General features: G+C 43.3%; 39 protein-coding genes (1 of these 39 running past the window's edge). 17 read left to right on the forward strand and 22 right to left on the reverse strand.

Annotation, left to right across the window (positions count from 1 at the left end):
- From elbB to IRQ95_RS12090, 4 genes are all read right to left on the reverse strand, one after another.
- On the reverse strand, window positions 1-310 hold the start of the coding sequence (elbB, locus tag IRQ95_RS12075; RefSeq protein WP_194437168.1) for an isoprenoid biosynthesis glyoxalase ElbB. 341 nt of this gene lie to the left of the window's left edge; the window shows 310 of its 651 coding nt (coding positions 1-310); it begins with the start codon at window positions 308-310; its stop codon lies beyond the left edge, outside the window.
- Between the two features lie 73 nt (window positions 311-383).
- Window positions 384-551: a hypothetical protein gene (locus IRQ95_RS12080; protein WP_194437169.1), complete on the reverse strand. Its 168-nt coding sequence runs from the start codon at window positions 549-551 to the stop codon at window positions 384-386.
- Between the two features lie 154 nt (window positions 552-705).
- Entirely contained in the window at window positions 706-957 is a 252-nt protein-coding gene (locus IRQ95_RS12085; protein ID WP_194437170.1) for a YgjV family protein, read from the reverse strand.
- A 272-nt stretch (window positions 958-1,229) separates the two neighbouring features.
- Window positions 1,230-1,550 carry a DUF496 family protein gene (locus IRQ95_RS12090; RefSeq protein WP_075652574.1) on the reverse strand — a complete coding sequence of 107 codons (321 nt, stop codon included), beginning with the start codon at window positions 1,548-1,550 and terminating at the stop codon, window positions 1,230-1,232.
- 189 nt (window positions 1,551-1,739) lie between these two features.
- On the opposite strand from IRQ95_RS12090, the gene IRQ95_RS12095 reads away from it, so the two are divergent.
- The 5 genes from IRQ95_RS12095 (at window position 1,740) to luxQ (ending at window position 6,689) form a co-directional block, all read left to right on the forward strand.
- Complete coding sequence (locus IRQ95_RS12095) at window positions 1,740-1,934, forward strand: hypothetical protein (protein ID WP_194437171.1); 195 nt, start codon at window positions 1,740-1,742, stop codon at window positions 1,932-1,934.
- 25 nt (window positions 1,935-1,959) lie between these two features.
- Window positions 1,960-2,616 (forward strand): YceH family protein, encoded by a 657-nt coding sequence (locus IRQ95_RS12100; RefSeq protein ID WP_194437172.1) that lies wholly within the window; start codon window positions 1,960-1,962, stop codon window positions 2,614-2,616.
- Window positions 2,603-2,926 carry a GIY-YIG nuclease family protein gene (locus tag IRQ95_RS12105; protein WP_194437173.1) on the forward strand — a complete coding sequence of 108 codons (324 nt, stop codon included), beginning with the start codon at window positions 2,603-2,605 and terminating at the stop codon, window positions 2,924-2,926. Before IRQ95_RS12100 ends, IRQ95_RS12105 begins: the two co-directional genes overlap by 14 nt.
- Window positions 2,927-3,021: 95 nt before the next feature.
- Window positions 3,022-4,128, forward strand: a complete 1,107-nt coding sequence (locus IRQ95_RS12110; RefSeq protein WP_194437174.1) for an autoinducer 2-binding periplasmic protein LuxP — start codon at window positions 3,022-3,024, stop codon at window positions 4,126-4,128.
- Window positions 4,128-6,689, forward strand: a complete 2,562-nt coding sequence (gene luxQ / locus IRQ95_RS12115) for a quorum-sensing autoinducer 2 sensor kinase/phosphatase LuxQ (RefSeq protein WP_194437175.1) — start codon at window positions 4,128-4,130, stop codon at window positions 6,687-6,689. Before IRQ95_RS12110 ends, luxQ begins: the two co-directional genes overlap by 1 nt.
- Here luxQ and IRQ95_RS12120 read toward each other — a convergent pair.
- From IRQ95_RS12120 to yccS, 4 genes are all read right to left on the reverse strand, one after another.
- On the reverse strand, window positions 6,676-7,335 hold the full coding sequence (locus IRQ95_RS12120) for a PilZ domain-containing protein (RefSeq protein ID WP_194437176.1): 660 nt from the start codon (window positions 7,333-7,335) through the stop codon (window positions 6,676-6,678). The two genes, luxQ and IRQ95_RS12120, sit on opposite strands and share 14 nt — an antisense overlap.
- Window positions 7,336-7,426: 91 nt before the next feature.
- Complete coding sequence (glpD, locus tag IRQ95_RS12125) at window positions 7,427-8,923, reverse strand: glycerol-3-phosphate dehydrogenase (protein ID WP_194437177.1); 1,497 nt, start codon at window positions 8,921-8,923, stop codon at window positions 7,427-7,429.
- 94 nt (window positions 8,924-9,017) lie between these two features.
- Entirely contained in the window at window positions 9,018-9,251 is a 234-nt protein-coding gene (locus tag IRQ95_RS12130) for a hypothetical protein (RefSeq protein ID WP_194437178.1), read from the reverse strand.
- A gap of 107 nt (window positions 9,252-9,358) precedes the next feature.
- The gene (yccS, locus tag IRQ95_RS12135) at window positions 9,359-11,536 is read right to left on the reverse strand and encodes a YccS family putative transporter (RefSeq protein WP_194437179.1); all 2,178 of its coding nucleotides are present in this window, start codon (window positions 11,534-11,536) and stop codon (window positions 9,359-9,361) included.
- A gap of 273 nt (window positions 11,537-11,809) precedes the next feature.
- On the opposite strand from yccS, the gene helD reads away from it, so the two are divergent.
- Entirely contained in the window at window positions 11,810-13,879 is a 2,070-nt protein-coding gene (helD, locus tag IRQ95_RS12140) for a DNA helicase IV (protein WP_194437180.1), read from the forward strand.
- Window positions 13,880-13,939: 60 nt separating this feature from the next.
- On the opposite strand, the gene IRQ95_RS12145 is transcribed toward helD, so the two are convergent.
- The gene (locus IRQ95_RS12145; protein WP_194437181.1) at window positions 13,940-14,395 is read right to left on the reverse strand and encodes a methylglyoxal synthase; all 456 of its coding nucleotides are present in this window, start codon (window positions 14,393-14,395) and stop codon (window positions 13,940-13,942) included.
- A gap of 9 nt (window positions 14,396-14,404) precedes the next feature.
- Window positions 14,405-15,409 carry a TMAO reductase system periplasmic protein TorT gene (gene torT / locus IRQ95_RS12150; protein ID WP_228481388.1) on the reverse strand — a complete coding sequence of 335 codons (1,005 nt, stop codon included), beginning with the start codon at window positions 15,407-15,409 and terminating at the stop codon, window positions 14,405-14,407.
- Between the two features lie 80 nt (window positions 15,410-15,489).
- On the opposite strand from torT, the gene torS reads away from it, so the two are divergent.
- A complete protein-coding gene (torS, locus tag IRQ95_RS12155; protein WP_194437183.1) occupies window positions 15,490-18,390 on the forward strand; it encodes a TMAO reductase system sensor histidine kinase/response regulator TorS in 2,901 nt (966 codons plus the stop codon).
- A 28-nt stretch (window positions 18,391-18,418) separates the two neighbouring features.
- On the opposite strand, the gene IRQ95_RS12160 is transcribed toward torS, so the two are convergent.
- From IRQ95_RS12160 to fruB, 6 genes are all read right to left on the reverse strand, one after another.
- Window positions 18,419-19,048 carry a lysoplasmalogenase gene (locus tag IRQ95_RS12160; protein WP_194437184.1) on the reverse strand — a complete coding sequence of 210 codons (630 nt, stop codon included), beginning with the start codon at window positions 19,046-19,048 and terminating at the stop codon, window positions 18,419-18,421.
- Between the two features lie 275 nt (window positions 19,049-19,323).
- Complete coding sequence (locus tag IRQ95_RS12165; protein ID WP_194437206.1) at window positions 19,324-20,472, reverse strand: iron-containing alcohol dehydrogenase; 1,149 nt, start codon at window positions 20,470-20,472, stop codon at window positions 19,324-19,326.
- 338 nt (window positions 20,473-20,810) lie between these two features.
- Window positions 20,811-22,028, reverse strand: a complete 1,218-nt coding sequence (glgC, locus tag IRQ95_RS12170) for a glucose-1-phosphate adenylyltransferase (RefSeq protein WP_194437185.1) — start codon at window positions 22,026-22,028, stop codon at window positions 20,811-20,813.
- A 361-nt stretch (window positions 22,029-22,389) separates the two neighbouring features.
- A complete protein-coding gene (gene fruA, locus IRQ95_RS12175; protein ID WP_194437186.1) occupies window positions 22,390-24,114 on the reverse strand; it encodes a PTS fructose transporter subunit IIBC in 1,725 nt (574 codons plus the stop codon).
- A gap of 28 nt (window positions 24,115-24,142) precedes the next feature.
- Complete coding sequence (gene pfkB, locus IRQ95_RS12180; protein ID WP_194437187.1) at window positions 24,143-25,096, reverse strand: 1-phosphofructokinase; 954 nt, start codon at window positions 25,094-25,096, stop codon at window positions 24,143-24,145.
- Window positions 25,097-25,111: 15 nt separating this feature from the next.
- Complete coding sequence (fruB, locus tag IRQ95_RS12185; protein WP_194437188.1) at window positions 25,112-26,266, reverse strand: fused PTS fructose transporter subunit IIA/HPr protein; 1,155 nt, start codon at window positions 26,264-26,266, stop codon at window positions 25,112-25,114.
- A 229-nt stretch (window positions 26,267-26,495) separates the two neighbouring features.
- Between fruB and cra the strand changes: the two genes are divergently transcribed.
- Entirely contained in the window at window positions 26,496-27,476 is a 981-nt protein-coding gene (gene cra / locus IRQ95_RS12190) for a catabolite repressor/activator (RefSeq protein ID WP_194437189.1), read from the forward strand.
- A 253-nt stretch (window positions 27,477-27,729) separates the two neighbouring features.
- On the opposite strand, the gene IRQ95_RS12195 is transcribed toward cra, so the two are convergent.
- From IRQ95_RS12195 to IRQ95_RS12210, 4 genes are all read right to left on the reverse strand, one after another.
- Window positions 27,730-29,610 carry a methyl-accepting chemotaxis protein gene (locus IRQ95_RS12195; protein ID WP_194437190.1) on the reverse strand — a complete coding sequence of 627 codons (1,881 nt, stop codon included), beginning with the start codon at window positions 29,608-29,610 and terminating at the stop codon, window positions 27,730-27,732.
- Between the two features lie 319 nt (window positions 29,611-29,929).
- Window positions 29,930-31,810 carry a methyl-accepting chemotaxis protein gene (locus IRQ95_RS12200; protein WP_194437191.1) on the reverse strand — a complete coding sequence of 627 codons (1,881 nt, stop codon included), beginning with the start codon at window positions 31,808-31,810 and terminating at the stop codon, window positions 29,930-29,932.
- Between the two features lie 162 nt (window positions 31,811-31,972).
- Window positions 31,973-32,491, reverse strand: a complete 519-nt coding sequence (locus IRQ95_RS12205; protein WP_194437192.1) for a hypothetical protein — start codon at window positions 32,489-32,491, stop codon at window positions 31,973-31,975.
- A gap of 89 nt (window positions 32,492-32,580) precedes the next feature.
- Window positions 32,581-32,949, reverse strand: coding sequence for a YgiW/YdeI family stress tolerance OB fold protein (locus IRQ95_RS12210; protein ID WP_194437193.1), 369 nt, complete (start codon window positions 32,947-32,949; stop codon window positions 32,581-32,583).
- Window positions 32,950-33,200: 251 nt separating this feature from the next.
- On the opposite strand from IRQ95_RS12210, the gene IRQ95_RS12215 reads away from it, so the two are divergent.
- The 4 genes from IRQ95_RS12215 to modC are packed head-to-tail and all read left to right on the forward strand — an operon-like array spanning window position 33,201 to window position 37,243.
- Window positions 33,201-34,664, forward strand: coding sequence for a cobyric acid synthase (locus tag IRQ95_RS12215; RefSeq protein WP_194437194.1), 1,464 nt, complete (start codon window positions 33,201-33,203; stop codon window positions 34,662-34,664).
- 5 nt (window positions 34,665-34,669) lie between these two features.
- Window positions 34,670-35,437 (forward strand): molybdate ABC transporter substrate-binding protein, encoded by a 768-nt coding sequence (gene modA, locus IRQ95_RS12220; protein WP_194437195.1) that lies wholly within the window; start codon window positions 34,670-34,672, stop codon window positions 35,435-35,437.
- 4 nt (window positions 35,438-35,441) lie between these two features.
- Complete coding sequence (gene modB, locus IRQ95_RS12225; RefSeq protein WP_194437196.1) at window positions 35,442-36,140, forward strand: molybdate ABC transporter permease subunit; 699 nt, start codon at window positions 35,442-35,444, stop codon at window positions 36,138-36,140.
- Window positions 36,137-37,243, forward strand: a complete 1,107-nt coding sequence (modC, locus tag IRQ95_RS12230) for a molybdenum ABC transporter ATP-binding protein ModC (protein WP_194437197.1) — start codon at window positions 36,137-36,139, stop codon at window positions 37,241-37,243. The genes modB and modC overlap by 4 nt, the downstream gene beginning before the upstream one ends.
- 101 nt (window positions 37,244-37,344) lie before the next feature.
- Here the strand turns inward: modC and IRQ95_RS12235 are convergent, their stop codons facing one another.
- Complete coding sequence (locus IRQ95_RS12235) at window positions 37,345-37,782, reverse strand: DUF3069 domain-containing protein (RefSeq protein ID WP_075652600.1); 438 nt, start codon at window positions 37,780-37,782, stop codon at window positions 37,345-37,347.
- Between the two features lie 165 nt (window positions 37,783-37,947).
- Here IRQ95_RS12235 and IRQ95_RS12240 point away from each other — a divergent pair, with 165 nt between their 5' ends.
- Entirely contained in the window at window positions 37,948-38,904 is a 957-nt protein-coding gene (locus tag IRQ95_RS12240; protein WP_194437198.1) for a GGDEF domain-containing response regulator, read from the forward strand.
- 56 nt (window positions 38,905-38,960) lie between these two features.
- On the opposite strand, the gene IRQ95_RS12245 is transcribed toward IRQ95_RS12240, so the two are convergent.
- Complete coding sequence (locus tag IRQ95_RS12245) at window positions 38,961-40,244, reverse strand: GGDEF domain-containing protein (RefSeq protein ID WP_194437199.1); 1,284 nt, start codon at window positions 40,242-40,244, stop codon at window positions 38,961-38,963.
- 266 nt (window positions 40,245-40,510) lie between these two features.
- On the opposite strand from IRQ95_RS12245, the gene IRQ95_RS12250 reads away from it, so the two are divergent.
- From IRQ95_RS12250 to pntB, 4 genes are all read left to right on the forward strand, one after another.
- Complete coding sequence (locus IRQ95_RS12250) at window positions 40,511-40,873, forward strand: late competence development ComFB family protein (RefSeq protein WP_194437200.1); 363 nt, start codon at window positions 40,511-40,513, stop codon at window positions 40,871-40,873.
- Window positions 40,874-40,882: 9 nt separating this feature from the next.
- A complete protein-coding gene (locus IRQ95_RS12255) occupies window positions 40,883-41,164 on the forward strand; it encodes an HlyU family transcriptional regulator (protein WP_194437201.1) in 282 nt (93 codons plus the stop codon).
- Between the two features lie 295 nt (window positions 41,165-41,459).
- Window positions 41,460-43,016 (forward strand): Re/Si-specific NAD(P)(+) transhydrogenase subunit alpha, encoded by a 1,557-nt coding sequence (locus IRQ95_RS12260; RefSeq protein WP_194437202.1) that lies wholly within the window; start codon window positions 41,460-41,462, stop codon window positions 43,014-43,016.
- Between the two features lie 12 nt (window positions 43,017-43,028).
- Window positions 43,029-44,432: a Re/Si-specific NAD(P)(+) transhydrogenase subunit beta gene (pntB, locus tag IRQ95_RS12265; RefSeq protein ID WP_194437203.1), complete on the forward strand. Its 1,404-nt coding sequence runs from the start codon at window positions 43,029-43,031 to the stop codon at window positions 44,430-44,432.
- The last annotated feature ends 173 nt before the right edge of the window (window positions 44,433-44,605 follow it).

The following is a 44,605-nucleotide window of genomic DNA, read 5'->3' on the forward strand; positions in this document are numbered from 1 at the left end:
ATTCAGAGAGGTTTTTCGCGACCCCAAATCCACCTGGAAGAAGCAGTGCATCGTACTCAGCGGGGTTTAGTTCAGTGACATCATTAATGTTACCGCGCGCAATACGCGAGGACTCAACCAGCACATTACGGGTTTCAGGCATTTCTTCACCTGTGATGTGGTTAAGGACATGATGTTGGTTTATGTTGGGCGCAAAGCAATGCCAAGCTGCACCGTTTTGTTCAATAGCCAGTAAACAAAGTACGGATTCGTGTATTTCAGCGCCATCGAATACACCGCAACCACTTAAAATTACTGCAACCTTTTTCATTGATTATCCTCCAAGCATTGTTTGCTGAATTGATAGTGTTAATTTGAAACCAATATCAGTTAAACACCAAAGCTTAGCCAGTGGTACTGTCAGGATCGAAATTTGAGTTGTCGTTAGCGAGATCCGAGTGGCTAGTTTCAGACGTTTCTTCGTTTTCCTCGGAGCAATATTCTTCTTGATGAGGGTAGGGCTTGACTAAAAAAGGCGTGAGCATAATGGTGGAGGGGAAAAAACGCTTCATTTATTGCACCTCAATTGAAAAGAATGGTTGGCAAAATGGTAACGTGAGGATAGCAATAGAAAATGGTTAAAATCTTATTTTTCTTAAAGTTATGAGTTGTTGATAGGTTCTAAACTCACAAAAGCGAAACCCCAGCGTGGCTGGGGTTTAAAATTTAGGCTGCTGAGCTTAATTTAGCGGTTTTTTTTTCTTGCTGCATTTTAACAAGGAAGTACACGTTTACGCAGGCAATGAATCCATTAGTCAAAACCACAGGCCATGAGTCAATCATTAAGCCGTAAGCAGTAAATAGCGCACAGCCGATAAAGTTTAGTACTCGTAGCTTAACAATGTCTTTCATTGTTAAAGAGATCGCAACCATAATTGACGCTGCGTAACCCAAGATTTCAACCATATTTATATCCATTAAGTGACCCTCTAAATTATATCGGTGTTGACCGATGACCATCTTCTCATCTTGAGATACGTGAGGATTTTCCTTGCCTCAAAAGGTCTTGTTTATCTACTTAAAAATATAGCAGGGTAAATTCTGTGATTAAACCCCCAATTTTTTGAAGGTTGAAGGTTAGCGATTACGCAAACGTTTTGGTTAAAATTGTGATGATTTTGATGATGGGTTGTGAAATAAAAAAGCTCACGACTGAAGCGTGAGCTTAGGAAATCTACTTAAAGGGCTAATTATTTTTTAGCGCCTTTTTGAACTTGCTTGTCTTCTTCAGTCAGTTCACGGATACGACGGCTGATGTCACGACGCTCTTTAGAAATCTCAGCGCTTTTGATGATGTGGTCATCTACACGGTCTTCGTAGTCAGCTTTCATGTTTTTAATGATGCCTACGATTTCATCGTGTGTCATGTCTGGCTTGATATAGTCAATCAGGTTCTCTAGTAGATCCACACGTTTGCGGTTATCACGAACTTTCTTCTCGTTATCTAGCAGCTCACGCTTTAGCTTATTTTTGCGACGAGCTTGAGATACGATTTCAAATACACCACTCATAGGTTCCTTTCCTAGTCTTAACATAAACTGACAATGATTAAATCATAACAAAGCTAGCGTTAACAGCACTAAGATCAATCATTATGCCAACTTGGCGCTTTTCTGTTCAAATCGTCTCGTAAGTGATTGAGCAGACGAATAGAACATTATATGATTTTGCTAAATCATTAGTTAATTCAAGACTTAGTCATGCGCAACTCAGCTATTGTCATTCCCAAACAAGAAGAAACCAAGGTATCACCTAGATGCCGAAAATTGGTAAAGGCTTATAAGTTCGAACGTTCTCAGCAAGAAATTACTGAAGTTGAGCTGAATCGAGCTAAAATTGTCATGGTTGATGAAAATGGCAATACGAAACGCATTCCAATTTTAGCCGAGCATTAACATAAAAATTACACAAGGAACTCCTATGAACATTGAGCTAACTCCAATTGAAGCGCGCGTGATCGGCTGTTTGATCGAGAAAGAAGTGACGACCCCTGATTACTATCCGCTAACACTCAATAGTTTGACTTCGGCTTGTAATCAGAAAAGTAACCGAGAGCCGGTTATGAACCTTTCTGACAGTGAAGTACAAGAAGCTGTTGATAGTTTGATTGCTCGTAGACTGGTGAGTGATGAGAGCAGTTTCAATAGTCGAGCGAGTAAGTTTCAACATCGATTCTGCAACACTGAGTTTGGTGATTTAAAGCTAACAGCGCAAGAGAAAGCAATCGTATGTTGCTTGCTGCTGCGTGGTGCTCAAACCCCTGGAGAGCTGCGTACTCGTACTAATCGTCTTGCTGAGTTTACCGATGTAAAAGAGGTCGAGGCCGTATTAGAGACAATGAGCTCTCATAGTTCAGGTACATTAGTGGTAAAGCTTCCTCGTGAGGCTGGTAAACGAGAGTCGCGTTATCAGCATCTTTTTAGTGGTGAAGTGGATTTAGACAGCTATCAAGCAGAAGCAGCGAGTTCAACGCCTAGCTCGAGCAAAGTCGAACAACTCGAAGAAGAGTTACTTGCACTTAAAGAAGAAGTTCAAGAACTACGAGCATTAGTTGAACAGCTTAATGAGCGAATCTAGTCAAACAACTTGGAGTGTGTATTTTATTCGTACATGCTCCAATTCACTCTATTGCGGCATTACGACCGACGTTAATAGAAGATTTAACCAACACGCTTCTGGCCGAGGCGCCAAAGCTCTCAAAGGAAAAGGTCCTCTTACGCTCGAATGGCATTGCACTCTCAACGATAGCCGCAGCTTAGCTTCAGCAGTCGAATACCGACTAAAACAACAAACTAAAGCAACCAAAGAAGCATTGATTACAGGCAATCTCGTGCTTAAAGACGTTATAAAGCATGATTTATATGCGCAGATATACAGTTTATCTTAAAAGTATATTACTCTTTATACCAATAGAGACTAAAGCATCTTGGTGATGCTTAGGCATAGACAAAACTATAAAAAAAATATTTATTGAGAAAGATTATGTTTAAAACAGCGTTGGCTTCGCTATTTACTGTAACTGCTCTATTTTCAAATTCGGCTTTTTCTCAAGCCGCACAGGCTCTCAATGGCTATTGGCAGTATGAAGAATACCTCGATGCGAATCCAGAGCAAAAAATACTTACCGATCGATTAGTGAGAGCGGTGAGGAATACTCCGGTACCGCTTAAGATCAAACAGATACATCCGATAACGATATCCGTTGTATATCCGGGGCAGCAAATCTCAGATTATTGGGTTCGCAATATCAAAGCGTTTGAAGCCCGCCTCGATGAGCTTGGTGTTGTCTATGAGATCAACCAGGTGTTTACTCGACCAAACCTAGATTCACGTCAACAAAGCTTGTCTCTGCTTGAGGCCGTTCAGAATAATACCAATTATCTCGTCTTTACCTTAGATACAACACGCCATCGTAAATTTATAGAGCACGTATTGAGTTCAACTGATACGAAACTTATCTTGCAGAATATCACTACTCCGGTGCGCGCATGGGCAGATCAACAACCTTTTATGTACGTTGGTTTTGACCATGTTTTAGGGACTCAGGCATTAGAAGAGTATTACAAACAGGAAACTTCAGGAGGAAGTAAATACTCAGTTCTTTACTTTTCAGAAGGTTACATTAGTGACGCTCGTGGTGATACGTTTATAGAGGACATGACGCATCATGATGACTATCAACTCGTCTCTTCTTTTTACACTAAAGCGACGCAGGAGTCTGGTTACCACGCCGCGCTGAACGCGATTAAAAATAACCCAGATATTGAATTTATCTATGCTTGTTCAACGGATGTCGCTTTAGGGGCTGTAAAAGCACTTAATGAATTGAATCGCAGTGATATTTTGATAAATGGTTGGGGAGGCGGAACGGCAGAACTTGATGCGATAGCTCGAGGCGAAATCGATGTCACAGTGATGCGAATGAATGATGACACAGGGATAGCCATGGCAGAGGCCATCAAATGGGACATCGAGAATAAACCGGTACCGACGGTATATTCCGGGGATTTTGAAATCGTTACGTCACAAGATGAAGAGAACGAGATTGAGCGCCTTAAACAGCGTGCTTTTAGGTATTCAGATCATTAATGAAATTTTGGTTTAAGCGCGGAAGGAATTACCGCTTTGCAACAATACTGACTCGATCGTTATTTTTAACGATTTGCGTATTCACGCTATTGGTGTTGTTGCAGAACTTCCAAGTGAACAGACAAGTTGTCGCTCAGGAAGTTGCCCGTTCAAAACAACAAACTTCGAGTCTGGTTCAGGAAATATTCAATTTTCGACTTCAGTCTATTCAGATCCAACAAGATAGCTATAGCCGTAGTCAAACCCTGATAAATGAGTTGCGTCAGAATAACCATCAAAACATCAATGTGTTTTTTGACGGCATTGATCAAATAGATCCGGATATTTCGCCCGACTTTCGTTTTATCGCCAAAGATGGACAGGTCTTTTGGAATAATGAAAATCACAAATTTTATGGGATTGATGACTCTGAACTCTATGAAATAACGAAACACCTTTTGACAGGAAACCATTGGTATCTTTCGCAGGCGCCATCAGCGATGGGGACTCGATACTTAATGATTAGACGAACTTCGATGATCGCGCTCGACAATGGCGAAGTCGTCGGAGATTTCTTTGTTGGTGTGGTATTGAATAGCAATTTTTCTTTGGTTAAAGCGTTACTAGACGGTAGTAATGTCGATGAGCTGGCGCTCGCCGTTGGTAGTGAGATTATTGCTTCAAGTGTGAAAGATCTTGGCCATAACGTTAAGTGGTTCAACGAATATCTACCGACTTTAAACGACGACGAGTTCATGGTCTCAAAAGTAGACTTAACTATCGATGGTGTCGCTACATACCTTTCTGTTTATACCATCCAAAATAATTCTCATGTAGCGCTATTGATGCGAGGACACTACCTCTGGCTTGGCGGTGCTGTAGTTTTGATTATTCTCATTACGCTGTATAGCCGCTATTGGTTAGGTCAGCGGATTTCAAACGAATTGAGAAACTTGATGAACTACACCGAGCAAAGCATTGAGGCGGAACAAGTAGAAAAGTTTTCAGGATCAACAATTCACGAATTTAATAAAATTGGCAACTCTTTCCACCGTTCATTTAAACGTCTACGGGAGCAAGAAAAACAGTTTGCTGACTTATTTAATTTTGCACTTTCACCAATCATCTTATGGGATACAAAAGGTAATCTGCTGCGAATGAACCCGGCAGCAGAGCGTTGCTTCCGAGCTGAAGAAAATGGGAACGATCTATATCCAATCTTATTTGAGTCGTTATTGCCACAGGTATTGATGAGCGCTCAAGGTGTTTCTCTAACAGGCGTAAATATGGCCATCGGCGCTCATACCTATCGATGGAACTTTTCGCCAATTATATTAGATAATCGTACCCGAAATGTCATAGCTCAGGGGCAAGATGTCACAAGTTTCATTGAAGCCGAACGACAAAGTCAAAAGGCTCGCGAAGAGGCAGAGCAATTGGCGAATGTCCGGGCCGACTTCTTGGCAAAAATGAGCCATGAATTACGCACACCGCTGAATGGCATCATTGGTATGTCTCAACTGTTAAAAGAACACATTGTTATCGGTAGGGATAAAGAACATGTCGACGTACTGATTAATAGTGGTGAGCATTTGCTTGCTGTTCTGAATGATATTTTGGACTTCTCAAAGATTGAGCAAGGTAAGTTCCATATTCAACATGCAGAGTTTCACCTTCGAGAATTGGTGACAACCGTAGAAAAAATTTATCGCCCACTGTGTAATGAAAAGGGTGTCGAACTCGTTGTTACTAGTAATATTAGTGATGATCAGATTGTCTTTAGCGACAAAGTGCGCTTGAATCAAATTTTGTTCAATCTTGTTAGCAACGCAACAAAATTTACTCATCATGGATGCATCTCTATCGATCTGGGGCTCGAAGCAAAGCGATTTAATTATGAGCTAACGATTACTGTTAAAGACACGGGAATCGGTATTGAGAAGAGTCGACTGCAAGAAATATTTGAACCATTCGTGCAAGCAGACAGTAGCACAGCACGCGAGTATGGTGGTAGTGGCCTTGGGCTGGCGATCGTTTACAGCTTAGTCGAACTATTTGATGGTTCAATTGAAGTCGATAGTGAGGTCGGAATTGGCACTCGATTTACTATCAAGCTGACAATTGATGGTGTTATAGATACGAACGGTATTTCGAGTCAGACTACGATGATCGATCCATCAACAATGTTTGATCAAAGTCTTGCGATACTTTTGGTTGAAGATAATCAGACGAACGCTTTTATTGCCAAGACCTTTTGTGAGAAATATGGGATGAAAGTGACTTGGGTACAAGATGGACACAGCGCGCTCGAGCATCTAAGCGACAACACGCAGTTTGATTTAATATTGATGGATAATCAATTGCCCAATATTGGGGGGATTGAAGCCACTAGATTGATTAGAAACCAACTTAACTTACAAGTCCCTATTTATGCGTGTACGGCGGATGGAATGATAGGAACGGAGACTTCGTTTCTTGAGGCAGGTGCAGACTATGTTATTGTCAAACCATTAAAAGAAATTGATCTTAATCGCGCTTTCATGCATTTTCGCACTCACTACTATCAGACTAAACAAGGGTAGCATTGAAGCTTTTTTCTAACAAAACTCGCTGAATTTGTTCGTTAAACTCAAGCGTTTGGTCAAACTTCACGCCAAATAAATGGCCGAACCGGCGTTTTTCAACGCTTACGATAGTGGAGGTCAAATTATCGGGTAGGAGAGGAGACAGTTCACTTTCTAGTTGAACAGCGGTTTGCTTACCCAGTTTATCCTCTCCCTTAATAAATATTGCGCAGCCATTGAGAGAAATATCAGACAAAATGCCTTGGTATGAAACTGTATTGGCGGTGACAGTAACCGGTATATCGATTGGATAGCGCTCATGCTCACGAATTGGTTTGGTCGCAAAATGGCTAGGCATACGGATGAAAATCAGCCCAGTAGGTGATGTTGTTGAATCAATAATGGTTGATTTAAACGCGACAATATGACCGAGTTTTGACTGTGTAATCGCTCTGATGACGACTTGGCCATTTTTAAGTTGACGCATAATTAAATTGCTCTGTACTTTTTTGGGGTAGTCAACAACCAAGAACTTGTGCCCTTTACTGCCAATATAGTCGGTTGAAAAGGTGAAACAATCATCAGGACCGAACTCAATTCTAATCGACAACCGGATATTAGGCGTCAGTAGTTTTAGCAGCGAATCTAGATTATCTTTTTCCATAAAATTGAGAGAGTAGTGAACATTTTTGTATACTATACAGACAATTATATCGCTTAATATTGTTTGATATCAGTCATATTAAAAGTTGGGATCAAGCTCCGGAATTCAGTCGTTGACGTAAAATGCTTTTCTCATCCGCAGTTAATTGGTAGCAGAGCTTAGTGCGACGTTTAAGTAGATCTTCCTCAGTTAACGTCCATTCATGGTTAACTAAATGGTCAATCTCACATTGATAAACGTCCGCGATAATGGGGGATTGACCATGCTCAAATCGGCTCAAAATACGCCATACTTCAACGCCATATTGTTCTATTAGCCGTTCCAATGTTGCTTTAGCGATACTCGGGTACTTTGATGTAAGTTGGCGGAATAAAACAACAGGATGCAATCCAACTGCTTCATTAAAAACACTTTTTTTGCTGTTTGTTTGGCACAAGTGGCTGAAGTAAGGATTAAGTTTATCGACGGTTTTTTGTGATAATTTTCGATAAGTGGTTAGTTTACCGCCATAGATGGATATCAAAGGCAGCACTTGATCATCATTGACAGCAATATGATAGTCGCGACTTTGTTTTTGTGCTGGAATATTAGGATCACCAAATAACGGCCTTACACCACTGAAACTATCAATAATGTCTTGCTTGGTTAATTGGGTTTTGAAATGTTGGTTTGAAATAGATAATAGATATGAAATTTCATCCTCAGAAGCAACCGCATGATAGGGGTCGCCGCTAAAAGGGATGTCCGTGGTGCCAATCATACTATATTGGTTCAGGTATGGGATGACAAACACCACACGTTTGTCGTCGTTCTGTAAGATATAAGCTTGTTCTCCTTCGTAGATCTTCGGCACGATAAGATGAGAACCTTGGATCAGTTGCATTTGGTACGGGCTTGTTTCGTTGCAACATTGTTCGAGGAACTTAGCGGTCCAAGGACCAGTTGCATTGATTAATGCACGAGAGAACCGCACCACCTGCATTTTTAAACGGTGATCATATAGATTTACCCGCCAAAACTCTCCTTCGCGTGTGACGCTGATTACTTCGCAATAATTGCGCACTTCTGCTCCGTGTTGATGAGCGTGTTTTACGTTAGCGATAACCAGTCTCGAATCATCAACCCAGCAATCAGAATATTCAAACGCAATAGAGTGCGCCGAAGTTAGTCCATCATCGTCGCTTAAGTTGATTGCTTTACTGGGACGTAAAACACTTCTTCGAGCAAGATGATCATAAAAAAATAAGCCGGCCATGATTAGCCATTTTGGGCGAAGGTTTTGCTGATGTGGAATACGAAATCGCATTGGTTTGACAATATGCGCTGCTTTTTTGAGTAGAATTTCGCGCTCGGCTAGAGCTTCTTGGACAAGTCGAAACTCGTAATGCTCCAAATATCGTATTCCACCATGGATAAGTTTTGAACTAGCGGAAGATGTAGCGACAGCAAAATCTTTGGCTTCGTATAGTCCCACTTTTAATCCACGGCTGGCCGCTTCACAGGCGATACCTGCGCCGTTGATGCCGCCACCCACGACGATGACGTCGAGAGGCATAGAAATTTGAGGGAAGTTTAGTGTCTTAGCCATATGGAGACTCACCAATAAATCAATCAACAATAGTCCGATTTATCAATAGTATAGCTAATACTGTAGAATTAACTTGAATTCTAACTGATGTTTGTCAAAAGAGGGAGCGAAGGAAAGCTCTTTCTTCATCACTGATTACCGCAGTAGGCTGGTAGTCTAACTTGGCATCAATTGCACCACGTAACTCTGTAAGCTGATGCGGTGAAAGTTTATGAAGCTGCGCTTTTAACACGTCTAAACGCGACACAGAAGGCTGTTTACCTTCGGTTTGCATCTCGACGTTGATCTGATAGTTGGTCGTATAGTCAGTGGTACTGTTGCGGTTCATAAATCCTCCGATTTCCGGACCATTCCAGAATAGAGAAACTGGCGATGAAAATGTCCGCGTAGTGTCAGAGGAAAGCGAGAAGTCAGTGAAACCAACTTCTCTTGTTATCAATCCGGTTTGGTTGCATTTTGGTTGGATGTAATACGCGCGGTACATTTACTCGCAAGTGAATGCAGTTCAGGCAACATACGATAAATTAGGTAGAGCTGCTGCAACACGAATCTCGCTGAAGAGTCATCTTCTTCACGCCACTCCGCTAGCCGTGACTCAAGCGCGGGGTCATCAATATCTGAGGTATCACACTCAATACATTGATCATGAAGTTGGGTATATAGAACGTCGAGGTGGCGATGAATGACGCGATGTGATTGTAAAACCAGTTGGTGCGTGGTTTCGTTTTCAATCCGTTGACGATGGGCGCCCATTGCTGACACATAACTAAGCAGCGCATGATTTAACGTAAGCAGGCGAAAGCTTTCGTCAACAGCGCCACGGTATTTGCCTGGTTCAACTAACATTGAACTCACCGCTGTCGATAAGTTAGCATCTTGATTATGGGCGTTGCGGCGTGAAATTCGATAGGCGAGGCTGTCGTTTTTACCAATACGATATTGCCCAATGATCTGCGCGAGATAATCTTTGTTGGCTTTAACCGCTTCCGCCATGACCTTGTGCAGGCGCTTAGACTGCCAATCAGGGAAAATAAATGTGACGGCCGCTACCGCGAGTCCACAGCCGACCAAGGTATCTGCTAGACGCGGAAGGACAACCGCAAAACCTTCTCCCAACTGATTAAAACAGAACAATACCAATAAAGTGATAAAGCCAGTGGCATAACCGTAATTAGCAATTCTGAAAGCAAAGAAAGCAACGCCAGATAGCACAATGAAAACCAGTTGGCTTTCTTGAGATGGGAATATCGCGAGCAACGGCGCACCGATCAGTAAGCCGGCCAAAGTGCCGGCGACACGTGCAACGAGTTTTTGTCTGGTTGCACTGTAGTTAGGCTGACAGACAAATAGCGTGGTAAGTAAGATCCAGTAGCCCCGTTCAATATCGAATAACTGAATGATGCCGTAACCAATAGTGAGAGCTAACGACATACGTACTGCATGACGAAACAACATTGAGTCTTTGTTGAGGTTGGCTTTAATTCGTTGCCACATGACCTTGGGAGTATGGGCATCAGTATCGTCCAGTACCCCTTCTTCAAGGCGATTAGCATCCGGGTTATTAATATTACTTAACTGCTTATCGACAGTGGCTAGGTTATTAAACAAATAATTGAGTTGTACCAACAATAGGCGCCACTTCGGATTTTGTTGCTCTTGCAAGAAGCCTATCGATGACTGTAACTCATCGAGCGCTAAAATTGAGTCGTCGTACTGATAGTTATTGCCTAAACGGATAGCATTCGCGATTTCTCTGCAGGCTTTACTTTGTACTTCGAGCAAGTGCTTAAAGCGGAACAAAACATCAGAACGGCCAAAATGCTCGGCGAGTTCTTGATAGCGATAGTGGCTTGAACTCAAACGTTCGTGAATATCTTGTGCAAGAAAGTAGATACTTAAAAAACGGTCGCTCGCTCCATCAACATGGCCCCGTTTAGAGCGGTTTAACAGTGTCAGTTTGCACTGGTTTAGTGCTGACACTGTTGCGGCATTAAGGTTTGCTTCGCGGATGCGATAAGGTTGTGGGTTGAGATCTACAACGGGATAGAACAGTTCACTTTTTGCATCTAAGTAATCCGCCAACGCTAAGAACACATTGGCTAATCCTTGCTGTACAGGCTGCATTGGCCAAAACATATGCCACAGCATCGACATAAAAAAGTACCAAATGGCGCCGGTAAGTAGCATCAATGGCTGAAACCATAAGTTGGTGCTCTCGTGGGCCCCAAGCATGGTGTAGATGGCAATTAACAGTGAACCAAATGCGATGCTGGCGTAGCGTGGACCAATTGAGCCCAGCATAATAAAGCCAAACGTCGATATAAACAGACCAATCGCGAACAAAGGCGGGTGATCGAACAACAGTTCAATAGACAGGGATGCGAACGCAAAACAGATTAATGTCAAAGTGACGGATTTAATGCGCCCAGTAAAACTGTCGTCACTCTCCGCCAGCGCAGCTGCAATCACACCGAGAATAAGCGGTATAATGAGTGTATTAAGTTGGTAATACCATGCAGGAAGAACAACGCCAAGTAGGGTCGTCAAGATTAGCAAGCTGTAATTGAAGGTTTTATTGGTCCAATAATTACGTAATTGACTTAGAAAGTGCACAAGGTATCCAACATCCATTTATTCGAATTTGTATAGTATCAAACAATCAACGCTTAGCATCTGACCTAGGTAAAGATATTATACTGAGTGATGTTATTTTGCTCAGTAAATGCTTGCAAAATAACGGGGTTAAAGAATTGTCGTCTATTTTTTGGCTTGCGTGTTTAATTTGTCATCCAATAAATAGGATTGACAGTGAATTTTCAAAACATTTTTTAAATCAAATTGCTGATGCGGTATGATGGTAGCAACGGAATCTACAGGCTTTATCGAATGCAGCTAATAGCGAATAAGACTGCAAAGTTTTTTATTCAAAATGAATATCACCATGTCACGATCGATAGTGATTATCTCGTCTTATGCTCAGACACGACTGAAGAAAGAGTGCCATTCAATATATGGAATGGAAATGTCGAAATTAAGCGCGGTCTATTTTGGGGTGCTTTGCAGTTTTTTGCGCACCCAGAAGAGGGTCAACAACAATCGTGGTTAGTGCAAGGCTTACCTTGGGAACAATGTCGTCAATTTGCACGTTATGCGATTAAAAACTACCAAGATTGGCATCAGCAGCAATGCACTCAACTTGTAGAGCATCTACCACGTTGGGAAGAGCGCGTTTATGGATTAGAAAAGGCGCAGCGTTTTGTTCCTCATTCAGAGTTAGAATCTTGGCTTTGCATGGCGACGAGTGACTTTGAAAAGATGTCGATGACTCTTTATGAGGCGAGCCATCGTTTGCCTAAGCGAATGGCAAAAATTGTACCTTGGATTGAACACGCTCAAGAAACGTTGCAGCAGCGAAATAACGACTGGATCATTAATGAGTTAGATAACTGGGAAGTGCTGTTTTCTCAGATTGAATCTTCACCATTAAATTTGAGCCAAAAACAAGCCGTGTTGCTTAACGATAACAACAACCTAGTGTTGGCTGGTGCAGGTTCAGGTAAAACTAGCGTGCTAACTGCTCGCGTTGCGTACTTACTACAAAGTCATATGGCCAAGGCAGAGCAAATTCTAATGTTAGCGTTTGGCCGTGATGCTGCAGATGAAATGAAGCAGCGTTTACTCGGAAAAGTGGGCCCTTCAACTGAACAGCTGAGAGTGAATACTTTCCACCAACTTGGCCTGTTTATCCTGCGTCAGGTTGAGGGTGAGCAAGTTAAGTTGTCGCAGATAGCGCTTGATGACAACTTACGTCAAGCTTGGTGTACGGATTGGCTTAAACGCCATTGGATGACACCAACCAGTTACAAACGTTGGCAGAAACATTTGGCTAAATGGCCGATCGCTTATATCGCTGGTGATGATGAGCTCGGAAGCCATGTTGAAAACCCGAAACTGATTGCTTGGTTAGAAAAACAAGTGATGCAGTTAGGGGCGATGGGGTGCACGAAAAAAGAAGTGCAAGAGCAAATTGTCGATCATGAAGAGTACAGCCGACTCAATAGTGAACTCGCTTTGGTTTGGCCTTGCTATCAAGCTTGGCAAGATATGTTGAAAGAACAAGGTGAAATTGATTTTAACACTATGATAAGCCGTGCTCATCAGTATGTCGTTAAAGGAAAATTTAGCGCTCCTTGGAAATTCATCATGATTGATGAATATCAAGATATTTCACCACAACGCTTGGCCTTGATCGAAGCGCTTTGTGCGAATAATCGTAATGAAAACTGCGTCTTGTTCGCCGTTGGCGATGACTGGCAATCTATTTATCAATTTGCAGGTTCAGATGTGGATTTAACCACGGGATTCAGTGATCGATTCCCTAATTCGACCTTGCATTATCTTGATACTACTTACCGCTTTAATAACCAGCTAGGACAAGTGGCGAATCAGTTTGTTCAGCAAAATCCGAATCAACTTACCAAACAGCTAAATAGCCATAAAGAGCACAAAGCGAAGGCCGTTTCGCTGATTCCGATGGCTAATGTTGAGAAGGTTCTTGACCAGATCGATCGTAAGTCAAAGGGGCGTGCTCAAGTCTTGTTATTAGGGCGCAACCATTACCACAAGCCAGAATTGTTTGATGACTGGCAGAAACAGTTTAAACACCTTGATATCCGGTTTATGACTTGCCATGCGAGTAAAGGACGAGAAGCAGATTATGTGGTGGTGCTGAACGTCGATGAAGGACAGTTTCCTTCACGTGTTAAGACACTTCATTTGGATGGTGTACTGACTAGCTCGCAAGACGATTTTCCGTATGCGGAAGAGCGTCGTCTGTTTTACGTTGCGTTGACTCGTGCCAAGAAAAAGGTTTGGGTGGCGTACAACGGCGGTGGCTCTAGTTTTGTCAAAGAGTTGCAGGAAGGGGATTACCCAGTACAAAGCGTGGGTAAGTAAGCATAAACAGAGTCAAAAAAACCGAAGGTTACCCTTCGGTTTTTCTTATGTACAAAGGCGTTATGTACGCTCTGATAAGTACGCTTGATAATCAGGAATCTCGATATCTACTTCTTTTTCGATCAGTCCTGATTCGAATATGAACTTGGCTGTTGCACGGTTGGTTGCCACTGGAATATTCCACACACTGGCAATTCTAAGTAAAGCTTTTACATCTGGATCGTGTGGCACTGCGTTGAGTGGATCCCAGAAGAAAATCAGAACATCAATTTGGCCTTCTGAAATAAGAGCACCTAACTGCTGATCGCCTCCCATTGGGCCACTGATCAGAGATTTGATAGCCAAACCGGTCTCTTTGCTCAGCATGTGACCTGTTGTGCCTGTTGCGTATAGGAAGTGCTTTTGTAGTTTTTCTTTATTTTCTGTAACCCAACGCAATAGCTCAGGCTTGCAGTTGTCATGCGCGACAAGGGCAACGTGTTTATGGGCTGGCATGGTGCGCGTAGTTTTTTGCATCTAATAATCCTAATTATGAACGTAAAACGTAGGGCGATACTCTGACGGTGACAGAGACTCAGCGATCACTTTAGGGCTGAGTTTATGTGGTGTCAAAGCTTCTATTATTGGGGCTTCAATTTTTTCATATGGCATCCCATTCAAGAAGGCGATCGCTTGCCTTAGCGAAAGACGACCTTGAAGTACCATCTTATCGGTCGGGGCAAATTCAACACGGTTTCGTAGTAAACCACGATATACGCCATGGCTGAGATAAGTGGAGACCAAACCTATCTCGCCGGTTTTACCAGCAGAACGGAGCTCGCTAATAGCCGCCTCGATAGCGACGGCGCTTCCGACTATGTAGTCAATATCGTGCGATTCAAATGATTTTTGGACTAGGTTACGCTGTAACTCCTTATCATTGTCTGCCCAATAGGTATCGACGACACGTATATCGCTATCACGAATAGCAGACAATAAACCTTGAATTACGGGTTTTGTCCCGCCGCTAGATTGCGGTCCTGGTAGCAAAGCGATATTTGTGATCCCTGAACCTTTCGGGTGCTTGTGTTTTAAATATTCGCCGGTGTAGTAACCCATCCAGTACCAATCGACACCAACCACGCCTTTTAGAATAGAAGCATTCTCTTTATTAACATCCAACTGATTGACAGTGGCAAACACGGGAATGGAAGCAGAGGCCTTATTGAGTGATGAATAGAACATGTCAGGTGCTACTGTGCCGAGGATGATCGCATCGGCGTTCCACTTAATACACAGATCCAACTGATCTTTTTGTTTATCTTGATTTGGATAACCGCCCGCTTCAAGAACTCGTAACTCCACGCCCTGTTTGCGTGCTTCATCAACCATGCCATAGTTGACAGAAAGCCAGTATGAATCCTTAAGGTGTGGGTAGAGAGCACAAATGCGTAACGGTTCCTTCGCTAGCGCAGAACTTGAAAACAACAAGCTCAGTAATAGAGTGAAGCATAATTTAATGCTAATTGTATAAGATGAAGGAAATAACATGACGCTTTTCGTTGGATAAAATAATCTAAACATTGCAGAATATAGCGCATTATCTCAGAGTTAAGAAGTGATCAATCTGAATGTTACTTGCTAAAGCCAGTATTGGGCGCAAGCTACTGTTTGCTTTTCTCGCCATGGCGCTGTTAGTGCTTATGTCTTCATTTATTGGTGTATTTGGCTTTTCTTCGGTTGCAAAGACAGAAAGAAATGTCGTGAACTCCGCGATTCCGTCGATGATTGAAGCGCGCCAAGTTGCAGAGTTAAGCTCTCGTATTATTTCCTCGGTACAAACATTAACCAGCGCAAAAACTGAGCATCAAAGACAGCAAGCAGGAAAAGTACTGTTCGATCAACTGAGTGCTCTACTCACCCATATTAAACTGCTGGGATCCGATTCCTTTGATTCGTTACTGCTTGCAACGCTCGAGTCTGACGTGCAAAAGATCATTGATACTTTGGGTAAGCTGGGAATCGGGGTAGAAAAAAAATTATTCCTAGAAAAAGATATCGCGCAACGTACGCACGATATGCGTAACCTAGCGCTTGAATTGGAACAGTTGACTCGTACTCAGGTTGCAAATACCAGCACAATAGCCGTAGCCAATGTAACGCATATCTATGACTTGCTAGCAAGCAATCAGACTGAGAAAGCGTACCAAGCGTTGGACGGATTAGTGGAGGTTGATTTGGACTTGTCTGAACGTCTACACGAGTTGCATCTATTAGCATTCCAGCTTCTCAACCAAATTGAAGAAATCCGTACCATCACTGATTCCTCGCGATTGAGTGATATCCGTAAGCAGTTTGACCATAATTTGCTCATTATGAAGCGAAGAGTGCAAGCGGTTGAAGACCCGACACGCTCAGTACAAATGTCAGACTTATTGGTTAAGTTAGAGAAAAGAGACGTGGTATTTGATGTTGTGTTACAGCGTCATAAAAACGAGCGTAACTCTCAAAATCTGATGCAAGACACATTAACTCAATTAAGTGCCTTAAACACTACCATTAACAAGTTGGTCGATGATTCAAACCGCGCAACGACTAAAGCGGTAGAGGAATTGAAAACGACCTTGAATTACGCCCAGCTTACTTTGACGATTCTAACCGTGCTCGGTCTGGTGATTGTGGTGCTTATTGTCTGGAAGGTGGTATATGTTTCAGTGCTTAAGCGTTTGGCTGAGTACTCATCAGCCTTACTGTCAATTGCACAAGGTCAGTTAAAAGTCGATATTACCGTTAAAGGCAATGACGAACTTGCCCATATGGGACAAGCGATTATTACCGCTCGAAATACTGCGCAGGCATTAAAAGTGGTGGCTGAAAGTGAGATTGAAGCGAAGCGTCAGTTGGAGGAGCATAAAGAGCGATTAGAAGAACTGGTGACAGATCGAACCGTTCAGTTGCAAGATACGAATAAACGATTAAACAATGAGGTGCTTAACCACGCTAAAGCTCGTCAACAAGCGGAACAAGCCAGCCGAGCTAAGTCAGCATTCTTGGCGACCATGAGCCATGAAATTCGCACCCCAATGAATGGTGTATTAGGCACAGCACGACTCTTAAAAGACGCCGGTCTCAACTCTCAACAGGCCTATTATGTCGATATTATTAATCGCAGTGGTAAAACACTGTTGGCGATTCTAAATGATGTCCTAGATTATTCGAAGATTGAAGCAGGGCATCTGGAAATTCGCCCTGTTGACTTCAATTTACACTACATGGTCGATGACGTTAACCAACTGATGCAAGGGCGAGCGCAAGAGAAACATCTTGAGTTAAGCTGTTTAATCGAGAGTGATGTGTCACCTTTCTGGTTAGGTGACGTGACTCGTATCAGCCAAGTTCTGACTAATTTGGTTGGCAACGCGATTAAATTTACGGAATCTGGCTATGTTGATATTTATGTCTCTCTCGAGGATGAGTATTACGTTACCTTTGAAGTATCCGATTCAGGTATCGGTATTTCAGAGAAAGAAATGGAAACCTTGTTTGATGCATTTACGCAAGCTGAAGGCGGTCTAAGCAGTAAAGGAGGCACTGGACTAGGTTTGGCCATTAGTAAGCGTATTGTTGAAGCGATGGGGGGCTCTTTAGGCGTTGAGTCTGATGTTGGACATGGCAGTCGATTCTGGTTTACCTTGCCTCTCAAGCTCGGTAATGAGGTGGTTAAGAAAGAGCAAGTTGCACACAACTCTGTCCAAGCTAAGGTACTATTGGTTGAGGACAATCCTGTTAACTGCGTTGTAGCAGAAGGTTTCTTGACTAGTTTAGGCCACCATGTCGTGATAGCGGAAGATGGTGCAACTGCGCGAACGATTTTTTCTGAACAAAGGTTTGATATCGCACTGCTAGACATTAACTTACCTGACTGTGATGGACGGGATTTGCTGGAGGAGCTGCGTGTCATTCAAGATAGTTTCGAGTTGAGCGATGATGAGAAAGCGCCGTTTATTGCTGTATCTGCTCACGTGTTTAGTGAAGAGGTTGAGAGTTACCTATCGGCAGGTTTTGATGGCTATCTAGCTAAGCCATTGGATAAAGATGCACTTTGCGCGTTAATCCAGAATCGTCTTGATGGTAAAAGTCTGTTGCTAGAACAAGGTATGAAACCGCAGGCATCAATGGTAGAGAATATGATCAAAGCAGAAGCGATTATCAATAAAAATGTGATCGAAGATGATATGCAAGTGCTTGGCAAAGAGAAGATGTTGCAGATAGCGGGTCTATTTGTACAAGGCAGCAATGAGATATTGTCACTGCTTGAGCAAGCGAGCAGTCAAGGTTCAGACAATGATGTGAAACAATTGGTTCATAAACTAAAAGGTTCTGCGGGGAGTATGGGGCTGTTGGCATTATTCCAATTATGCCAATCGATAGAAGCGTCGAGTGAGCCGAATCAAACATACTTAGCGACAAAAACAGAGCTAGAAAAATTAGTTGAGAAGTCGATTGAGGAAGTAATGGCGCTGCTGGCTTAAATAGATCTGATATCAATGATTGGGCAGCTTACGCTGCCCAAATTACAGAGAGAGCAAATAGTGCTTGAGCGGTGTAGTAGGTAAACATGACTACATGACGCGAAAAAGCGGAACTGGCTCTAAAGCGATCAATAGCAAGAACCAAATCAGACATGATAAAAATATACGCCCCGATCATGGCCATACCAGAGAGTGGGTTAGTTTGCTGTAACCATGCCATCGTCGCATTGTTCGCCATGAATAGAATGCTTACGAAGTAAAATCCCACATACCATTTATCTTTTTCAATGCTAGGTAGCAATAGCAAAAAGATAATCACACCAACTGCAATCAATAGTATGGTTAGCCAAAGCGGCTGAAAATCAGACATCTTGGTAAAAAACGCATGACCATAAGCGAACTGCGCGAGCAAAAAGCAGACTAACCCATGACGAAACCTATCTTTCGGTAGCATTAAGAAAATATCGCCGATGGCAGAGAGGGCAAGACCTAAGGCTATATAGGCTGTGTATTCAGGATACGTATTGGAAGGCGAGAGCAAAACCAGCGCAGATAAAAGTACTGCAGGTAATGGTTTGGTACTATAAAACAGCCAGCGTGGGCCATGGCTTATCGAATAGATGTGTACTAAACATAAACTAACAATTACTAGCCACATAAATATATTCGGTTCACCTTAGGTTTGAATCTATGTCAGAGTTGTGTAAGCGTAGAGATGGTATCTGATTTTTATCTTCCGTGCAGAGTTTTTTCTCGCCCAGAGCCAAAGTTGTTATTTTGATGCTAAGCTTGACCACATTTGGTTACAGTGTGACATAATTTGCTGGTGAAATACTGTGAAAGTGCTTTCTAACTCATTGGTTAGAAGAGTGAATAGCAAAAAAGGCAGTGTCATGACACTGCCTTCGAGCTAAATATTATATGGTACTTCGATTAAGCGATAGCAGACTCAAGGATCTTGCGGCTTTGTTCGATAGTGATCGCTTGGTGCTCGCCAAGCGCAACCATGCCATGTTTGCTCAACTGTTCGATTACGTTATCAATAGCAGTTTGTTTGTCCGTAGCATGCTCAGTCAGTTGAGTTGCGACATCTAAGCTGTTGTAAAGCGCTTCGATTGCATCGATTGTACGTTCGGCAAGATCGCTACCTGTTTCAAGACGGAATACTTCCGTACCCAATTTCTCTAACTTGGCGCGTTTATGTTCGATCTGATTGCGAAGCAGTGAAGGCTGCACTATTGCTAGCGAACGCGCATGGTCAACGTGCCAAAGAGCCGTTAATTCGTGGCCAATCATATGTGTTGCCCAGTCATGTGGGACACCTGAACCAATTAAACCATTCAGGGCTTGGTTGGCCGTCCACATCAGGTTTGCACGCCATTCGTCGCTGTCGCGTTGGTCGAACTGTTCTGCAAGCTGCTTTAAGTTACGCAGTAAGACTTCAGCGTAGCCATCTTGCACCATATGACCATGGTTATAGGTCAGATACTGTTCACACACGTGCACCCATGCGTCAACCAAGCCGTTGACTAATTGGCGATCTGGTAGGGACTTCATTACATCCGGATCCATGACCGCAAATGCAGGTTGAACAAACGGGGTTAGAAACGCCAGTTTATCTTGTGTTGATGCTTTGGTAATTACCGCACCAGAGTTGGATTCAGAACCGGTTGCAGGCAGAGTCAAAATCGCGCCAATAGGCGTTGCAGAGGTCACTTGGTGGCTGCCAGTCAAAATATCCCAGCCATCGCCGTCATAGTGCGCTGCTGCAGCGATGTATTTGCAGCCGTCGATTACCGAGCCGCCACCGACTGCAAGGATAAAATCAATATGATCCGCTTTTACGATCTCAACTGCTTTGTCTAATGTTTCTTTGGTAGGGTTTGGCTCTACGCCTGAAAACTCCTGCCATTGATGGTCTTTAAGTGCATTTACCACTTGATCGTAAACGCCGTTCTTTTTGATCGAACCACCCCCGTAAACCACTAATACACGGTTATCTGCTGGGATAACTTTAGCGATAGCTTCAATTTGGCCTTGACCAAACAGAATTTGTGTAGCGTTTTGGTATGCAAATTTCATCGACATTCATGCTTCCTCTTTGAATGAGAGTTCGAATAATTGTAGTAGCGTGACAGCAAGTCAGATCACACAATTTGAAATGGGGACAGCAAGCGGGTATTACAAGCGCGATTTTGACTATTTAGTCAAAACAAAGTGTAAAGATATTTTTCTGTAAAAATAAAGATTTACGTTTAGCAATGCTGAGTAAAATGGGAAAAGAGAGTTTACAAATTTACCGTTTTTCTTTTGATAAGTTTGGGTAATACTAAAAGCCCCTATAGGAGATCTAGTCAATCTCTTAAAACACCCTCCACTGCGAGGGTGTTTTTCTTTGTAGTGACTAGCTCCGTCGGCTTTCAATCAAATTGGTAGCTCTCCGGCACCACAACAATCCCATTGGGAGAAATGCTAAAGCGCTTGGCGTCTTCGACTTGGTTATAGCCAATAGTGGTGTTTGGTGGAATCGATACATGTTTATCAATGATGCAATTTTTGAGTTGGCAGCCTTCAGCGACGTGGACGTGGTTAAGCAAAATACTGTCTGCAACCGTTGCACCATCGTTAATATAAACGCAGGGTGAAATGATCGACCGCTGCACAGAGCCACCGGAATTCACCACGCCATCGGCAATGATCGAATTGATAAAAATACCCTCGTTACCTGTTGCTGAGGAGACCGTGCGAGCTGGTGGATACTGTGGCTCGTAGGTACGTATTGCCCAATCACGTTGATAAAGATTCATCGGAGGAACCGGCTCTAATAAATCCATATTGGCTTGATAGTACGAATCAATGGTTCCCACATCGCGCCAATAACAATCTTTGGCAACACGCCCCAACTCACCACAGAAGTGGTAAGCGAAGACATCACGACTCTCAATCAGTTTAGGAATGACATCTTTACCAAAATCATGGCTAGAATTTTCGCGGCTAGCATCGTCTTGAAGACACTCTTTGAGCACATCCGCATCAAACACATAGATCCCCATAGAAGCGAGGCTAAAGCCCGGTTTACCCGGCATAGTAGGTGGATCAATCGGCTTTTCTATAAAGTGGCTAATTTCTCGTGACTCTTCGACATCAACCACACCAAACTGGTGCGCTTCATTCTGCGGTACTTCCATGCAGGCAATGGTCAGTTTTGCACCAGTGCGTTTGTGCTCTTTGATCATCGCTGCGTAGTCCATGCGGTAAATGTGATCCCCCGACAACACCACCACATACTTAGCCGAGCTGCGTTCTATCAACCATAAATTGTGATAGATGGCATCGGCGGTGCCTTCATACCATTTACCACCCCCGCGCATTTGAGGAGGAACAACAGAAATAAACTCGCCAAGTTCAGGGTTGAATAGTGACCAACCATCGCGAAGGTGTTTTTGCAGAGAGTGAGATTTGTATTGGGTGAGGACTAAAATACGTCTTAGACCTGAATGAAGACAGTTGGTAAGGGTGAAATCAATAATGCGATATTTTCCCCCAAATGGTACCGCAGGTTTTGCTCTATCGTCCGTTAATGGGCTTAGGCGGGATCCTACGCCTCCGGCGAGAACCACTGTTAGTGTATCTTGCATAGTTATTCCTTAATGCGCCAGCATATCTAGACGTTGTGTCTAGGAAAGGTTAGTACAAGAAGTAAGCCAACTTATAATCCCTTGTTTTATAGTCACTAGTAGCAGATATGGGGGATGAGTTGACTTGTTTAAGTGCAAACGAAAATAATAATGCACCAAGCTGGTGAACTATCACCCATATCCTATTAAACCTTATGAACCGCGTATAATAATGTTTGGCTATATCACTAGAGCGAGTTGATTATAAGCACTTGAGTGCTTATTTGATTGAATGCTCTAGCGATAGGACAAGTTGATCAAACGCTAGAATAAAAAAAGCGCTTCAATTGAAGCGCTTAGAAAGTGGGGGGTAGGAGCTTAATTAAGCGGTTGCCGCTATTTTGTTATCGCGGGTCTTTAGGAACGCATAGGTAAAGCCTGTCAGCGCAGTACCAGCAGCGATAGCAACTAAGTACATCAATACTGGCGTAATCGCATTAGGGATAAGCAGCACAAATAGACCGCCGTGTGGAGCCATCAATTTCGCCCCGAACAGCATAGATAGCGCACCTGTTAACGCACCACCAGCCATACAAGACGGGATAACGCGCATTGGATCTTTCGCTGCAAATGGAATCGCACCCTCTGAGATAAAGCATAGACCGAGAACAAACGATGCTTTGCCTGCTTCGCGCTCACTGGCTTCAAATTTCTCTTTCGCAAGGAAAGTGGCTAGACCCATACCTAGAGCAGGAACCATACCTGCTGCCATGATTGCAGCCATTGGAGCGTAAGTTTGTGATGCTAGTAGACCCACGCCAAAGGTGTAAGCCGCTTTGTTGATTGGACCACCAAGGTCAAAACACATCATTGCACCGAGAATCACACCAAGTAGTACTGCGTTGGCTGAACCCATGTTATTTAGGAACTCAGTCATCGCCGCCATGATGCCAGATACTGGACCACCAACGATGTAGATCATCACTAAGCCAGTAAATAAACTCGCAACAAACGGAATGATCAAGATAGGTTTTAGTGCTTCCATTGATTGCGGCAATTGCACTTTATCGGCAATGAATTTAGCGGCGTAACCAGCGATAAAACCAGCTGCGATACCACCAAGGAAACCTGCACCGGTCGAGCTTGCCAACATACCACCGATTAGACCCGGAGCTAGACCTGGGCGATCTGCGATAGAGAAGGCGATAAAGCCAGCCAAAACTGGAATCATTAGGGCGAATGCGGAACCGCCACCAATGGTCATCAGTGCCGCAGCAAGTGTGCCTTCTTCTTTAAACGCTTCGATACCAAAAACGAATGAAAGGGCGATAATCAAACCACCAGCAACCACCACAGGTAGCATGTGCGATACACCAGTCATCAGGTGTTTGTAGACACCTTTCTTCTCTTCGGTGTTATTGGCTGCACTTGATGCGCCAGAATGTTGGTACACGGTCGCTTGCTCAAACGCTTTATCCATCTCTTCAGAGGTTTTCTTTAGCGCTGGACCGGTTTTAGTGCGGTAAAGTTTTTTGCCGTTGAAGCGCTCAAGTGGCACTTCGATATCTGCGGCAATGATGACCAAATCGGCATCGGCAATTTCTTGGTCAGTCAGTTGGTTTTTAGCACCAACAGAACCGCGAGTCTCTACCTTAATTTGGTGACCACGACGTTTACCTTCGTCTTCTAATGCTTCCGCTGCCATAAAGGTGTGGGCAACGCCTGTTGGGCAAGCGGTGATAGCCACAATCTTCTTCGCGCTAGTGTTCGCACCTTCTGTTACCGCGTCACTTATCTCAAGTATCTGAGCAGTATCCGCACTCTGTTTGAGTACCAGTTCCGCGTTATCAATGACTTGATCAATCGATACACGAGCCAGTTTTTTACCCACGAAACGAGAGTCATCAACGGCACGGTTGGCTGCAATCAAGACAAAATCGCTCTGTTCGATTTTTTCTTGGCTAACAGGTGTCGCGTCAATTACTTCTGACTGACATTCAATATGGGCTGTCCAACCCAATGACTGTGCGGCTTTTTCAAGAAGTCCGGCAGCGATGATGCTGTTGGCAACACCACTTGGACAAGCTGTAATAATGGTTACGTTCATAACATCGACCTTTTGTTATTCGAGTAATTTATTCATCGTCTAGAGACGAAATTGGATTAAGCTCAGTTTTGGTTATAAGTTGTTGTAGTGCAGATAAATCGTTAACGCCGACACCAACTTGGCTTACCGCCATGGCAGAAAGTGCAGTAGCGAATTGCAGCAGTTGAGGTTTGTCCATTTGCTGCATATGACCCCAGCACATACCCGCGACGAGCGTATCGCCAGCGCCTACGGTACTTACCACCTCCATTTTTGGTGGTTGAGCAGAGAGCCATTCTGATTGGTTAAGCCACATCACACCTTTAGCGCCCAGCGAAACCACAACATTTTCAATGCCAGTGAGGCTGAGCTCTTCAGCAACTTCGATGATCTCTTGGCGCGTATTGATGTCACGACCGATAAATTCAGCCAATTCTTCATCATTAGGTTTGATGAGCCATGGTGTTGCGCTTAAACCGGCTTTCAGTGCGGCACGGCTTGAATCAAACAACACTTTTTTGCCGCGCTGCTGTAAAAACTCAATCCACTGAGCGCACTGTTCCGGTGTCACACCTTGCGGTAGGCTACCAGCGAAAACAAAGTATTCATGTTGCTGGCATAGTGTCTCTAGCGTCTGTTCAAATGCTTCAATGGCTTGCGCGTCCACAGCTACACCCGGGAAGTTGATATCGCTTACCGTGCCATCTTGCTCGACGAGTTTTACATTGATGCGAGTTGAGCCTTTTACACGCACGAAATGATCATTTGCGTTGATTTGCTCAAACAGTTGGCAAAATAGCTCTTGGTTGTCTTCACCAAGAAAACCGGTAACGGTTACTTGAGCTCCAAGATCCGATAGTACTTTAGCAACGTTCACACCTTTTCCAGCAGCGTGAAAATCACTGTGGTTCACGAGACTGACACTGCCGGTATTGAGTGTGTTTAGGGAGCCAGTGAGATCGAGTGCCGGGTTTAGTGTGATAGTAACGACTTTATTATTCATATCCGTTCCTTAACCTTAACCTTCACCAAGACCAGATTGAATTGCGCTGCCAATCGCTTCTAGCGCTAAGCCCGCGTCGTCACCGTTGGCAATAAACTCAAGTTGGTGACCATGTTTGACGCCAAGACCAATCACTTTCATTAGACTTTTTGCGTTAACAGGTTTGCTGTCGCTATCTAAGTTGCGCACGGTAATCGCACTGTCGAATTTCTTGGCACAAGCAACCAGCATTGCGCCTGGACGAGCGTGCAGACCGTGTGCGTTTCGAATCTTAAATATCGCTGAATTAGCTGCAGTATCTTCATCTGATTGTACCGCCGCGCCAGCGCCAGTTTCGGCATCAGGTGTGAGTAGGGCGATCAAATCATTCGCAGACTTACCGATCAGTGACGCAATATTCTTGTTGGCGACGAGTTCGGTAACAATACCAAGTTGTTTACGGTGTGCATCGTTACAGCCGGCAAAGGTGATTAACGCGCTGACAGTCTTGTCGTCTAGCTGGCACTGATTAGCCGTAGTGACAAAAGCCATACCGGTTTTATTCACACCTTTATTGGAACTAACTAACCAAACGCCTTGACCAAGATGAGTCGGTGTTTTTGCAACGATATCTGCAACGAACTCAGTGTTAACACTGCCGGAGTTCTTCAATAAGCCAGCTGACACTGCTGCCATTTGGATCATGTCGCTAGCAGGGAAGTCTAATTGGATGTGGCTTGCATCAAAGTCGATGTTGAACTGCGTTTCACCATTCAATAGTGAGATGATTTGTTCAGCGCTTTTTGCATTTTGCAGTGCCTGTTCAACGCCATCGTCGCCAAGCACTTTTGTTAACTGTTTTAGGATGCCTAAGTGCTCATCACTTTTCGCAGCAATACCAATCGCAAGGTAAACCGTATTGCCATCGCCCCAATCAACGCCGTTAGGGAAGTGCGCAATCGCAACGCCAGTCTGCTTAACTAAATTACGGGTATCTGTAGTGCCATGTGGAATAGCAATACCGTTGCCAAGAAACGTTGAGTTTTGTGCTTCACGCGCTTGCATGCCTGATAAGTAGTTTGATTCAACCAAACCTTTGTTGGTCAACTGATCTGCAAGGAATGCAATAGCTGATTGCTTGTCCTGATGCGCTTGATTAAGCGTAATGTCCTGGATGGAAAGCTCTAGCATATGAGCCTCGTTATCTGTGTATTCGACATAAGCTGAACCGATTCAGCTTTAACTTAAAAAAATTCAGCAAACGCTGGTTAGTTTAGTAGAAGTTGCGACAACCACTACATTTTGCAACTTTGCTGAATCCTTTCAGCTTTTATGCTGTATCGATTCAGCATATAATGCAAATAAGTTAGCGATCATCGTTTTTAAACTTTGATCTAATCCACAGAATATCGGATCGATCATGACCTTAGATGAAATTGCCAAGTTAGCGGGCGTTTCAAAAACAACTGCAAGCTATGTCATAAACGGCAAGGCTCAGCAGTACCGCATTAGCCAGAAAACCCAGCAGAAAGTGATGGCAGTAGTAGAACAGCATAACTACCGACCAGATGTCGCTGCGAGTTCGTTACGTGTCGGCAGTAGTCGATCATTTGGATTGATAATTCCGGACCTCGAAAACACCAGTTATGCACGATTGGCGAAATTACTTGAACAGAATTCACGCAAAGCGGGGTATCAAATTCTGATTGCGTGTTCAGATGACGATGCAGATATTGAACGTTCAGTTGTCGAGGCATTGGTGAGTCGCAAAGTTGACGCGCTATTTGTTGCTAGCAGCATTCCCGATGCCAACGAATTTTATTTCGCATTACAGCAGCGTGGAACGCCAGTGGTTGCCATTGACCGTCCTTTAGATGATGAGCATTTTTGCTGTGTCATGAGTGAAGATTTTGATGGTGCTTATGAGCTTGCTCAATCGATAGTGTCTGAGCGAGTAAATACAATAGGTATTATTGGCGCATTGCCTGAATTGACCATCTCTTCGGTTCGAGAGCAAGGTATTCGCTCAGTCGCAAAAGAACAGGGGCTCGAGGTTCAAGTGGGCTATGGCAGCCACTTTAATCGCGAAGAAGGCAAACGTATCTTTGCTGATTGGCTACACCAAGGTGAGGTGCCGGAGGCGTTGATCACGACTTCATACACTTTGTTAGAAGGTGTACTGGATGAATTGCTTAAGCATCCAGAACTGACCACTAAGATTAAATTAGCAACGTTTGGTGACAATCGTTTGTTAGATTTCTTGCCGTTCAAAGTGAACTCATTATCACAACAGTTCGAAATCATTGCCGATAGCGCTTTGGCATTGGCATTGAATGCAGCAGCTAAACGCTATGAAGCTGGTGTCGAGTTGGTGCCAAGACATCTCAACGTGCGCGAATAACGCTTTTATACCAATCAGGATAAGTAAGTGGTCAGCTAATTGCGCAAGGAAAATCGCTTAGAACGAGGCGCAGATTGCCGCTAACTAGTTATTCTAATTACAAAATCTGCAACAACGTTATCAGCGATTTTAATCAGCAAGAATGATCAAAGACTTATGCTGATTGGTATTACATCCCTTTCATACCAGAACATCGTTCAAAAAAGATAGCCCCGCAATATGCGGGGCTAGTGTTTAGGTTAAGGAGCAAGGATTAGTGTTTAAACATATGCACTTGTTCATTTAGACGCACCGCGATCTGACGTAAATCTTCAGAGAGTGAACGTGAGTTCTGCGCTTCTTGGCTCAAGTGTGTCGAAATATCACTGACTTGCTGAATGTTCTTGCTTACCTCTTCGGTAACCGTGCGCTGTTCAGAAGCCGCATTTGAAATGTGTGATGCCATTTCAGAAATTTGCTGAATTGAAATAGTGATTTTTTCTAATGATTCCGTTGCATCGTTGGCGTCCTCAACACTTGAAGATGCTAAATCGCGACTACGTGTCATTGAATCGACCGCTTCAACACTGTTCTTTTGTAGGCTTTCGATCATTTCGCGGATTTCAACCGTAGAGCTATGAGTACGCTGAGACAATACGCGCACTTCATCGGCAACTACTGCAAAACCACGGCCTTGATCACCTGCTCGAGCTGCCTCAATTGCGGCGTTAAGTGCCAGTAAGTTGGTCTGTTCTGCGATGTCACTGATGGTTGAAGTGATGGTATTAATGTCTTGAGCATTCTTCTCCAATTGACCAATCACTTTCGCTGCATTCTCCAGTTGAGAGGCGAGGTTAGTGATAGAGTCCTGGTTACGACGAATCACACGTTTACCTTGGTCGCAATGCTCGGTAGAGCTTAGTGCAGAATCGGCCGTTTGTTTGGCGTTACTTGCCACTTCTTCCGCAGCCGCAGACATTTCATGTACTGCAGTCGCAATTTGGGAGACCTCATTTAACTGAGTGGCTAGCGAATCGCTTAAACCAATCGCTTGTTTGGTGCTGACTTCAGACTGGTTACCTAAGTTTTTCGAAGAATTTGAAATATCTTGAACAATCTCTTGTAGCTTCGCGATAAAGGCATTGACTTGTTCTGCCAATATACCAATTTCGTCCTTAGTTTTTACTTCAATACGCTTGGTTAGGTCACCATTGCCCTCAGCAAGGTCTTTCATGGAATTGCTGAGATTATTGAGTGGCGCTAATGCTTTTTTAACAATAACCAAGGCGATGATCGCGATAAGTAAAACTTGCACTAATCCCATTATAATTAGTTGACCAAGTAGTTCTTCTTGCTGAGCGAATGCATGTTGCTTATCAATCACAATAGTATAATACCAGTCAGTATTAGGTACTGACTCGGATGTGATTAACACATCTTTATCGGAAATAATGGTTTCAACTAGCTCTCGGCTGTTTGCCAACTTAGTTATTTGGCTCGCGCTCAAGTCTGGTGAAATATTTTCAATACCTTTTAGGGTTAAATCGTGATTTTTATGTGCAACAATCTTACCTTTACTATTGGTAATGAATGCTTCAACACCCGCTTGTTTTAAATCAACTACATCACTGACGAGGTTGTCAATTTCCACATCCGCACCAAGTACGCCACCAACATCACCTTCGGTGAAAGGCAGTGCAATAGTCATGATTAGACGATTTGACTGAACATCAAAATATGGTTCCGTGATATTTAGGCCGTTGATACGCATAGTATCTTTGTACCAATCTCGTTCACGTGGGTCATACCCATCAGGCACACCAAGGTCAATACCAAGAATAAATTGAGCGTCATTTAGACCAGCGTAAGCGACGCGGAAATCACCCGCTTTGGAAGCGGTTGCCAAATAGGCCTTTGCTTGGCTTGGTTCGATAAAAGCGTCAGAGGTAGAACGAACAACATTGATTTTGGCTTTTATCCATTGATCCATACTGGTAACACTGCCATTTAACAGCGTCGTAGCATATTGATTGATTGATCGGGTTGTTTCATCAAATATTTGTTTGCCCGTAATATAGGTTTGGGCAGTTGTCATCAGCAGAATTGCGAGAACAAAAGCGATTGTAAGCTTATTTTTTATTGATAGCGCAGACATAGGTATTTTCCAATACTCGACAGGTAATCGGCGTGAGAATATCAGAGCATCAATTAGTATCTGTAGGAAATTTCTTGCATGTATGATCGTGCTCCCAATAATGTATTGGGCTTATGGCTCGCAAAGTGTAAACGTAAATAAATTTACACTTTGACGTTAATTAGTTTGTTTATTTATCGCTCTCTGTGATTTTACCTATTAATAACCAATTGATAATGAGTATTTAAATTGTTTGTTATTATTTTTACCTAATGGCATATATAAATACGTTGAAAACAAAAAAGCCCTGCATTGCAGGGCTTTTACAAGTGTAAAGAATTTAGTACTTAAACAAATTAACTTGTTGATTGAGTTGCATCGCAATTTGCCTTAAATCTTGAGACAAGGTACGCGAGTTTTGTGCTTCTTCGGAGAGTGTTGAAGAGATGTCGTTGGCTTGCTGAATATTCTTACTGACTTCTTCGGTAACTGTACGTTGCTCTGAAGCGGCATTTGAAATTTGTAGCGCCATGTCTGAAATTTCCTGAATCGACACTGTGATCATTTCCAGCGCGTCAGTTGCACTATTTGCGTCTTCAACACTTGATCCCGCTAATTCTCGACTCTGTGTCATCGAATTTACGGCTTCTAAGCTATTCTTTTGCAGGCTTTCAATCATTTGGCGTATTTCAACCGTAGAGCTATGAGTTCTTTGAGAAAGTACACGAACCTCGTCGGCGACGACCGCAAAACCTCGGCCTTGTTCACCTGCTCGTGCCGCTTCAATAGCAGCGTTAAGCGCAAGCAAGTTAGTTTGTTCGGCAATTTCACTGATGGTTGAAATAATGGTGTTGATATCTTGGGCATTACGCTCTAACTGAGTGACCACACTTGCGGCATTATCTAACTGACTTGCCAAGCTGGTAATTGAGTCTTGGTTACGGCGAATTACACGTTTGCCTTCTTCACAATGCTCAGTTGAGTTTAGTGCTGATTCAGCCGTCATTTTAGCGTTGTTCGCCACTTCTTCTGCGGTCGCCGACATTTCATGAACCGCCGTAGCGATTTGAGAAATCTCATTTAATTGGGCTGAAAGTGAATCGCTGATTTCGCTGGCTAGATTGGTGCTCACTTCTGATCGACTATCAAGATTTTTAGACGAGCCAGAAATATCGTGAACAATCTCTTGAAGCTTAGTGATGAACGCGTTGACTTGGGTGGCAAGAGAACCGATTTCATCGTTGGTTTTGACCTCAATGCGCTTAGTAAGGTCACCATTCCCTTCTGCAAGATCGCGCATCGAATCGGTTAGGCTGTTTAATGGTGCTAGTGCACGCTTTACAATGACCAAGGCAATTGCCGCAATAATCAGCACTTGGGCTAAGCCCATCAGCAAAGATTGACCGATCAAATCATGGTGCGACTGAAACGCGTAGTCTTTATCAATAACAATCGTGTAGAACCAATCTGTATTAGCAATTGCTTTCGATGTGATTAGTACATCTTTGCCGGATATAACGGTTTCAACCAATTCTGTCGATTTTGATAGCTCTTTAATTGTTTGGGTATTGAGATCTGGTGAGATTAACGCGATATCCTTGAGTGCAAGCGAATGGTCTTCGTGAGCAACGATTTTACCTTTGCTGTTGGTTAAAAATGCGGTGACACCTTGGTCTTCTAATTGCACAGCATTATTTACTAGTGTGTCAATTTCGACGTCAGCACCGAGTACACCTTTCGCATCACCGGCAATAAAGGGTTCAGCGATGGTTACGACTAGTTTGTTTGACGACGCATCGATATAAGGTTCAGTAACATTAACGCTGCCTTTTTCCATGGTATCGATATACCAACCGCGAGTTCGAGGATCGAAGCCATCGGGTAGGTCTATGTCGACGCCCATAATAAATTGGCCGTCAGTGAGTGCGGCATAAACAATACGCAAGTTACCCGATTTTGTCGCTTGAGCTAGGTAAGTTTGCGCTGGACCTTGGTTGATAAACGCATCTGACGCTGAGCGAATGACATCAATTTTGGTGTTAATCCACTGATCCATGCTGTCGACTCGGCCATCAAGCAAAGTGTTGCCGTACTGAGTAATCGAACGTTGGGTTTCATCGAGAATTTGTCTACTGGTTAAATAAGTTTGCGCAGTAGTCATTATGAGAATAGCGAGCACGAAGGCTAAGGTAAGTTTATTTTTTATTGAAAGCGCTGACATATACCGGTTTTCCTTACATCACATATGAGCGGCGTCAGGATAACAGGATGGTGGACTGTAACAGTTGTGTTAATGATTGGAAGTGTGATGTTAATCCCATTAATACCCGCTATCCCAACCACGGTAATCTAAGCAAAAGTGGGAAATAGCGGGAGAAGAGCATTAGTATTGGAATCGTACCGACATTGTCAGTTGAGGCCCATGAATGCCGTAATTACGAGTTTCTGCAGAAAGGGAAAGTTGAGATGTAGAGTGGAAGCGGACACCCGCATAGAAAACAGAGCTCTCATCTAATTGGCCAAATCGTGTTGACGCTTCTAACTGATCAGTTAGCCACATACGCAAACCGATATTAAACTCAGGTAGTGTTTCGCGATCTTTATTTTCTTCATCAGTATAGCTAATACTGTGTACCAACGCTTGACCGAAAACGTCGATAAATTGGTTTACGGGACCATTAAAACCAATGCCCCCTGCAATGTCTGCATCGCCCTCAAATTGACTATCGGCACGAGCAAGTACATGAATATTTTCACCAACCATCAGGCTGAATTCACCACCTGAAAAACGTGGACTTACCGCAGTGCGAAACTCTAAATAGTTATAGTTAAAGTTATTGGCCAATGCTGCCGGCGCCAATAGTGAGGTGGCTAATGCAGTGACTATTACATGTTTCTTCAAAGTGTTTCTCCAACGTACAGCAACAAACATGAAAAAGGTCTGCTTAGGCAGACCTTACGTTGGATAGTTTAAACTTAAATCTCAGTGATTTATAGCACTTGAATACGATCAACTTCGATCTCTGGTGTGCTGCCACCTTCAAATTCGCCAAATAGTCGAACTTGTGTAGTTGCGTCGAGTGGTTGAGTCAGCACGATATCATCATCAAGTTCAACTTGTACTTCTGCTTTACCATCACTAAATACAAATTTCTCATGGTTGATTTGGCGCACAAGTTTGCCTTCAACGACCACTTTTTGTTCAGTGAACATAGTGCTGTCTGCAATTAAGCCACTTAGATTAGTGAGTTCTACAGGACCTTTGTATTGTACTGCGTTGCGTGATTCGTGGTGGTCACCACCCGCTAGAGCAATAGTTGGAGCTAAGATAAGTGCAGCGGCTACGATAAATTTTTTCATGGTGTTTCCTTTATATATTGTTGTTAGGCTCTGTGCCCTTGCTTGATGGTGCTATTAAACAATATCTAAAGTGAACCAATGCTGATTAGTGCATTCATTTTCCGTTCATCAATATGCCATCTTGTTATAAGGTAGTCAGATAGCGGAGAAAACATCGTGTTTGTGACAGTGATTAAACACAAGTGCAGTAGTATTGAGGTATTAAACTCGATATTATTCTTCTAACATAATCAATGAGATAACTGGTTAAAATGCAATCACCTCTAAAAGCTTTAATGGTACAAGGAACGACGTCAGATGCGGGCAAAAGTGTGTTGGTCGCAGGCTTGTGTCGTGTATTGGCAAGAAAGGGCGTAAAAGTTGCGCCATTCAAGCCGCAAAATATGGCATTAAATAGTGCGGTAACTCAAGATGGTGGTGAGATTGGACGCGCTCAAGCCGTACAAGCTACCGCCTGTAATATAGAACCAACCGTTCATATGAACCCGGTATTGTTAAAGCCTAATTCAGATACTGGTGCACAGGTTATTTTACAAGGTAAAGCGCTCACCAATATGGAAGCGACCAGTTATCATGATTACAAATTAGTGGCGATGAACACTGTGATGGATTCATTTTCTCGTCTGCAAAGCGATTATGAATCGGTGATGATTGAAGGAGCCGGCAGTCCTGCCGAGATCAATTTAAGAGCAAACGACATTGCCAATATGGGCTTTGCGGAAAATGCCGATATACCCGTTATTATTGTCGCTGATATTGATCGTGGCGGTGTGTTCGCACATCTCTACGGTACGCTTGAGTTGTTGTCTCAATCAGAGCAAGATCGTGTGATTGGTTTTGTGATCAACCGTTTTAGGGGGGACATCGCACTGCTTCAGTCTGGACTCGATTGGTTAGAGGAAAAGACGGGTAAACCAGTCATTGGTGTCTTGCCATATCTTCATGGTTTCGATCTTGAAGCCGAAGATGCGATTGATAGCCAGCAGCAACTAAGCGGTCAAGCCAAACTTGTGGTGAAAGTACCTGTATTCACTCGTATCAGTAATCACACTGATTTTGATGCACTGCGCCAAAACCCAGATATCGATCTTCAATATGTAGGCAAGGGGCAATCACTATCTGGCGCGGATGTGATTATATTGCCTGGTTCTAAATCGACTCGCGCTGATCTTGATTATCTTCGTAGCCAAGGTTGGGACAAAGAACTGGCTAAACATTTGCGTTTTGGAGGTAAGGTACTTGGTATATGCGGCGGTTTTCAAATGCTAGGTCAAAGCATCGCCGATCCTCTAGGTATCGAGGGAGAACCGGGCGTGACTCAAGGTCTCGGGTATCTTGATATCACCACGACCATGACAGAAAACAAAAAACTTACTCGAGTAAGTGGTACTCTTAACCTATGTGGCAAGCAAGCTCACGTTACTGGCTATGAGATTCATGCAGGAGAAAGTGAGGTTGACGAACTCCAACCTATTCAACTTAGTGAAGGGTACCTAGACGGTGCGTTAAGCGATTGTGGACAGGTACTTGGTACTTATCTTCATGGTGTGTTTGATGACGCTGAGGCGCTCTCTTTGCTGTGCGAGTGGATGGGTTTTGCGAATGTTACTACGGTTGACCATCAAGCTAATCAAGAGCGTGCAATCAATCGGATTGCCGACGCGATTGAAGAGCACATGAAACTAGAATTACTTTGGCCTGAGTTAGGCAAATAAGATTAATGATTAAAACGAAAAAAACATCTCTACTGATTTCTCTGCTTGCGAGCAGCGTGCTGTTCTCAACCACAGTGCGCGCTAAGGATGAGGCGACGATTCGAATTTACGCCGCTTCATCGTTAACCAATGTGCTTAATCAGCTGGTGAATGAGTATGAAAGTGTCCATTCGGTAGATATCGTACCAATTTATGGTGGTTCGTCATCTCTTGCTCGTCAAATAGAGCGCGGCGCACCGGCAGATCTATTTATTTCTGCCAACGAGAAATGGGTCAAGCACCTAGAAAAGCAAGGCGTTGCCAAGGCGCAAAATATCTACGATTTTACACATAACCAATTGGTTGTTATCGCCCCAAAAAAGAATAAGATCTCTTTGGATGTAACGCAGCCAAATTCATGGTTAAGTGCTATTGGTGATAGTCGGTTGGCAATTGGCCAACCTAATGCTGTTCCCGCGGGAATATATGCGAAACAGTCTTTGGAAACGCTAAATGTTTGGCAACCGCTGATTAAGCATCTCGCACCAACGAATAACGTCCGGGTTGCATTAACACTGGTTGAGCGTGCTGAGGCACCACTAGGCGTTGTCTATAAGTCTGACGCGGTCGTATCTGATAAGGTACAAGTTGTACATACGTTTGCTGCCTCTAGCCATGATCCAATTCGCTATCCAATGGTGAGGTTCACTGATTCGGCTGCGGTCGCGCAGTTCAGTCAATTTTTAATGAGTGAGCCAGCGAAACAAGCATTGACGCGATTTGGCTTTGAGTAGATATATGGATTTTTTGTCGGAATACGAATATCAAGCGCTCATTCTCAGCTTAAAAGTGTCGTTTTATGCCATCCTTTGGCTGATTCCAATTGGTATCTTTCTAGCATGGCTTTTAGCGAGAAAGCAATTTATCGGAAAATCATTAATTGATAGTTTGATTCACCTTCCGTTGGTATTGCCACCAGTTGTGATTGGTTATCTACTGTTGGTGATGATGGGCCGACAAGGCATTATAGGGGAGTGGCTATATGATACGTTCGGTCTCTCATTCGCCTTCAACTGGAAAGGTGCGGTATTGGCCAGTGTGGTGGTTGCGTTACCACTAATGGTCAGAGCGGTTCGACTCAGTTTTGAAAGTGTCGATTCAAAACTGGAGCAAGCGGCATCGACGCTTGGCGCTACACCAATTAAAGTCTTCTTCACTATTACGCTGCCATTAACTCTACCTGGGGTTATTACTGGCACTATGCTTGCCTTCGCTCGCAGTCTTGGCGAGTTTGGCGCGACAATCAGCTTTGTCTCTAATATTCCGGGTGAAACACAAACGATCCCTTTAGCTATGTATACCTTTATCGAAACGCCGGGTTCAGAAATGGAAGCAATGCGTCTTTGTATCATCTCTATTACAATTGCACTTGCGTCATTAATGGTTTCAGAATGGTTGGCGCGTCAGTGTGTAAGGCGTTTGGGAGCGAAGCAATGAGTAAATTAGCCATCGCTTTCAAGCAGACTCTCGGTGACACCAGTTTTGATATTAATGTTGAATTGCCATCTCGCGGAATAACGGCCATTTTCGGCCGTTCAGGAGCAGGAAAAACCTCACTAATTAACGCGGTAGCGGGTTTAAGCCAGCCAGAAAGTGGTCACATTGAGATCAATAACCATGTGCTATTTAGTGATCAACAAGGCATCAATGTCCCAACAAGACAAAGGCGGGTTGGCTACGTATTCCAAGAGTCACGACTATTTCCTCATTATCGAGTAAAAGGTAATTTGCTTTATGGGGTAAAAACGACAGACTCTGGTTACTTTCAACAAATTGTTGAGTTGTTAGCACTAGAAGATTTACTGTCGCGCTATCCAATTGAATTGTCGGGCGGTGAAAAGCAACGTGTGGCCATTGGTAGGGCTTTATTATCCAAGCCTGATATTCTTTTAATGGATGAACCGCTCGCTTCTTTAGATCTTCCGCGTAAACGTGAAGTATTGCCATTTCTTGAGCATTTGGCTAATAACGTTAATATTCCCATTTTGTACGTCACGCACAGCTTAAATGAAATCATCCGCTTAGCAGAACATATTGTTGTTATAGAAAATGGCAAAGTGGTAACGACAGGACCAATTGATCAAGTCTGGGCATCTAAAGCGATGCGTCCTTGGCAATCATTTGCGGGTCAAAGCTCGCTATTCGAAGCTAAGTTGATCGATCAGATAGAAGAACACGCGCTCTCTGGACTTGAACTTGCACCTGAGGTCGTACTTTGGGTACAGAAAGTGGAAGCCGAGCTGCACAGCAAAGTACGCTTGCAGGTTCGAGCAAACGACGTATCAATTAATCTCGATAAACCACAAAGAAGTTCCATCCGAAACATCATACATGCAGAAATCACAGATATCGAAATGCAAAGCTATGGAACGCATCGACAAAGTGTGTCAATCAAACTGAAGCTTGCTGACAGTTGCTATTTGTGGGCGACGATAACGTCATGGGCGAGGGAAGAATTAGGCCTAGAAGTGGGGATGAAAGTGTACGCGCAGATAAAAGGTGTCAGTGTGACTCAGCGTGATATTGCACTTTCTCACTAATCCGTTAGATTAAATCCGTTAAATTAATTCCAGAGACGCAATAAGAAAAAGGCCGCTAGTCAGCGGCCTTCTCAATACTATGTAGATACCAAACGCGGTAATTACTTAGCAAATACGTCAGTGAAGTCACGTTTAAGAATTGGGTCACGACGTGCTTTTTTGATTTGCTTAACCATATCTTTCACGCAGTTGTGAAGTACTTGGTCTAGCAGAGAAGCGCGGTAATCGTTTTTCTGTTCTTCAGTCATGTCTTGTGGCAGGTTCAGAGTCGGGAACTCTTCCATCACATTTAGACCAGCGAATGCCTGGCTAACTGAAACTAGTGCATGAAACTGTTCGAAGTTATCTAGAATGTTTTGCGCACTTTTTGGTAACTCATTCCACGATTCGCGTACTGCTTCTTCTGAAACTTCATGGATAGATGTAACCATCTCATACATTGCTTCTGGTACACCGTCAAACTCGATTACTTGGCGAAGTTCAGCTGAAACAGTAGATAGATCGATGGTTTTTTTCTCTGTTGGAGTCACGTCAGACATAGTCTTTTCTCTTTACGTAATATATACAGCGTTATGCTAATTTTTCTGCGATAAATGTCAACCTTAGTGGAGGATTTGAAGCGCTTAAAGTATGCTTATTTTTAAACTGCTGATTTAATGATCGGTTTGTGTATTTTTGTTGGTCTAAAAACAACAGGAAAAAAAATGAAAATATTGTTGGTGGATGACATTCAAATAGAACGGATGCAGTTGGCGATCCGTTTAAAGCAACAAGGCCACATTGTTGAGATGGCAGAGTCGGGGATTAAAGCACTCTCAGTCTATCCAGAGTTTGAACCAGATTTAGTTTTGCTCGATATCTCTATGCCTGAGATGGATGGTTTTCAAGTCGCGTGTAAAATTCGCGAGCTTTACCCTGAATGGATACCAATCATTTTTCTAAGCTCACACGACGCCCCTGAAATTATTGCCAATGCTATTGAATCGGGTGGGGATGACTACCTGATAAAACCCGTCGATAAGCTTGTTTTAAGAGCTAAGCTAACCGCGATGCAGCGCATCGCGTTTATGCGTAAACAGTTAAATAACAAAACAGCGGCATTAGCGAGAGCCAATAGAGAGCTTGAGAAATTGGCTAGTGAGGATGGTTTAACTAAAGTTCGTAACCGTCGCGATGTCGACAAAAAACTTAAAGAAATGATTTCAGTACACGGGCGTCACTCTATGGCGCTGACGGTCATTTTGTTGGATGTCGATTTTTTTAAACTCTACAACGACAATTATGGCCATATTCAAGGGGATAAATGCTTAGTTGAAATTGCTGGTTCATTGAATGAACTATTTTCAAGAAATGGCGAAGTCGTAGGGCGCTATGGTGGTGAGGAGTTTGTCGTTCTGCTTGGTCATAGTGATGTTTATCAGGCAGAGTTACATGGGGAGCGCATTAAAACAAACATAGCTAACCTGATGATTGCTCATGAATATAGCACAGTTTCCGACTGCGTTACGGTGTCACAAGGGGTTGTTAGTATTAAACCCAATGGTAGAGAAACGGCAGAGCAACTTTATCACATGGCAGATAGGGCACTTTATCAGGCCAAGAGACAAGGTCGTAATCGCTACGTCGTTTACGATCCAATGATGGAATCTGAAGAGTTGTAGGTCTTATTGGGTGATAATAGAAATAAAAGGCGTATTTTGTTATCGCCCCAAAACCGTTAGACCATGTATTTGGCACAGTTACCTTTAAAGTCTTTCGTTAACTGTCTGGCCGCTACCGTGCAGTTTCTGCCCTGATCTTTAGCTTCATATAGAGCTTGATCGGCCGCTTTAATTATTTTGTGAACGCTTTTTTCGTCATAGGTGTCGGCAAGCCCGATACTAATCGTTAGCGATACCACATTTTTTTCTTCACTGTTGCCTCGCTTCTTACTGCCTTTACGATGACTTCGTGGACGGTCTTGAATATTTCTGATAGTCAGCTCGTAATTGGCGATTTGGCGACGAAGATCTTCTAAGTGCTCTAATGCTTCTTCAGCTAGTTTACCTTTAAATATTACGGTGAACTCTTCACCACCATAACGATAAACTCGCGCGCCTCCGCGAACTTTACGTAATTTGCTCGCCACCAACTTCAAAACATCATCACCAGTATCATGGCCGTATGTGTCGTTAAAAGACTTGAAATGATCGATATCTAGCATCGCTAAGGAATATTTCCGTCCTAGATGTCGAAGGTCGGACTCCAATGCTAAGCGGCCAGGAATCCCCGTCAATCGGTCATTAAACGCAAGCTCATAACTCGCCGATAAAAGGTAAACGAGTAGCAGTATGCCAGCTAATGTAAACAGTGCGGTGGAGATATAGGCGACATGGAAGAATACGAACGTGAATGAGCCAAATAGTATTGCGGAATAAACAGCAGCATCAACAATGCGATTGTACTTTAGTACTAGTATCGCGCAAGAAAGTACAATACCAACAAGATAGAGGACAAGAATAACGGGAAGACGAGAAATCTCTCTACTCACATGCATAAATGAATGTTGCGCGTAGGCAATATCAGATTCAATCACGTACTCTAATGCTTGTTGATTCCAAAATACGAGTAGTGCGAGGATACATAAAAAGCCAAAAAATCCGCGGCTCTTAATCGTATTGTCTTTGAACATGTAAATAGCTAGGCATGCGCCTGGCAAGGAAAAGGAGAGCAAAGACAATTCGAATAACGTAGTACCGGTGGAAAGAGAGCTTTGTAAATTATTTTGTATAACCCAATAGGTTAGTACCATTGCACAAGCAATCATGGCACAGCGGCTCTGTTTAAATACATTGCTTAAAATGATGCAAGCACTGAACAAAACGTAGGGAAGACTTAAGCTCAGGCTTTCGTTAGCCTGAATGATAGAATTGACAGTATCTTTACTGAATGCGACAAAGGCCACCAACCCTAACGGGAATAGAAATCGAAACCAACTAGCTGTAACGATTGAAAAAGACATTAGATTGATAAGCCCTTGGTATGAATAAAACTACCGGATTGACTAGGATAACGTTATAAAATGATTTTCCAAGCTTTTTTGGTTTACAGAGTGTTAAAAAATGCGGATTAACATCAACATTTAACAACGTTTTGTTTTGAATCAGACGTGCTTCTATTAAATTTGATAAAGGTGAACTAGATTTCACAATCAATAACCCTGATATAAGGAAGGGTAACTTGCGTAGCTAAACCAATTCGAAACAGATGTGAGCGAGGAAAGGAATAATGCAGATTAGTGAAGATGTCCATAACTATATGGAGAATTTAGTTGGGCAAGTTTTGTCTCGAGCCGAGTACACGGACAACTTTGGTCATGATCAACTAGCGGATCTCGCCTGTTTGGCATTAAGCCAACTTCGACCTGTCTACATTCGCCATGATATTGATTTTTTAGCAACGCTATCGGAGCAACGATTGATGACGCTTAAAGATTACGCGGAAGCGGCTGTAGACGCGGCAAAAGGTATGATTCTTGATGATAGACGCCAAAATAGACAGGATGAGTTCCCGGTATTATTCACCAAACCTCGCTTTGACGAAGACGCTGAGTTAGAGTGGTTCGAAAAACCAATTCTGAATAAAAAATAGGGTGTAAAGGTGGGATTTTTCTCTCGATTGTTTGGTTCCAGTAAACCAAAAACACAAAAGATGACTGTTGAGCCGACCGAATACAAAGGCTTTTTGATCTATCAAGAAGCAATCGAAGAGGGCGGACAATATCGTATTGCAGGTCGCATCGAACAGGAATTAGACGGTGTTTTAAAATCACATCGTTTTATTCGATCGGATGTACTTTCGAGTCGTGCAGACGCCGATGAGTTTATGCTCAAAAAGGCACAGATGTATATCGACCAGATGAGCGGCAAAATTTTCGATTAGTCTTATTTGAATTGATAGATGTCATAAAACTGAGAACCATTAGCCGTTATGCTGATGGTTCTTTTTTTGTACGTAAGATGTTTAATTTGCTGTTTTATATGAATGTTTTTATCGCAAAAGAGCACTTATTTAGCCATGTAGAAATGTAGTTCTATTACATCGAAAATTACAAAAATACGAGACAAGTCTATCTGGCGCGAAGGAATATCTGTATTTTTATTACAAAATGCTTGAAATTTGGTCGCCCGTTAGTTTAAAAAAGAATAATCATTGTGCCAATAGTCAAGGAATAGCTATGCAAATTGGTGTGCCAAAAGAAATACTCGCTGGAGAAACGCGAGTTGCTGCCTCTCCGAAATCGGTTGAGCAGTTAATTAAATTGGGGTTCGATGTCGTCGTTGAATCTCAAGCTGGGGAGTTGGCGAGTTTCGACAATGCCTCTTTTGAAGCCTCAGGAGCGAAAGTTGTATCGAAGGATGAAGCTTGGAACTCCGACATTATTTTTAAAGTTAATTCACCAATTATCGATAGTGAAAATGGTGTTGACGAAATTGCCCTGCTTAAAGATGGTGCAACACTAGTCAGCTTTATTTGGCCTGCACAAAACCCAGAGTTGATGGAACAGCTTTCAAGTAAAAACATCAATGTACTGGCAATGGACGCTGTGCCACGAATCTCTCGCGCTCAAGCTCTTGATGCGCTCTCATCTATGGCGAATATTGCTGGCTATCGCGCAGTTGTTGAAGCGGCTCATGAGTTTGGTCGTTTCTTTACTGGGCAAATTACTGCTGCAGGTAAAGTGCCACCGGCGAAAGTTCTTGTTGCTGGCGCTGGTGTTGCTGGTCTTGCTGCTATTGGCGCAGCAGGTAGCCTTGGTGCTATCGTTCGTGCCTTTGATGTTCGTCCAGAAGTAAAAGAGCAAGTTCAGTCTATGGGTGCTGAATTTTTGGAAGTGAATTTCCAAGAAGCAGCGGGCTCAGGCGATGGCTACGCCAAAGAGATGTCTGATGAATTCAACAAAAAAGCGGCTGAGCTATACGCTGAGCAAGCGAAAGATGTTGATATCATCGTAACTACAGCACTGATTCCAGGTCGTCCTGCACCAAAGCTTATAACCAAAGAAATGGTTGATAGCATGAAAGCGGGTAGTGTGATTGTCGATTTGGCAGCTGCAAACGGTGGTAACTGTGAATACACAGTAGCCGATCAGGTGATCACAACAGCAAATGGTGTCAAAGTCGTTGGTTATACCGACATGGTAGGTCGTCTACCGACTCAATCATCTCAGCTTTACTCAACGAACCTTGTTAACTTGATGAAGCTACTTTGCAAAGAAAAAGATGGCAACATTGAGATTGACTTTGAAGACGTCGTACTGCGCGGTGTTACCGTTGTTAAAGAAGGCGAAGTGACTTGGCCTGCGCCACCAATTCAAGTGTCTGCACAGCCAGAACAAAAACCTCAAGCTGCACCAGCACCAGAGAAAAAGGTTGATGAACCTGTATCTCCAGTTAAAAAGTTAGTTGGTCTTGGTGTTGCGTTAGCTGCATTTGGTTGGATCGCTTCTGTTGCCCCAGCAGCTTTCTTAGCTCACTTTACTGTTTTTGTATTAGCGTGTGTTGTTGGTTACTACGTTGTATGGAATGTAACCCATGCACTGCATACGCCTCTGATGTCTGTTACGAACGCAATTTCCGGCATTATCGTTGTCGGTGCGCTACTGCAAATTGGTCAAGGAAGTGGTGTTGTGACGTTCTTGTCATTCATCGCGGTATTGATCGCAAGTATCAACATCTTCGGCGGATTTACAGTGACCAAGCGTATGCTTGAAATGTTCCGCAAAGATAAATAGGAGTAACAGGGAATGTCTGCAGGACTAGTACAAGCAGCTTACATTGTTGCTGCTATATTTTTCATTTTAAGTTTGGCTGGTTTGTCTAAGCAAGAGTCGGCACGTTCTGGTAACTACTACGGTATTGCTGGTATGGCAATCGCACTGATCGCGACGATCTTTAGCCCAGACGCACAAGGCTTTGCTTGGGTTATTGTCGCAATGGCGATTGGTGGTGCGATTGGTATTTTCTACGCTAAAAAAGTAGAAATGACCGAGATGCCAGAACTCGTAGCAATCCTACACAGTTTTGTTGGTTTGGCCGCTGTTCTGGTAGGTTACAACAGCTACATCGATGCTCCGGCGATTGCGAATGCTGAACTTCTATCTGAAGCTGAGCTTCACGCTCATCATGTTATTCACCTTGTTGAAGTATTCCTTGGCGTATTTATCGGTGCGGTGACATTTACAGGTTCAATTGTAGCGTTTGGTAAATTACGTGGTGTGATTTCTTCTTCTCCACTTAATCTTCCACACAAACACAAACTGAACTTAGCGGCAATTGTTGTATCAACACTACTAATGATCTACTTCGTTAAAGCTGACGGCAGTATGTTCGCGTTGATCGTAATGACGTTGATTGCATTTGCATTCGGTTACCACTTAGTGGCGTCAATTGGCGGTGCAGATATGCCAGTGGTTGTTTCGATGCTTAACTCTTACTCTGGTTGGGCAGCGGCAGCGGCAGGTTTTATGCTAGCAAACGATCTATTGATTGTAACAGGTGCATTAGTAGGTTCATCAGGTGCAATTCTGTCTTACATCATGTGTAAAGCAATGAACCGCTCTTTCATCAGTGTTATTGCTGGTGGCTTTGGCCAAGAAGTGGTGATCTCTTCGGATGAAGAATATGGTGAACACCGTGAGACGAATGCTGAAGATGTCGCTGATATGCTAAAAAATGCCAAGTCAGTTATCATTACTCCTGGATACGGTATGGCAGTGGCGCAAGCACAATATCCAGTACATGAGATCACTGAAAAACTTCGAGCTCAAGGTGTTGAGGTTCGTTTTGGTATTCACCCTGTAGCTGGTCGACTTCCAGGACACATGAATGTTCTGTTGGCGGAAGCGAAAGTACCGTACGATATCGTGTTAGAAATGGACGAAATCAATGACGATTTCCCTGAAACAGATGTGGTATTGGTTATCGGTGCGAACGATACCGTTAACCCAGCGGCACTTGAAGATCCAAACAGCCCAATTGCTGGTATGCCAGTGCTGGAAGTTTGGAACGCAAAAGAAGTGATTGTGTTCAAGCGTTCGATGAATACCGGCTATGCAGGGGTTCAAAACCCATTGTTCTTTAAAGAGAACACGCAGATGCTGTTTGGTGATGCGAAGCAAAGCTGTTTAGATATCAGCGCGCACATTTAAGCAATCCAATCGAAAAGGTGCCTAAGGGCACCTTTTTTTGTTCGTGCGCCGAGCATGGCGTTGATCTAGGAGGTGAAAGTCCTCTACGGGCTCAGTCGAGCGAGAACCGTTAGCCTATGCAAGGGTGTTCACCGTGAGGTGAAATCTGAAGGAAGCAAATGGTAAAACTTGGT

Origin of the sequence: Vibrio fluminensis (assembly GCF_015278125.1) — a bacterium.
Classification (GTDB): Bacteria; Pseudomonadota; Gammaproteobacteria; order Enterobacterales; family Vibrionaceae; genus Vibrio; species Vibrio fluminensis.

What these genes read in the sequence shown, in the direction of transcription:
- IRQ95_RS12080 (WP_194437169.1), bottom strand. Translation starts at nt 551, where the DNA reads ATGAAGCGTTTTTTCCCCTCCACCATTATGCTCACGCCTTTTTTAGTC.
- IRQ95_RS12085 (WP_194437170.1), bottom strand. Translation starts at nt 957, where the DNA reads ATGGATATAAATATGGTTGAAATCTTGGGTTACGCAGCGTCAATTATG.
- IRQ95_RS12090 (WP_075652574.1), bottom strand. Translation starts at nt 1,550, where the DNA reads ATGAGTGGTGTATTTGAAATCGTATCTCAAGCTCGTCGCAAAAATAAG.
- IRQ95_RS12095 (WP_194437171.1), top strand. Translation starts at nt 1,740, where the DNA reads ATGCGCAACTCAGCTATTGTCATTCCCAAACAAGAAGAAACCAAGGTA.
- IRQ95_RS12100 (WP_194437172.1), top strand. Translation starts at nt 1,960, where the DNA reads ATGAACATTGAGCTAACTCCAATTGAAGCGCGCGTGATCGGCTGTTTG.
- IRQ95_RS12105 (WP_194437173.1), top strand. Translation starts at nt 2,603, where the DNA reads ATGAGCGAATCTAGTCAAACAACTTGGAGTGTGTATTTTATTCGTACA.
- IRQ95_RS12110 (WP_194437174.1), top strand. Translation starts at nt 3,022, where the DNA reads ATGTTTAAAACAGCGTTGGCTTCGCTATTTACTGTAACTGCTCTATTT.
- luxQ (WP_194437175.1), top strand. Translation starts at nt 4,128, where the DNA reads ATGAAATTTTGGTTTAAGCGCGGAAGGAATTACCGCTTTGCAACAATA.
- IRQ95_RS12120 (WP_194437176.1), bottom strand. Translation starts at nt 7,335, where the DNA reads ATGGAAAAAGATAATCTAGATTCGCTGCTAAAACTACTGACGCCTAAT.
- glpD (WP_194437177.1), bottom strand. Translation starts at nt 8,923, where the DNA reads ATGGCTAAGACACTAAACTTCCCTCAAATTTCTATGCCTCTCGACGTC.
- IRQ95_RS12130 (WP_194437178.1), bottom strand. Translation starts at nt 9,251, where the DNA reads ATGAACCGCAACAGTACCACTGACTATACGACCAACTATCAGATCAAC.
- helD (WP_194437180.1), top strand. Translation starts at nt 11,810, where the DNA reads ATGCAGCTAATAGCGAATAAGACTGCAAAGTTTTTTATTCAAAATGAA.
- IRQ95_RS12145 (WP_194437181.1), bottom strand. Translation starts at nt 14,395, where the DNA reads ATGCAAAAAACTACGCGCACCATGCCAGCCCATAAACACGTTGCCCTT.
- torT (WP_228481388.1), bottom strand. Translation starts at nt 15,409, where the DNA reads ATGTTATTTCCTTCATCTTATACAATTAGCATTAAATTATGCTTCACT.
- torS (WP_194437183.1), top strand. Translation starts at nt 15,490, where the DNA reads ATGTTACTTGCTAAAGCCAGTATTGGGCGCAAGCTACTGTTTGCTTTT.
- IRQ95_RS12160 (WP_194437184.1), bottom strand. Translation starts at nt 19,048, where the DNA reads ATGTGGCTAGTAATTGTTAGTTTATGTTTAGTACACATCTATTCGATA.
- IRQ95_RS12165 (WP_194437206.1), bottom strand. Translation starts at nt 20,472, where the DNA reads ATGAAATTTGCATACCAAAACGCTACACAAATTCTGTTTGGTCAAGGC.
- glgC (WP_194437185.1), bottom strand. Translation starts at nt 22,028, where the DNA reads ATGCAAGATACACTAACAGTGGTTCTCGCCGGAGGCGTAGGATCCCGC.
- fruA (WP_194437186.1), bottom strand. Translation starts at nt 24,114, where the DNA reads ATGAACGTAACCATTATTACAGCTTGTCCAAGTGGTGTTGCCAACAGC.
- pfkB (WP_194437187.1), bottom strand. Translation starts at nt 25,096, where the DNA reads ATGAATAATAAAGTCGTTACTATCACACTAAACCCGGCACTCGATCTC.
- fruB (WP_194437188.1), bottom strand. Translation starts at nt 26,266, where the DNA reads ATGCTAGAGCTTTCCATCCAGGACATTACGCTTAATCAAGCGCATCAG.
- cra (WP_194437189.1), top strand. Translation starts at nt 26,496, where the DNA reads ATGACCTTAGATGAAATTGCCAAGTTAGCGGGCGTTTCAAAAACAACT.
- IRQ95_RS12195 (WP_194437190.1), bottom strand. Translation starts at nt 29,610, where the DNA reads ATGTCTGCGCTATCAATAAAAAATAAGCTTACAATCGCTTTTGTTCTC.
- IRQ95_RS12200 (WP_194437191.1), bottom strand. Translation starts at nt 31,810, where the DNA reads ATGTCAGCGCTTTCAATAAAAAATAAACTTACCTTAGCCTTCGTGCTC.
- IRQ95_RS12210 (WP_194437193.1), bottom strand. Translation starts at nt 32,949, where the DNA reads ATGAAAAAATTTATCGTAGCCGCTGCACTTATCTTAGCTCCAACTATT.
- IRQ95_RS12215 (WP_194437194.1), top strand. Translation starts at nt 33,201, where the DNA reads ATGCAATCACCTCTAAAAGCTTTAATGGTACAAGGAACGACGTCAGAT.
- modA (WP_194437195.1), top strand. Translation starts at nt 34,670, where the DNA reads ATGATTAAAACGAAAAAAACATCTCTACTGATTTCTCTGCTTGCGAGC.
- modB (WP_194437196.1), top strand. Translation starts at nt 35,442, where the DNA reads ATGGATTTTTTGTCGGAATACGAATATCAAGCGCTCATTCTCAGCTTA.
- modC (WP_194437197.1), top strand. Translation starts at nt 36,137, where the DNA reads ATGAGTAAATTAGCCATCGCTTTCAAGCAGACTCTCGGTGACACCAGT.
- IRQ95_RS12235 (WP_075652600.1), bottom strand. Translation starts at nt 37,782, where the DNA reads ATGTCTGACGTGACTCCAACAGAGAAAAAAACCATCGATCTATCTACT.
- IRQ95_RS12240 (WP_194437198.1), top strand. Translation starts at nt 37,948, where the DNA reads ATGAAAATATTGTTGGTGGATGACATTCAAATAGAACGGATGCAGTTG.
- IRQ95_RS12245 (WP_194437199.1), bottom strand. Translation starts at nt 40,244, where the DNA reads ATGTCTTTTTCAATCGTTACAGCTAGTTGGTTTCGATTTCTATTCCCG.
- IRQ95_RS12250 (WP_194437200.1), top strand. Translation starts at nt 40,511, where the DNA reads ATGCAGATTAGTGAAGATGTCCATAACTATATGGAGAATTTAGTTGGG.
- IRQ95_RS12260 (WP_194437202.1), top strand. Translation starts at nt 41,460, where the DNA reads ATGCAAATTGGTGTGCCAAAAGAAATACTCGCTGGAGAAACGCGAGTT.
- pntB (WP_194437203.1), top strand. Translation starts at nt 43,029, where the DNA reads ATGTCTGCAGGACTAGTACAAGCAGCTTACATTGTTGCTGCTATATTT.